The sequence below is a fragment of the Citrobacter gillenii genome (assembly GCF_013337685.1).
GTDB classification, from domain to species: Bacteria; Pseudomonadota; Gammaproteobacteria; order Enterobacterales; family Enterobacteriaceae; genus Citrobacter; species Citrobacter gillenii.
Window position 1 is genome coordinate 57,672 of sequence record NZ_SUQN01000001.1, and the last position, 57,671, is coordinate 115,342.

Annotated in this window: 41 protein-coding genes (2 of these 41 cut by a window edge); 31 read left to right on the top strand and 10 right to left on the bottom strand. The window is 53.7% G+C overall.

Features of this window, described 5'->3' with window-relative positions:
• From FCH32_RS00260 to FCH32_RS00280, 5 genes are all read right to left on the bottom strand, one after another.
• On the bottom strand, positions 1 to 1,447 hold the 5' portion of the coding sequence (locus FCH32_RS00260; protein ID WP_174360300.1) for an FGGY-family carbohydrate kinase. 191 nt of this gene lie to the left of the window's left edge; 1,447 of the gene's 1,638 nt are visible here — the first part of the coding sequence; the start codon lies at positions 1,445 to 1,447; its stop codon lies off the left edge, out of view.
• Positions 1,448 to 1,464: 17 nt separating this feature from the next.
• Positions 1,465 to 2,418: an ABC transporter permease gene (locus FCH32_RS00265; RefSeq protein ID WP_096756157.1), complete on the bottom strand. Its 954-nt coding sequence runs from the start codon at positions 2,416 to 2,418 to the stop codon at positions 1,465 to 1,467.
• Position 2,419: 1 nt separating this feature from the next.
• Entirely contained in the window at positions 2,420 to 3,409 is a 990-nt protein-coding gene (locus FCH32_RS00270; protein ID WP_135911599.1) for an ABC transporter permease, read from the bottom strand.
• Entirely contained in the window at positions 3,402 to 4,910 is a 1,509-nt protein-coding gene (locus FCH32_RS00275; RefSeq protein ID WP_096756159.1) for a sugar ABC transporter ATP-binding protein, read from the bottom strand. Before FCH32_RS00275 ends, FCH32_RS00270 begins: the two co-directional genes overlap by 8 nt.
• Positions 4,911 to 5,013: 103 nt before the next feature.
• Positions 5,014 to 5,997 (bottom strand): autoinducer 2 ABC transporter substrate-binding protein, encoded by a 984-nt coding sequence (locus tag FCH32_RS00280; protein WP_096756160.1) that lies wholly within the window; start codon positions 5,995 to 5,997, stop codon positions 5,014 to 5,016.
• 413 nt (positions 5,998 to 6,410) lie between these two features.
• Here FCH32_RS00280 and FCH32_RS00285 point away from each other — a divergent pair, with 413 nt between their 5' ends.
• Entirely contained in the window at positions 6,411 to 7,049 is a 639-nt protein-coding gene (locus FCH32_RS00285) for a DUF1007 family protein (RefSeq protein ID WP_137399747.1), read from the top strand.
• Positions 7,040 to 8,020: a nickel/cobalt transporter gene (locus FCH32_RS00290; protein WP_174360301.1), complete on the top strand. Its 981-nt coding sequence runs from the start codon at positions 7,040 to 7,042 to the stop codon at positions 8,018 to 8,020. The genes FCH32_RS00285 and FCH32_RS00290 overlap by 10 nt, the downstream gene beginning before the upstream one ends.
• Before the next feature lie 73 nt (positions 8,021 to 8,093).
• On the opposite strand, the gene suhB is transcribed toward FCH32_RS00290, so the two are convergent.
• A complete protein-coding gene (suhB, locus tag FCH32_RS00295; RefSeq protein WP_096756163.1) occupies positions 8,094 to 8,897 on the bottom strand; it encodes an inositol-1-monophosphatase in 804 nt (267 codons plus the stop codon).
• 118 nt (positions 8,898 to 9,015) lie between these two features.
• Between suhB and trmJ the strand changes: the two genes are divergently transcribed.
• The 11 genes from trmJ to sseB all read left to right on the top strand — a co-directional run bounded on the left by trmJ (position 9,016) and on the right by sseB (position 17,902).
• Entirely contained in the window at positions 9,016 to 9,747 is a 732-nt protein-coding gene (gene trmJ / locus FCH32_RS00300; protein WP_096756164.1) for a tRNA (cytosine(32)/uridine(32)-2'-O)-methyltransferase TrmJ, read from the top strand.
• 217 nt (positions 9,748 to 9,964) lie between these two features.
• Positions 9,965 to 10,456 carry a Fe-S cluster assembly transcriptional regulator IscR gene (gene iscR, locus FCH32_RS00305; protein ID WP_115257780.1) on the top strand — a complete coding sequence of 164 codons (492 nt, stop codon included), beginning with the start codon at positions 9,965 to 9,967 and terminating at the stop codon, positions 10,454 to 10,456.
• Between the two features lie 112 nt (positions 10,457 to 10,568).
• The gene (gene iscS, locus FCH32_RS00310) at positions 10,569 to 11,783 is read left to right on the top strand and encodes a cysteine desulfurase (RefSeq protein WP_096756165.1); all 1,215 of its coding nucleotides are present in this window, start codon (positions 10,569 to 10,571) and stop codon (positions 11,781 to 11,783) included.
• Positions 11,784 to 11,931: 148 nt separating this feature from the next.
• Positions 11,932 to 12,318, top strand: a complete 387-nt coding sequence (gene iscU / locus FCH32_RS00315; protein WP_002913991.1) for a Fe-S cluster assembly scaffold IscU — start codon at positions 11,932 to 11,934, stop codon at positions 12,316 to 12,318.
• A 20-nt stretch (positions 12,319 to 12,338) separates the two neighbouring features.
• Positions 12,339 to 12,662 (top strand): iron-sulfur cluster assembly protein IscA, encoded by a 324-nt coding sequence (iscA, locus tag FCH32_RS00320; RefSeq protein ID WP_003835203.1) that lies wholly within the window; start codon positions 12,339 to 12,341, stop codon positions 12,660 to 12,662.
• 79 nt (positions 12,663 to 12,741) lie between these two features.
• Positions 12,742 to 13,257, top strand: coding sequence for a co-chaperone HscB (gene hscB, locus FCH32_RS00325; protein ID WP_174360302.1), 516 nt, complete (start codon positions 12,742 to 12,744; stop codon positions 13,255 to 13,257).
• A 14-nt stretch (positions 13,258 to 13,271) separates the two neighbouring features.
• Positions 13,272 to 15,122, top strand: a complete 1,851-nt coding sequence (gene hscA / locus FCH32_RS00330) for a Fe-S protein assembly chaperone HscA (protein ID WP_096756167.1) — start codon at positions 13,272 to 13,274, stop codon at positions 15,120 to 15,122.
• A gap of 1 nt (position 15,123) precedes the next feature.
• A complete protein-coding gene (fdx, locus tag FCH32_RS00335; RefSeq protein WP_003037690.1) occupies positions 15,124 to 15,459 on the top strand; it encodes an ISC system 2Fe-2S type ferredoxin in 336 nt (111 codons plus the stop codon).
• 11 nt (positions 15,460 to 15,470) lie between these two features.
• Complete coding sequence (iscX, locus tag FCH32_RS00340) at positions 15,471 to 15,671, top strand: Fe-S cluster assembly protein IscX (RefSeq protein WP_003037694.1); 201 nt, start codon at positions 15,471 to 15,473, stop codon at positions 15,669 to 15,671.
• Positions 15,672 to 15,732: 61 nt separating this feature from the next.
• On the top strand, positions 15,733 to 17,016 hold the full coding sequence (gene pepB / locus FCH32_RS00345) for an aminopeptidase PepB (protein WP_117343508.1): 1,284 nt from the start codon (positions 15,733 to 15,735) through the stop codon (positions 17,014 to 17,016).
• A gap of 109 nt (positions 17,017 to 17,125) precedes the next feature.
• Positions 17,126 to 17,902: an enhanced serine sensitivity protein SseB gene (gene sseB, locus FCH32_RS00350; protein WP_137399750.1), complete on the top strand. Its 777-nt coding sequence runs from the start codon at positions 17,126 to 17,128 to the stop codon at positions 17,900 to 17,902.
• A gap of 97 nt (positions 17,903 to 17,999) precedes the next feature.
• Here sseB and sseA read toward each other — a convergent pair whose 3' ends face one another.
• Positions 18,000 to 18,845 carry a 3-mercaptopyruvate sulfurtransferase gene (gene sseA / locus FCH32_RS00355; protein ID WP_096756169.1) on the bottom strand — a complete coding sequence of 282 codons (846 nt, stop codon included), beginning with the start codon at positions 18,843 to 18,845 and terminating at the stop codon, positions 18,000 to 18,002.
• A 207-nt stretch (positions 18,846 to 19,052) separates the two neighbouring features.
• Here sseA and FCH32_RS00360 point away from each other — a divergent pair, with 207 nt between their 5' ends.
• The 15 genes from FCH32_RS00360 to FCH32_RS00430 all read left to right on the top strand — a co-directional run bounded on the left by FCH32_RS00360 (position 19,053) and on the right by FCH32_RS00430 (position 49,429).
• The gene (locus FCH32_RS00360; protein ID WP_174360303.1) at positions 19,053 to 23,984 is read left to right on the top strand and encodes an alpha-2-macroglobulin family protein; all 4,932 of its coding nucleotides are present in this window, start codon (positions 19,053 to 19,055) and stop codon (positions 23,982 to 23,984) included.
• Positions 23,985 to 26,291 carry a peptidoglycan glycosyltransferase PbpC gene (gene pbpC, locus FCH32_RS00365; protein WP_420838390.1) on the top strand — a complete coding sequence of 769 codons (2,307 nt, stop codon included), beginning with the start codon at positions 23,985 to 23,987 and terminating at the stop codon, positions 26,289 to 26,291.
• A 137-nt stretch (positions 26,292 to 26,428) separates the two neighbouring features.
• A complete protein-coding gene (ndk, locus tag FCH32_RS00370) occupies positions 26,429 to 26,860 on the top strand; it encodes a nucleoside-diphosphate kinase (RefSeq protein WP_044714626.1) in 432 nt (143 codons plus the stop codon).
• Positions 26,861 to 27,152: 292 nt separating this feature from the next.
• Complete coding sequence (gene rlmN, locus FCH32_RS00375; protein ID WP_115257784.1) at positions 27,153 to 28,319, top strand: dual-specificity RNA methyltransferase RlmN; 1,167 nt, start codon at positions 27,153 to 27,155, stop codon at positions 28,317 to 28,319.
• A 283-nt stretch (positions 28,320 to 28,602) separates the two neighbouring features.
• Positions 28,603 to 29,580 (top strand): cytoskeleton protein RodZ, encoded by a 978-nt coding sequence (gene rodZ / locus FCH32_RS00380; RefSeq protein WP_174360304.1) that lies wholly within the window; start codon positions 28,603 to 28,605, stop codon positions 29,578 to 29,580.
• Positions 29,581 to 29,606: 26 nt separating this feature from the next.
• Positions 29,607 to 30,725 carry a flavodoxin-dependent (E)-4-hydroxy-3-methylbut-2-enyl-diphosphate synthase gene (gene ispG / locus FCH32_RS00385; RefSeq protein WP_096756173.1) on the top strand — a complete coding sequence of 373 codons (1,119 nt, stop codon included), beginning with the start codon at positions 29,607 to 29,609 and terminating at the stop codon, positions 30,723 to 30,725.
• Positions 30,726 to 30,835: 110 nt separating this feature from the next.
• Entirely contained in the window at positions 30,836 to 32,110 is a 1,275-nt protein-coding gene (gene hisS / locus FCH32_RS00390) for a histidine--tRNA ligase (RefSeq protein WP_096756174.1), read from the top strand.
• A 13-nt stretch (positions 32,111 to 32,123) separates the two neighbouring features.
• The gene (locus FCH32_RS00395; protein WP_096756175.1) at positions 32,124 to 32,744 is read left to right on the top strand and encodes a YfgM family protein; all 621 of its coding nucleotides are present in this window, start codon (positions 32,124 to 32,126) and stop codon (positions 32,742 to 32,744) included.
• A gap of 10 nt (positions 32,745 to 32,754) precedes the next feature.
• Complete coding sequence (gene bamB / locus FCH32_RS00400; RefSeq protein ID WP_096756176.1) at positions 32,755 to 33,933, top strand: outer membrane protein assembly factor BamB; 1,179 nt, start codon at positions 32,755 to 32,757, stop codon at positions 33,931 to 33,933.
• A gap of 116 nt (positions 33,934 to 34,049) precedes the next feature.
• Positions 34,050 to 35,522, top strand: a complete 1,473-nt coding sequence (der, locus tag FCH32_RS00405; protein ID WP_115257787.1) for a ribosome biogenesis GTPase Der — start codon at positions 34,050 to 34,052, stop codon at positions 35,520 to 35,522.
• Between the two features lie 296 nt (positions 35,523 to 35,818).
• On the top strand, positions 35,819 to 37,363 hold the full coding sequence (locus tag FCH32_RS00410) for a peptide MFS transporter (RefSeq protein ID WP_174360305.1): 1,545 nt from the start codon (positions 35,819 to 35,821) through the stop codon (positions 37,361 to 37,363).
• 177 nt (positions 37,364 to 37,540) lie between these two features.
• A complete protein-coding gene (locus FCH32_RS00415; RefSeq protein WP_115257789.1) occupies positions 37,541 to 37,762 on the top strand; it encodes a zinc ribbon domain-containing protein in 222 nt (73 codons plus the stop codon).
• A gap of 192 nt (positions 37,763 to 37,954) precedes the next feature.
• The gene (sinH, locus tag FCH32_RS00420) at positions 37,955 to 40,147 is read left to right on the top strand and encodes an intimin-like inverse autotransporter SinH (protein ID WP_117343510.1); all 2,193 of its coding nucleotides are present in this window, start codon (positions 37,955 to 37,957) and stop codon (positions 40,145 to 40,147) included.
• Positions 40,148 to 40,203: 56 nt separating this feature from the next.
• Positions 40,204 to 41,169 carry a SinI family autotransporter-associated protein gene (locus tag FCH32_RS00425; RefSeq protein WP_174360306.1) on the top strand — a complete coding sequence of 322 codons (966 nt, stop codon included), beginning with the start codon at positions 40,204 to 40,206 and terminating at the stop codon, positions 41,167 to 41,169.
• A 109-nt stretch (positions 41,170 to 41,278) separates the two neighbouring features.
• Positions 41,279 to 49,429 carry an adhesion domain-containing protein gene (locus FCH32_RS00430; protein ID WP_174360307.1) on the top strand — a complete coding sequence of 2,717 codons (8,151 nt, stop codon included), beginning with the start codon at positions 41,279 to 41,281 and terminating at the stop codon, positions 49,427 to 49,429.
• A 7-nt stretch (positions 49,430 to 49,436) separates the two neighbouring features.
• Here the strand turns inward: FCH32_RS00430 and xseA are convergent, their stop codons facing one another.
• Entirely contained in the window at positions 49,437 to 50,810 is a 1,374-nt protein-coding gene (gene xseA, locus FCH32_RS00435) for an exodeoxyribonuclease VII large subunit (RefSeq protein ID WP_174360308.1), read from the bottom strand.
• Positions 50,811 to 50,971: 161 nt separating this feature from the next.
• On the opposite strand from xseA, the gene guaB reads away from it, so the two are divergent.
• Both guaB and guaA read left to right on the top strand, forming a co-directional pair.
• A complete protein-coding gene (gene guaB, locus FCH32_RS00440) occupies positions 50,972 to 52,438 on the top strand; it encodes an IMP dehydrogenase (RefSeq protein ID WP_115257794.1) in 1,467 nt (488 codons plus the stop codon).
• A 64-nt stretch (positions 52,439 to 52,502) separates the two neighbouring features.
• A complete protein-coding gene (gene guaA, locus FCH32_RS00445; RefSeq protein WP_096759358.1) occupies positions 52,503 to 54,080 on the top strand; it encodes a glutamine-hydrolyzing GMP synthase in 1,578 nt (525 codons plus the stop codon).
• Positions 54,081 to 54,162: 82 nt separating this feature from the next.
• On the opposite strand, the gene mscS is transcribed toward guaA, so the two are convergent.
• Together mscS and FCH32_RS00455 are read right to left on the bottom strand one after the other, a co-directional pair.
• Positions 54,163 to 55,041 carry a small-conductance mechanosensitive channel MscS gene (gene mscS, locus FCH32_RS00450; protein ID WP_096756182.1) on the bottom strand — a complete coding sequence of 293 codons (879 nt, stop codon included), beginning with the start codon at positions 55,039 to 55,041 and terminating at the stop codon, positions 54,163 to 54,165.
• Between the two features lie 367 nt (positions 55,042 to 55,408).
• Positions 55,409 to 55,612 (bottom strand): YfgG family protein, encoded by a 204-nt coding sequence (locus tag FCH32_RS00455; RefSeq protein ID WP_115257795.1) that lies wholly within the window; start codon positions 55,610 to 55,612, stop codon positions 55,409 to 55,411.
• A 349-nt stretch (positions 55,613 to 55,961) separates the two neighbouring features.
• Between FCH32_RS00455 and FCH32_RS00460 the strand changes: the two genes are divergently transcribed.
• Positions 55,962 to 57,671, top strand: the 5' portion of a protein-coding gene (locus FCH32_RS00460) for a sensor domain-containing phosphodiesterase (protein ID WP_174360309.1). 561 nt of this gene lie beyond the right edge of the window; the window shows 1,710 of its 2,271 coding nt (coding positions 1–1,710); the start codon lies at positions 55,962 to 55,964; the stop codon falls past the right edge of the window.

The window sequence follows — 57,671 nt, forward strand, 5'->3', positions numbered from 1 at the left end:
TGGCGCTGCCCAGCAGCATGGCTTCACTTTCTTCCGGTAGCAGCATCGCACAGCCGGTGGCGTTGGCATGTTCCTGCACGAAAATTGGGTTTTTCGTGCCGCCGCCGCTGGCCATAATGGTATCGATGGTATACCCGCTTTGGTTCATCGTTTCGATAATATGCCGCGTCCCCAGCGCAATGGCCTGAATGGTCGCCAGATACTGCAGCGCCATATCTTCCGGCGTCCGGGACAGCTTCAAGCCGGTAATTGCACCGGTGAGCGTAGGGTTGGCGCGCGGGGAACGGTTACCGTGGAAATAGGGCAGAATGTGCATATCGCGGGTCAGAAACGCGATATCTTCCGGTTCGCCGGCCATTTTACGCAGCAGCGCATTCAGCACTTCGTAAATGGTCTGCCCCTGTGATTTTGCCTGCGCCAGCAACGTGTCGTAGCACGGGTGTGACTGAATAACGTGGTCGATTAACGCGCCGGTGGCCGACTGTCCGCCTTCGTTGAGCCAGTATTGCGGCAGGACGGCGGAGTAGTAAGGACCCCAGACGCCGCTGATAAAGCGCGGCTCTTTAGAAATTGCCATATGACCGGTGGACGTGCCGCCAATCAGCGCGACGCGGCGGTCAAAATCAGCCACCTCGCCGGTCACACCGCTGGCACCGAGGGTGCCCAGCGTTCCGGCGTGGGCATCGATAATCGACACGCTGACCGCGGTCCCTGGGATCAGACCCATTTCGCCGGCGGCCCGTGCAGAAAGGCCATGACCGAGCGGTTCCCCCATCGTTTTCACGTCGCGGCCAATTTTAGCGGCATCGTGCTCCAGCAAGTCTTCCAGCCCAATCTGGCGGAAATAGCTGGCATCCCATTTGTCCTCATGACCCATATAGGTCCATTTACACACTGTCGAGCACAGCGAGCGCGTGTCGTCGCCTGTCGCGCGCCAGGTGAGGAAATCCGGCAGGTCAAAGTAGTAGCCTGCATTGGCCCAGGTGTTGGGCATATGCTGCTTCAGCCACAGCAGTTTTGGCGTTTGCATTTCCGGTGAGATAATCCCGCCGACGTAGTCCAGCACTCGATGATGCAGGGCGTTAATGCGCTCGGCTTGAGTAATGGCGCGGTGATCCATCCACACAATAATGTTTTGCTCGCTGCGCCCGGAAGGGCTGATGGTCAGCGGTTTACCTTCTTTATCGAGCACCACCAGCGAGCAGGTGGCGTCGAAGCCCAGACCTTTCACCTGAATCGGGTTGATATCTGACTGGTTAATCGCATCACGAACCGCGTTACACACTGCCTGCCAGATGTTATCTGAGGATTGCTCAACGAAATCGGCCTGCGGACGGTAAATCTCAATCGCCCGGCTGGCCTGACCGACCATTCTGCCGTTGAGATCAAACACGCCTGCACGGGCGCTACCGGTTCCGACATCCACACCAATAAAGTAACTTGCCATAATTTTTTCTCCTGGAATCAGGCTTTACGATTCTGTAATGCGATAAAGAGGATCAGCACCGCGCCCCACAGCGCCATCGTCAGATAGCTACTGACCCCCAGCAAGTTAAGGCCGCTTTCCAGCATTTGCAGCACAATGAGCGCCAGCACCAGGCCGATAATACGCCCGAAGCCGCCATCCGGGTTGATGCCACCCAGCACCGAGGCGAGGATGGTGACCAGCAGATAGGATTCGCCGTATCCGGCTTTTGCCGAGTTAAATTTCGCCATCATCAGGATGGCGGCTACCCAGCCGAGCAGGGCCGAAATGACGTACACGGAGATCTGTACCCGTACCGTATTCACGCCGCTGTAGCGGGTTGCCTGTTCGTTGGACCCGACGAGATACAGGCTGCGCCCAAGTGTGGTGTGTTCCAGCAATACCCACAGCAGGATGGCCACGAGGAAAAAGAGCAGTAGCGCCACGGGGATACCGGCAATCGTGCCGTTACCCAGGTATTGAATAGCGGTCGGGAAGCCGGAAATGACCGTGCCGTTAGAGAGCAGAATATTCAGCCCGGAGATAAGCGTCATGGTGCCGAGCGTGGCGAGGATCGGCGACACGCCGACCCAGGCGATCAGCGCGCCATTCAGCGTACCAATGGCTACCGCCACGGCAGCTCCCGCCAGCAGGGCGATGACCAGGAACAGAGGGTTATCTGGATGGGCGACAATGATTGCCGCCATTACCAGCGAGCAGGCGTTAGCTCCGGCAATAATGGACAGGTTAATGCCGCCGGTCAGCATGGTCATGCCCATTCCCAGCGCCAGCATGCCGAGGATCGGTAGCTGTGAGCTGATGGACTGGAAGTTAGCCACGCTGAAAAAACGGCTGCCAAGCAGGGCCGAGAAGACCAGCGCGACGACCACAATAATGATGCATTGCAGACGAATGATGGCATCACCGGGTAAAAATCTGGCGATTGTTTTCATCTCAAAGCTCCCTTGCCAGTTTACGTTTTTCGTTCCAGGCCGTGGCGCTAATGCTGACCAGGATAATGGCGCCGCTGAACACGGTGTGCCAGTAAGAGGAGACGCTCAGCAGCGTCAGGCCGTTTTGTAAGAAGGCCAGCAGGACAACGCCGAGCAACGTTCCGGTCAGGGTACCGCGTCCACCGCTCATGCTGGTTCCCCCGAGCACGACCGCCGCCAGTACCGTCAACTCAAAACCGAGCAGGGAGTTGGGCGCGACGGATTGGGTGATTTGCGCCTGCACCACGGCGGCAACGCCTGCCAGAATCCCCATGTAGCCGTACACGTAGAAATGCAGCTTCAGCAAATTCAGACCCAGGCGCGACGCCGCGTCGCGGTTGCCGCCCATGGCGTAAACCTGGCGGCCGAGGCGGGTATAGTTCATCAGTACGGCAGTCACAATAATCACCGCCGCCAGACACAGCAGGGGCAGGGTCAGTCCGTAGTCGTAGCCGTCCGCTGCGGTGAACGAGAACCAGTTGATGCCGTTCATGAACCAGTCCGGGAAGCCATACAGCCAGGTACCTTTAGTGGCGTACACCAGCAGGCCGTAGTAGACGTTCAGCGTGGCGATGGTAATGATGATCGCCGGTACGCGCAGCCAGTAGACCAGAAAGCCGTTAATAAGCCCGAGCAGCAGTCCGACGGCAATGGCAATAACCAGCGCCAGCGCAAAGTTGCCGCCGTGGCCGATCACCCAACTGGCCATCGCGTACTGGGCAATGGCGGTCATCGCCGGGAATGAAATATCGATCCCACCGGAAATCAGCACCACAAACAGGCCGCAGGCCAGAATGCCGAGAATGGCGTAGCTGGTGGCGACGTCCGTCAGGTTCCCAAGCGACAGGAACTCATCGGTACTGACGCTTAGTCCTACGGCGAGTGCCACCACCAGCAGGCCCAGCCAGAATTCATGTTGCCCGAGCAAACGGGAGAAATGCAGACTATTCATTGATGACCTCGACCACTTCAGCAATCTCCTCTTCACGACACTGATGAGGATTAAATTCCGCCACCAGTTTGCCGCGACGCATCACCAGCACGCGGTGGCTGTTGTAATAGGCTTCCGGGATCTCATCGCAGATCATCAGCACCGCCATTCCCTGCTCGGCCAGATCGCGGGCAATCTGGTAAATGCCCTCTTTGTTGGCAATGTCGACGCCAACGGTGGGGGAGTCGAGGATCAGGATGCGCGGATGGGTCGCCACCCATTTGGCAATGGCGATACGCTGGGCGTTGCCGCCGGAGAGCGTTTTGACCGGCAGGTGCGGATCGGACACTTTGATGTTCAGCTCGCGGATCAGATCAGCGACCAGCTTTTGTGCTTTAGCATGGTCGAGCAGGCCGCTGCGGGTATGCAGTTGATCGAAGACCGTGACGATAGTGTTGTCGTAGATCGACTGCTCCATGATCAGTCCCTGCGTCAGGCGATCTTCTGAGACGTAGCCGATCCCGTGCTGAATGGCATCGTGGTTATTACGCAACCGGACCGGCTGACCGTTAATGCGCATTTCACCGCTCTCTGGGTGGGTCATGCCAAACAGGCTCAGACACAGCTCGGTGCGCCCGGCGCCCAGCAGGCCGACAATCGAGACAATTTCACCACCGTGCAGCGACAAATTAATATTCTGGTATTTTCCGCGACGGCTCAGGTTGCGCAGTTCCAGCAACGGTTCGTGGGAGTCGAATGACTTCTCCGGCAGCGGGCTGTAATGGAAGCGTTGCCCGGTCATCAGGAAGGCCAGTTCGTGGCTGTCCAGTTCGCTGGCAGGATACGTGCCGACCAGTTTCCCGTCGCGCATCACGCTGATCCGGTCAGCCACCTCCATCACTTCATCAAGACGATGGCTGACAAATACCACGCAAATGCCGGCGGCTTTCAGTTCGTTAACCACCCGCAGCAGGCCGTTGACTTCCTGACGGGTTAACGAGGCGGTGGGTTCATCCATGATGACCAGCCGTGCGTCGGCGGCAATCGCCCGGCAAATCGCCACCAGTTGGCGGTCGGCGATGGAGAGTTTCTCGACCTTTTTGTCCGGATCGAGGGTTACACCAATGCGCTTCATGGCTGCCAGCGCTTGTTGTTTCATGGCGCCGCGACGTACCCATATATCACCGCCGGGCAGGTAGCGGTTAACCGCAATATTTTCCGCGACGCTAAAATTGGGGAATAGCGACAGATCCTGATAGATGACCTGGATGCCATAGTGAGAAGAAAGCTGTGGCGTCAGGTGATGGAACAGCTTGCCATCAAGTAAAATCTGCGCGCCTTTTTCAGGGTGATAGACCCCGGAGATCACTTTAATGATGGTGCTCTTGCCACAGCCGTTTTGGCCCGCCAGACAGTGAACTTCGCCTTTTTTCAGCGTCAGATTCACGTTATCCAGCGCCAGCACGCCCGGGAATTGTTTGCTGATATTCTCAAGAGTGATAAATGCGGTGGTGTCTGCCATGGACAATACCCCTGCGAGCGTCCTGACGGACGCTGAGTGTGAGTGTGGTGGATAGCGCCGACCAGGCGGTCGGCGTTAAGGTTCCCTGGTGTTGGCTAAAGCCTTAGAAACCGAGTGATTGCGCGTTGTCTTTGGTGACTTCGAGGATCTTGTTAAAACGGATCACTTTCTTCTCCATGTCGATATCGGCTTTCCCTAAACCATCGATACTCAGATCGGTATTGACCTCTTTGCCTTGCAGCAGTTGGTCAGCAACCGTCACCAGTGCGTAGCCCGCATCTTTCGGGTCCCACAGCAGTGCTTTTTTGATATCTCCACGCATCAGGTAAGGTGCGGCTTGGGCTGGCATGGCGATACCGACGACGGCAATTTTATCCTTGGCGCGTTTTTTCTGTACGGCCTGGCCTGCCCCAATTGGACCCAGTGAACCGAAGCCGATAATCCCTTTCATTTGCGGATAGGTTTTCATCAGATCCAGCGTCGTGGAATAGGACTTATCAATACTTTCCGCTACCGGAAGACGCGAGGTCACTTCGAACATCTCCGGGTATTTTTCTTTCTGATACTTAATCGCGTAGTCGGCCCATGCGTTATGCAACGGCACGGTCAGCGAACCGACATAGATGGCATAACCCCCTTTGCCGCCCATACTTTTCGCCAGCTCATCAACGTTGGCCTGCGCATATTTTTCACTGTCGATGGTTTCGATATCCCACTGGCCGATTTGCTCGTCTGGGGATTCGTGCGTCAGGACCACAATGCCTTTCTCGCGCGCTTTTTTCAGTACCGGCTCAAGGACCTTGGCATCGTTTGGCACTACGATTATCGCATTCACGTTTTTGGCGATCAGATCTTCAATCACTTTCACTTGCTGAGCCGGGTCTGGCGTAGACGGACCGGTCTGGTAAGCGTTCACATCCAGTTTTTTTGCTGCTTCGTTAACGCCGGTCTCCATACGGTTAAACCAGGGAATACCAGTGACTTTGGCAACCACAGCAATTTCATATTTTTCCGCCGCAAAGGACGTGCCGGACAACATGCATGCAGAAACCAGGGTTGCACTGAGTAATGCGAGTTTGAATTTCATAGTTGTACCTTTAGTAGGGGGCAGGGCATGTCACGGCGTGAGGTTAACAACGAAGGGAAGAGGGAATGAATCATAAATCCTGTGAATGTGATCTGTGCCCATTTTTGTAAAATACAGGATCTATTTGAGTTAATTTTTAGTTAAATGTGAGGGTTTTCGCGTGTGTGAAGTCAAATTTATTGTTATCAACCAATTAAAATGAAACTAAATATTAACATTTTGTTATCATTTGCATTAAAGGGATGCGGTAAATCCTCTTTTTTTCTGTTGCCAACGATGAACAAATTTTCGAAATTGAGAACTGAATCGATACCGGAAAAGGGGCCCAATATTTTATCGTTCAATGCTATCCTCAGCGTATTCTCGCCAACGACGTCCTTTTGATGGCGGGCTGGATTTATTGTGGAGAAATCATGCCGCGTGTTAAACGCATCATTGTCACGTTGTTTCTGGTCGTCCTGTCTTTTGGCGCGGGCGCGCATCCTCACAGTTTTATTCATCTGAAAACCGAACTGGTGAGTGAAAATAACCAGTTTGTGGCGTTGAAAATGCGCTGGACGATGGATGAAATCACCTCCGCTGACCTGCTGTACGATGCGGGCAATGCCAAACCGGGGGATGAGATCTGGAAAAAACTGGCTGCGGAAGTGATGGCCAATGTCCTCGGACAGCACTATTTCACCGAAGTGTGGCACAACGGGCAAAAGGTAAAATTTAAAAATCGCCCGACGGAATATGGCATGGAGCGCGAGGAACATCAGGCGGTGCTGACGTTTGTACTGCCGTTGGCCCAACCACAGCCGCTTGCCGGACAGACTTATAGTATTTCCACGTTTGATCCCACCTACTACGTGGATATGAGTTACGACCAGGACCGCGATGCCACGCTGGCGCCGGGCTTCAGCAAGCAATGCCGGATTAGCGTGCATACCCCGACGCCTAATGAACAAACGCTGAGCTTTGCGCAGTCGCTGGATAAAGAAGACGCGCCGCCGGAGGATATGGAGTTGGGTAAACAATTTGCGCAGACGGTAACGCTACAATGTCAGTAGTTTATCAACAACGCGTAGCCAGACGCCGCTGGCTAATGCTATGGCCACTGGCGCTCTTTTTACTGCTGGCGATCGGTGGCGCGCTGTGGATCTGGCAGGCCTGGCCGCAGGTGATGGTGCAAAGTATTCTCTGGCAACGGGACGTTAACCAGCAGATGAGCGGCTTGCTGAAAGCGGTGGCCGCCAATCCCACCCGTACGGGCGGATCGCTGCTGCTGTTTAGCTTTATTTATGGGGTATTGCACGCGCTGGGTCCGGGGCACGGAAAAATCGTCATCACCACCTGGCTGGCGACGCATCCCTCGAAGCTGAGGTCGAGCATCGGGCTGACGCTGGCCTCGTCCTTATTGCAGGGGCTGGTGGCGATCGGTCTGGTCGTTGTGGTGCTCACGGTACTGCAACTGCCCGCCCGGCAACTGCATATGAGCAGTTTCTGGCTGGAGAAAGCCAGCTATGTGCTGGTCGGCGTGTTGGGGGTTTTACTGTGTTGGCGGGCGTTAAAAAAAATACGCGCGCTGCTGCGTCGCCCGACATTTACCGCTTTCACGCCGCATCATGTGCATGATGAACGCTGTGGTTGCGGGCATCAACATGTGCCCAACCCGGAACAGCTGCAAAGCGGCGATGACTGGCGCGCCCGGCTGATGATCATTCTCTCGATGGGAATGCGCCCTTGTTCCGGCGCCATAATGGTGCTGCTGTTTAGTAAAGTGGTGGGCGTCTTTGGCTGGGGCATGGCGTCGGCGCTGGCGATGGCAGCGGGAACCTCTCTGACCATTACTTCTCTGGCATTACTGGTACACAGTTTTCGGACGATGGCGCTGAAACTCAGCGGCAATAAAGCGCCGGTATTGTGGCGACAGATGGCCTGGACCACGCTGGCACTGGCCGGTGGTGCGATTTTAGTGGTTGCTGCGGTGGTGATGTGGGTGAGTGCGGTGCCGGTGGGAAGGGGATTACGACCGTTTTAGGTTAGTAAGCGGTATGAGTATGAAATGTAGGCCGGATAAGACGCGTCAGCGTCGCATCCGGCACCACAACTGATTAACGCTTCAGCGCGTCGCTCAGTTCGTCACGCATGTTCGCCAGCATGGCTTTCACTACGCGCGGGTTACCTGCAACGATGTTGCCGGTTGACATGTAGTTATGACCGCCGGTGAAGTCGCATACCAGTGCGCCTGCTTCACGTGCAATCAGTTCACCTGCGGCAAAATCCCACGGCTTCAGGCCGATTTCGAAGTAACCATCAACGCGTGCGGCGGCAACATAGGCCAGATCCAGCGCAGCAGAACCGGTGCGGCGGAAGTCAGCGCATTCGGTGTACATTTTGCCAAGGATCTTCATATAAGAAGGCGCGTGCTGTTTGGCTTTGAACGGGAACCCGGTGGCGATGATGGTGCCATCCAGATCGCGAGCGGTGCTGCCACGCAGACGGTAGCCGTTCAGCTGTGCGCCCTGACCGCGCGTTGCGGTGAACAGTTCGTTACGCATTGGATCGTAAACAACGGCGACTTCAGTACGGCCTTTAATGCGTACTGCGATGGATACCGCGAAGTGCGGCAGACGTTTTACGAAGTTGGTGGTGCCATCCAGTGGATCGATAACCCATTGAACATCCAGATCTTCACCAATATGTTCACCGCTTTCTTCGGTGATGATGGTGTGCTGAGGGTAAGATTTGCGGATTGTTTCGATAATAATCGCTTCTGCGGCTTTATCGACGTTAGTCACGAAATCATTGCTGCCTTTCTGGCTGGTTTCTACAGAGTCTGGTGTTTCGTAGTGTTTGGCAATTACATTACCCGCCTTGCGCGCTGCGCGCACGGCGATGGTCAGCATCGGATGCATCGGTCTCTCTCACTGGATGTTAAAGAACGGGAAAACGGCGCAGAGTATAGCAGCGAGTTCGGTATATGTCTTCGTTTTATGATAATATGGCCGAATAATCTTTAGCCGAAGAAAGACAATGCTGCAAAATATTCGAATTGTGCTGGTGGAGACCTCTCACACCGGCAATATGGGCTCCGTTGCCCGCGCAATGAAAACCATGGGTTTAACCAATCTGTGGCTGGTGAATCCGCTGGTCAAACCTGACTCCCAGGCCATCGCCCTGGCGGCCGGTGCCAGCGACGTGATCGGTAATGCGCAAATCGTCGATACCCTCGATGAAGCTCTGGCTGGCTGTAGTCTGGTGGTCGGAACCAGCGCGCGCTCCCGTACCTTGCCGTGGCCGATGCTCGACCCGCGCGAATGCGGTTTAAAAAGCGTCGCCGAAGCGGCGAATACCCCGGTTGCGCTGGTGTTTGGTCGTGAACGCGTAGGGCTGACCAACGACGAACTGCAAAAATGCCATTATCACGTCGCGATTGCCGCGAACCCGGAATACAGTTCGCTGAACCTGGCGATGGCGGTTCAGGTCATTTCTTATGAAGTGCGAATGGCCTGGCTGGCAACGCAGGAAAGCGGTAAGACGACAGAATACGAAGAAACCGAGTATCCGCTGGTCGATGATTTAGAGCGTTTTTACGGTCATCTGGAACAGACGCTACTGTCGACGGGCTTTATCCGCGAGAACCATCCGGGGCAGGTGATGAACAAACTGCGTCGTCTGTTCACGCGTGCGCGTCCTGAGAGCCAGGAGCTGAATATTCTGCGCGGAATGCTTGCTTCTATAGAGCAGCAGAATAAAGGAAAGTAGGCGTCTTGATGCCGTATAGCTGCACGATTTGTAGGCCGGATAAGCGAAGTGCTATCCGGCAAATGAAAACGGCACTGAAGGTTAAATACCTGACTAATTTAGTCAAGTAAATAGTTGACTGATTTAGTCGGGAATGTCAGACTTGCCCCTGCTATGCAATACCCCCATTTTACAATAAAAAACCCCGGGCAGGGGCGAGTTTGAGGCTAAGTAAGACATGAGACTGACATCAAAAGGGCGTTATGCCGTGACCGCAATGTTGGACGTTGCGCTCAACTCCGAAACGGGCCCGGTACCGTTGGCTGATATTTCTGAACGTCAGGGCATTTCCCTGTCGTACCTGGAGCAGCTATTCTCCCGTTTGCGTAAAAACGGTCTGGTTTCAAGCGTACGTGGACCAGGCGGCGGGTATCTGCTGGGTAAAGATGCAAGCAGCATCGCAGTAGGTGAAGTCATTAGCGCTGTTGACGAGTCGGTAGATGCCACCCGTTGTCAGGGCAAAGGTGGTTGTCAGGGCGGCGATAAGTGCCTGACCCACGCGCTGTGGCGCGATCTGAGCGACCGTCTGACGGGTTTTCTCAACAACATTACGTTGGGTGAACTGGTGAATAACCAGGAAGTCCTGGATGTGTCTGGTCGCCAGCACACGCATGACGCTCCACGCAGCACCCGCACGCAAGACGCGATCGACGTTAAGTTACGCGCATAATAAAAGTATTTTAGAATCAGGCCGGGGTGTTGGACACCCCGTTAACTCGGCCGTACATCCAGCCGGTTGCCTGGTTCCTTGCATTGAAGCGATGTACGGAGTTTATAGAGCAATGAAATTACCGATCTATCTCGACTACTCCGCAACCACGCCGGTGGACCCGCGTGTTGCCGAGAAAATGATGCAGTGTCTGACCCTGGACGGAAACTTTGGTAATCCAGCGTCCCGTTCTCACCGTTTTGGCTGGCATGCTGAAGAGGCGGTAGATATCGCCCGTAATCAGATTGCTGACCTGGTGGGTGCCGATCCGCGTGAAATCGTCTTTACTTCCGGCGCGACCGAATCCGACAACCTGGCGATTAAGGGTGCGGCTAACTTTTATCAGAAAAAAGGCAAGCACATCATCACCAGCAAAACGGAACACAAAGCCGTGCTGGACACCTGTCGTCAGCTGGAGCGCGAAGGGTTTGAAGTCACCTACCTCGCCCCGCAGCGTAACGGCATTATTGACCTGAAAGAACTCGAAGCGGCGATGCGTGATGACACCATCCTCGTTTCTATTATGCACGTGAACAACGAAATTGGCGTGGTGCAGGATATCGCGGCTATCGGCGAAATGTGCCGTGCGCGTGGCATCATCTATCACGTTGATGCGACCCAGAGCGTGGGCAAACTGCCTATCGACCTGAGCCAGCTGAAAGTTGACCTGATGTCCTTCTCCGGTCACAAAATCTACGGTCCGAAAGGTATCGGCGCACTGTACGTTCGTCGTAAACCGCGTATCCGCATCGAAGCACAGATGCACGGCGGTGGTCACGAGCGCGGCATGCGTTCTGGTACGCTGCCTGTCCACCAGATCGTGGGTATGGGTGAAGCTTACCGTATCGCGAAAGAAGAGATGGAAACCGAGATGGCGCGCCTGCGCAGTCTGCGTAACCGTCTGTGGAACGGCGTGAAAGACATGGAAGAGGTCTACCTGAACGGTGATCTCGAGCATGGCGCACCGAACATCCTTAACGTCAGCTTTAACTACGTTGAAGGCGAGTCGCTGATCATGGCGCTGAAAGATCTGGCCGTTTCTTCCGGTTCTGCCTGTACGTCTGCAAGCCTGGAACCTTCCTACGTGCTGCGCGCGTTGGGTATGACTGACGAGCTGGCACACAGCTCAATCCGTTTCTCTTTAGGTCGTTTCACTACCGAAGAAGAGATTGACTACACCATCGATCTGGTTCGCAAGTCTATCGGCCGTCTGCGTGAACTTTCCCCGCTGTGGGACATGTTCAAACAGGGCGTAGACATCAACAGTATTGAATGGTCACATCATTAATCGGTATACCCGTCATACTTCAAGTTGCAGATGCGTTGGCCGCGCTCGCTCACCCCAGTCACGTACTTATGTACGCTCCTGGGGATTTGCTCCCTTGCCGCCTTCCTGCAACTCGAATTATTTAGGGTACACATAAGGAGAATTCATCATGGCTTACAGCGAAAAAGTAATCGATCATTATGAGAATCCACGTAACGTGGGTTCTTTTGACAACAGCGACGAGAACGTGGGCAGCGGTATGGTGGGTGCACCGGCCTGTGGCGACGTGATGAAGTTGCAGATCAAAGTCAACAATGAAGGTATCATTGAAGACGCGCGTTTTAAGACTTATGGCTGCGGTTCCGCCATTGCCTCCAGCTCCCTGGTTACCGAATGGGTGAAAGGGAAATCGTTGGACGAAGCACAGGCGATTAAAAACACCGATATCGCAGACGAGCTTGAACTGCCACCGGTGAAAATTCACTGTTCTATTCTGGCTGAAGACGCGATTAAAGCCGCGATTGCGGATTACAAAAGCAAACGTGAAGCAAAATAATTAAGAGTTGAGGTTTTATTATGTCGATTACCTTAAGCGACAGTGCAGCAGCGCGAGTAAATACCTTCCTGGCAAACCGTGGTAAAGGGTTTGGCCTGCGCCTGGGTGTGAGAACCTCCGGCTGCTCAGGTATGGCCTATGTACTGGAATTTGTTGACGAGCCGGCGGCTGAAGATACCGTGTTTGAAGACAAAGGCGTTAAAGTCGTGATCGACGGTAAAAGCCTGCAATTTCTGGACGGTACGCAGTTAGACTTCGTCAAAGAAGGTCTGAACGAAGGGTTTAAGTTCACTAACCCTAACGTGAAAGACGAGTGTGGATGCGGCGAAAGCTTCCACGTGTAACGTGCGTCACCCGAAAACCCCACCGTGGCCTTGCTGCTACGTGTGGGGTTTGTTCTAACAGGCTACCCCTGAGAATGTTATGGACTACTTCACCCTCTTTGGCTTACCGGCCTGCTATCAGCTCGATACTCAGGCGCTGAGCCTCCGTTTTCAGGATCTACAACGTCAGTATCATCCTGATAAATTTGCCAGCGGTTCCCAGGCGGAACAACTTGCTGCAGTTTCGCAGTCCGCCACGATCAACCAGGCCTGGCAAACGCTGCGTCATCCCTTGATGCGCGCTGAATACTTACTGTCTTTACACGGCTTTGATATCAGAAACGAGCAGCACACGGTGCGCGATACCGCGTTCTTGATGGAGCAACTCGAGCTGCGCGAAGAGCTGGACGAGATTGAACAGGCTAAAGACAGTGAACGTCTGGATGCGTTGATGAAACGCATCAACGAGATGTACCAGGTTCGCCATCAGTTGATGGTCGAACTGCTGGACAGCGAAGCGTGGGACGTGGCGGCTGAGACCGTGCGTAAACTGCGTTTTCTCGATAAACTGCGAAGCAGTGCAGAACAACTCGAAGAAAAACTGCTCGATTTTTAATTTCGGAAGCGAAAATGGCCTTATTACAAATTAGTGAGCCTGGTCTGAGTGCCGCACCGCACCAGCGTCGTCTGGCGGTAGGCATTGACTTAGGCACCACCAACTCTCTGGTCGCGACCGTACGCAGCGGCCAGGCCGAAACGCTGGCTGACCACGAAGGTCGCCACCTGCTGCCGTCAGTGGTTCACTATCAGCAGCAGGGCTACGCTGTCGGCTACGATGCCCGTGCCAACGCGGCGCTGGATACTGCAAACACCGTCAGTTCGGTAAAACGTATGATGGGGCGCTCGCTCGCGGATATCCAGGCGCGTTATCCGCATCTGCCGTATACGTTCCAGGCAAGCGAAAACGGCCTGCCGATGATCGAAACCGCAGCGGGTTTGCTCAATCCGGTACGCGTGTCCGCCGATATTCTCAAAGCACTGGCCGCACGGGCGACCGAAGCGCTGTCCGGTGAACTGGACGGTGTGGTGATCACTGTTCCCGCCTATTTTGATGACGCGCAGCGTCAGGGTACCAAAGACGCCGCGCGTCTGGCGGGCCTGCACGTGCTGCGTCTGCTGAACGAACCGACCGCTGCCGCGATTGCCTATGGACTGGATTCGGGTCAGGAAGGCGTGATTGCGGTCTATGACCTCGGCGGCGGCACGTTTGATATTTCTATTCTGCGCCTGAGCCGTGGTGTGTTTGAAGTGCTGGCGACGGGCGGCGATTCCGCGCTCGGTGGTGATGATTTCGACCATCTGCTGGCAGATTATATTCGTGAGCAGGCGGGCGTGGCCGATCGCAGCGATAACCGCGTACAGCGCGAGCTGCTCGATGCCGCGATTGCCGCAAAAATTGCACTCAGCGATGCTGAATCCGTCACGGTTAACGTGGCCGGGTGGCAGGGTGAAGTTACCCGCGAAACCTTTAACGAACTGATTTCCGCCCTGGTTAAGCGCACGCTGCTGGCCTGCCGTCGTGCACTGAAAGATGCCGGCGTTGAGGCGCAGGACGTTCTGGAAGTCGTGATGGTCGGTGGTTCAACACGCGTACCGCTGGTGCGTGAACGCGTGGGTGAGTTTTTTGGTCGCACGCCGCTGACCTCTATCGACCCGGACAAAGTGGTGGCTATCGGTGCGGCTATCCAGGCGGACATTCTTGTCGGCAACAAGCCTGACAGTGAAATGCTGCTGTTGGACGTCATCCCGCTGTCCCTGGGGCTGGAAACCATGGGCGGTCTGGTGGAGAAAGTGATCCCGCGTAACACCACCATTCCGGTGGCCCGCGCGCAGGACTTCACCACCTTCAAAGATGGCCAAACGGCGATGTCGATTCATGTGATGCAGGGCGAGCGTGAACTGGTGCAGGATTGCCGTTCTCTGGCGCGTTTTGCACTGCGCGGCATTCCGGCGCTGCCGGCGGGTGGGGCGCATATTCGCGTGACCTTCCAGGTTGATGCCGATGGACTGCTGAGCGTCACGGCCATGGAGAAATCCACCGGCGTGGAATCCTCTATCCAGGTCAAACCGTCCTACGGTCTGACGGACAACGAAATCGCTTCCATGATTCAGGATTCGATGAGCTTTGCCGAGCAGGATGTAAAAGCCCGCATGCTGGCAGAGCAGAAAGTCGAAGCTGCACGCGTACTGGAGAGTTTATCCGGTGCGTTGAACGCTGATGCCGCGCTGTTAAGCGCCGCAGAACGTCAGGCCATCGACGCCGCCGCCGCGCATTTGAGCGAGGTTGCACAGGGTGACGATGTTGACGCTATCGAACAAGCCATTAAAAACGTAGACAAACAAACCCAGGAATTCGCCGCTCGCCGCATGGACAAGTCCGTCCGTAGCGCGCTGAAAGGCCATTCCGTGGACGAGGTTTAATATGCCAAAGATTGTTATTTTGCCTCATCAGGATCTCTGTCCCGATGGCGCAGTTCTGGAAGCTGAGACCGGTGAGACTATTCTCGACGTTGCCCTGCGTAACGGCATCGAGATTGAACACGCCTGTGAAAAATCCTGTGCCTGCACCACCTGTCACTGCATCGTGCGTGAAGGCTTCGATTCCCTGCCGGAAAGCACGGAAGAAGAAGATGACATGCTGGACAAAGCCTGGGGACTGGAGCCGGAGAGCCGTTTAAGTTGCCAGGCTCGCGTCACCGAAGACGATTTAGTGGTCGAAATCCCACGTTACACAATCAATCATGCGCGTGAGCATTAACAGAGGGTAGTATGGGACTGAAGTGGACCGACAGCCGTGAAATCGGCGAGGCGCTGTACGACGCGTTCCCCGATCTCGATCCCAAGACCGTTCGTTTCACCGATCTGCATCAATGGATCTGTGACCTGGAAGAGTTCGATGATGATCCGCAAGCATCGAACGAAAAAATCCTTGAGGCCATTTTGCTGGTCTGGCTGGACGAAGCTGAATAAGTCAACGGGCTGCCCACGGGTGGCCCGTTTTCCTGTATGCGCGAAAATAAGGATAAATAAAATGACAGAAGCCATGAAAATTACGCTTTCCACGCAGCCTGCTGACGCGCGCTGGGGTGAAAAAGCGACTTACAGCATTAACAGTGACGGCATTACCCTACACCTTAATGGAAAAGACGATCTGGGCCTTATCCAGCGCGCCGCGCGGAAAATCGACGGTCTGGGTATCAAACATATTCAGCTGGAAGGCGAAGGCTGGGACACCGAGCGCAGCTGGGCATTCTGGCAGGGCTACAAAGGACCTAAAGGCAGCCGTAAAGTTGAGTGGGCCCCGCTCGACGACGCGCAGCAGAAGGAACTGGATAGCCGCCTGAAAATCATTGACTGGGTACGTGACACCATCAATGCCCCGGCGGAAGAACTCGGCCCGGAACAGCTGGCGCAGCGCGCGGTTGATCTGCTGTGCAGCGTGGCGTGCGATAACGTCTCTTACCGCATCACCAAAGGCGAAGATCTGCGCGAGCAGAATTACATGGGTCTGCACACGGTAGGTCGTGGATCTGAACGTCCACCGGTACTGTTGGCGCTGGACTATAACCCAACCGGTGATAAAACCGCTCCGGTTTACGCCTGCCTGGTCGGCAAAGGGATCACCTTTGACTCCGGCGGTTACAGCATCAAGCAAAGCGCGTTTATGGACTCAATGAAGTCCGATATGGGCGGCGCGGCCACGGTAACGGGCGCTCTGGCGTTTGCCATCACTCGCGGTCTGAACAAACGTGTGAAGCTGTATCTGTGCTGTGCGGATAACCTGATCAGCGGCAATGCCTTCAAGCTCGGCGATATCATTCGCTATCGCAACGGCAAAAATGTTGAAGTGATGAACACCGACGCCGAAGGCCGTTTGGTGCTGGCAGATGGCCTGATTGACGCCAGTGCGCAGAAACCGGAATTGATCATCGATGCCGCGACGTTGACCGGTGCGGCGAAAACAGCTCTGGGTAACGATTACCATGCGCTGTTTAGTTTTGATGACCAGCTGGCAGCCCGTCTGATGGCAAGCGCGGCGCAGGAGAATGAACCGTTCTGGCGCCTGCCGTTGGCGGAATTCCACCGTAACCAGTTGCCGTCCAACTTTGCCGAGCTGAACAACACCGGCAGCGCGGCCTATCCTGCGGGCGCAAGCACCGCGGCGGGCTTCCTGTCGCATTTTGTGGAAAACTATCAGCAAGGCTGGCTGCATATCGACTGCTCTGCAACCTATCGCAAGGCACCGGTTGAGCAGTGGTCCGCGGGCGCGACCGGTCTGGGTGTGCGCACCATCGCGAATCTGCTGACTGCCTGAAAGGTGTTTTTGTAGGCCGGGTAAGCGAAGCGCCACCCGGCATTTTGCCTGATGCGACGCGGTGTGTCTTATCAGGCCTACAACCCATATGTACAAAATTTGTGATCTTATGTCCGAAATAAAAAATGAATTAGAAACGTTGCTGGAAAAAGCAGCGACGGAGCCTGCGCATCGTCCGGCCTTTTTCCGCACGTTGCTGGAATCCACCGTCTGGGTTCCGGGTACGGCCGCAGAAGGCGAGGCGGTAGTTGAAGACAGCGCACTGGATCTGCAGCACTGGGAAAAAGAAGACGGCACCACCGTGATCCCGTTTTTCACCTCCCTGGAAGCCCTGCAGCAGGCTGTTGAAGACGAACAGGCGTTTGTTGTGATGCCAGTACGCACGCTGTTTGAAATGACGCTGGGTGCGACGCTGTTTCTCAACGCCAAACTGCCGACCGGCAAAGAATTTATGCCGCGTGAAATCAGCCTGCTGCTCGGTGAAGAAGGCAATCCGTTGAGTACCCAGGAAGTGCTGGAAGGCGGCGAGTCGCTGATCCTCTCCGAGGTCGCGGAACCTCCGGCGCAGATGATCGACTCGCTCACGACGCTGTTTAAAACTATTAAGCCGGTAAAACGGGCGTTTATCTGCTCGATTAAAGACAGCCCGGATGCCCAGCCTAATCTGCTGATTGGCATTGAAGCCGAGGGCGATATTGAAGAGATTATTCATGCCACGGGCAGCGTAGCGACCGATACGTTACCGGGTGATGAGCCGATTGATATCTGCCAGGTGGTGAAAGGTGAGAAAGGGGTCAGCCACTTTATTACCGAACACATCGCGCCGTTCTACGAGCGCCGCTGGGGCGGTTTCCTGCGCGATTTTAAACAGAACCGGATCATCTAAAAGACCTTGCCGAATGGCCACGCATACGTCTTATCCAGCCTACGATTTACACTATTTTGTAGGCCGGATGCGCGACGCGCCATCCGGCATTTCCAGCTTATAATATCGGTTCTACCGGTAAATCATTGCGTGCACCCCATTCGCTCCATGCCCCGTCATACAGGGCCACGTTAGGGACACCCAGCGTGGTAAGCGCCAGTACCACCACGGCGGCGGTTACGCCGGAGCCGCAACTGGCGATAATCGGTCTGTCAAAGCTCACGCCGTGGCTAAAGAAGATAGCGTCCAGTTCCTCGGTGGTTTTTAACTCGCCGTCGCGAACCAGTTCAGTCCACGGTACGTTTAGCGCACCGGGAACATGACCACGCCTCAGGCCAGGACGTGGCTCATCAACTTCCGCATTGAAACGCGCAGCCGGACGCGCATCAACAATCTGTGCGGTTTTTTCATGGCTGGCCAGCAGGACATCGGTCACTCGCACCACGGCTTCCGGCGTAAACGTCGCGTCAAACTCGCCTTCTGACAAATCAACGTTCCCTGCCTGCAGCGGGAATTCATCACGCTGCCAGCTTGCGAAACCGCCCGCCAGAATGGAGACATTTTCCACACCAAACGTGCGCAGCATCCACCAGGCGCGCGGGGCAGAAAACAAATTGCCGTCATCGTAAATGACCAGGTGTTTATCCTGATGTACGCCCAGTTCGCGCATGGCTACGGCGAACGCCTCCGGGCGTGGCATCATATGCGGTAACGCTGAGGTATGGTCGGAGAGCGCTTCGATATCAAAAAAGACCGCGCCAGGGATATGGCCAGCGCGATACTCCTCGCCAACATCACGATCTTCCTGCCCTGGAGGCGCCATCCGGGCATCAAGAATCTGTATTTCCGGATCGTCAATGTGTTCGACAAGCCAGTCGGCAGCGACAAAGAAGGCGGTGGTCATAGGCATCTCCATTTTTACCAGGTTTCGGCAAATTGTCGGCTGTTTACCGTCAAGGGACAAGTAAAAGAGGCTGATTTGTCAGGGTGGATCGACATTATTCACGAAAATTCAGATAACGTTGATTGGTTACAGACTTCCACATCCTGAAATCTCACGCATAATAGGGATTCTACGTAGCTAACGGGCCGCTCAGGCCAGGGATGAAAAATGAAACATTTACGCGTAGCGGCCTGTATGCTGATGCTTGCGCTGGCGGGGTGCGATAATAATGATAAGCCGTCGACGGACGCGAAAAATGATACGCCTGCCCCACAGACCTCGTCGGTAAAAGATCCGGCGCAATTACACAAGCTGACACAGCAAAGCCAGGGTAAACCGTTGACGCTACTGGACGCCTCCGAAGTCCAGTTAGACGGCGCGGCGACGCTGGTGCTGACGTTCTCCATCCCCCTCGATCCTGAGCAAGATTTTTCTCGCGTACTGCACGTTGTCGATAAAAAAAGCGGCAAAGTGGACGGGGCCTGGGAATTGGCGCCCAACCTGAAAGAGCTACGCTTACGTCATCTGGAGCCCAACCGCGAACTGGTGGTGACTATTGAGCGCGATTTACTGGCGCTGAATAAGGCGACGTTTGGCACTGAATATGAAAAAAACATCACCACTCGCGATGTCCAGCCGAGCGTCGGATTTGCCAGTCGTGGCTCGCTGTTGCCAGGCAAAGTGATCGAAGGCCTGCCGGTGATGGCGCTGAACGTCAACAGCGTGGATGTGAATTTCTTTCGCGTGAAGCCGGAGTCGCTTGGCGCGTTTATCAGCCAGTGGGAATACCGCAACTCATTGTCTAACTGGGAATCCGACAACCTGCTGAAAATGGCAGAGCTGGTTTATACCGGGCGCTTTGACCTTAATCCGGCACGCAATACCCGTGAGAAACTGCTGCTGCCGCTGGGCGAAATCAAGCCGTTGCAGCAGGCGGGGGTGTACGTTGCGGTGATGAACCAGGCCGGGCAATACAATTACAGCAATGCTGCCACGCTATTTACGCTCAGCGATATTGGCGTATCCGCACACCGTTACCACAATCAGCTGGATGTCTTTACCCAGAGCCTGGAAAACGGCGCTGCGCAGCAGGGTATAGATGTTACCTTGCTCAATGAGAAAGGGCAGACGCTGGCGCAGGCGACCAGCGATGCGCAGGGACACGTGAAGCTCGAGACGGATAAAGACGCCGCCATATTGCTGGCGCGTAAAGACGGGCAAACCACGCTGCTGGACCTGAAATTACCGGCGCTGGATCTGGCTGAATTTGATATCGCGGGGGCACCGGGATACAGCAAACAGTTCTTTATGTTCGGTCCGCGCGATCTCTATCGTCCCGGTGAAACGGTGATCCTCAACGGATTACTGCGCGACAGCGATGGCAAAACGTTGCCCGATCAGCCGGTGAAGCTGGAAGTCGTTAAGCCCGATGGGCAGGTATTACGCACGGTGGTCAGCCAGCCCGAAAACGGTCTGTACCGTCTGACCTGGCCGCTGGACAGCAGTGCGCCAACCGGTATGTGGCATATTCGCGCCAACACCGGCGATAACCGCTCACGGATGTGGGATTTCCACGTCGAAGATTTTATGCCCGAGCGGATGGCGCTCAACCTCACTGCCAATAAAATGCCGATTGCACCGGCTGACGATGTGAAGTTTTCGGTGGTGGGTTACTACCTGTACGGTGCGCCTGCGAATGGTAATGCCCTGCAAGGTCAGCTATTCCTGCGACCACAGCGTGAAGCGGTGTCTGCATTGCCGGGATTCCAGTTTGGCAATATTGCTGAAGAGAATCTCTCCCGCAGTCTGGATGAAGTTCAGCTGACGCTGGATGAAAACGGTCGTGGCGAAGTCACAACCAGCAGTCAGTGGCAGGAAGCTCACTCGCCGTTACAGGTCATTTTGCAGGCCAGCCTGCTGGAGTCGGGTGGCCGTCCGGTGACCCGTCGGGTAGAACAGGCTATCTGGCCTGCAGATACCCTGCCGGGTATTCGCCCGCAATTCGCAGCCAAAGCCGTTTATGATTACCGCACCGATACCACGGTGAATCAGCCGATCGTTGATGAAGGCAGCAACGCCGCGTTTGATATTGTTTATGCCGATGCAAAAGGCGAGAAAAAAGCGGTTTCCGGCTTGCAGGTGCGGTTGATCCGCGAACGTCGGGATTACTATTGGAACTGGTCTGAAGGGGAGGGCTGGCAGTCGCAGTTCGATCAAAAGGATCTGGTCGAAGGCGAGCAAACACTGGATCTTACCGCTGATGAAACCGGTAAGATCAGCTTCCCGGTGGAGTGGGGCGCTTACCGTCTGGAAGTGAAAGCACCCAACGATACGGTGAGCAGCGTGCGCTTCTGGGCCGGATACAGCTGGCAGGATAACAGCGACGGCAGCGGGGCGGTGCGCCCGGATCGTGTCACTCTGAAGCTGGATAAACCCAATTATCGTCCTGGTGACACCATGAAGTTGCACATTGCCGCGCCTGCTGCCGGTAAAGGCTATGCAATGGTGGAATCCAGCGAAGGCCCGCTGTGGTGGCAAGAGATCGATGTCCCTGCAAATGGTCTGGATCTCTCTATTCCGGTCGACAAAACCTGGAACCGCCATGACCTCTATCTTAGCGCGTTGGTGATCCGCCCTGGCGACAAGTCCCGCTCGGCTACACCAAAACGCGCGGTCGGGTTACTGCATTTGCCGCTAGGCGATGAAAATCGTCGCCTGGATTTGACGCTGGAAAATCCGGCTAAAATGCGCCCGAATCAACCGTTGACCGTTAACGTGAAAGCCAGTGTCAAAAATGGTGACGTGCCTAAACAGGTTAACGTCCTGGTCTCCGCTGTAGACAGCGGGGTGTTGAATATCACCGATTACGCTACCCCGGATCCGTGGCAGGCATTTTTTGGCCAGAAACGCTATGGCGCGGATATTTATGATATTTACGGCCAGGTAATCGAAGGGCAAGGGCGTTTGGCGGCACTGCGTTTCGGTGGCGATGGTGATGAGCTAAAACGCGGCGGCAAACCGCCGGTTAATCACGTCAATATCGTGGCGCAACAGGCGCTGCCGGTCACGCTCAACGAGAAAGGTGAGGGCACGGTAACGTTGCCGATTGGCGATTTTAACGGTGAACTGCGGGTGATGGCGCAGGCCTGGACCGCAGATGACTTTGGCAGTAGCGAGAGTAAAGTGATCGTCGCTGCGCCGGTGATCGCGGAACTGAATATGCCACGCTTTATGGCCGGTGGTGATACCTCGCGCCTGACGCTGGACGTCACCAATCTGACAGATAGGCCGCAGACGCTGAATATTCAGCTTACCGCCAGCGGCTTAGTGTCACTGATGGGCCAAAACCCTTCCCCGGTGGATCTGGCACCTGGCGTGCGTACCACGTTATTTATTCCGGTACGGGCACTGGAGGGATTCGGCGATGGTGAGATTCAGGCCGTTATTAGTGGTTTGACGCTGCCAGGTGAAACGCTCCCCGTTCAACATAAACAGTGGAAGATTGGCGTGCGTCCGGCGTTCCCGGCGCAAACTCTCAATAGCGGCGTGGCGCTGCAAGCCGGTGAAACCTGGCAGTTACCGGACGGGGAACTGACCAACTTCTCCCCGGCAACGGTGCAGGGGCAACTGCTGTTCAGCGGCAAGCCGCCGCTGAATCTGGCGCGCTATGTTCGCGAATTGAAAGCCTATCCTTACGGCTGCCTGGAGCAGACTGCCAGCGGATTATTCCCGTCGTTGTATACCAACGCCGCACAGTTGAAGGCGTTGGGTATAGCGGGTGATAGCGATGAAAAACGCCGCACGGCGGTTGAAATAGGTATTTCCCGGTTACTGCAAATGCAGCGTGACGATGGGGGATTTGCGCTGTGGGATAAGAACGGGCCGGAAGAGTACTGGCTGAGTGCCTATGTTATGGACTTCCTCGTCCGGGCAAATGAACAGGGCTACAGCGTCCCGAGTGAGGTGATCAACCGGGGCAATGCGCGTCTGCTGCGTTATTTACAGGATCCGGGCATGATGTCGATTCGCTACACCGACGACACCGCAGCCAGCCGGTTTGCCGTACAGTCCTATGCCGCGCTGGTACTGGCCCGTCAGCAGAAAGCGCCGCTGGGCGCTCTGCGTGAGATCTGGGAGCGTCGAGCTCAGGCCGCCTCTGGCCTGCCGCTGCTGCAATTGGGCATTGCGCTGAAAAACATGGGCGATGCGAATCGCAGTGAACAGGCGCTGACGTTGGCACTCAATACGCCGCGCCGAGATACGCAGCAGTGGATGGCGGATTACGGCAGTCAGCTACGCGACAACGCGCTGATGCTGGCCTTGCTGGAAGAGAATAAACTGAAACCCGACGTGCAAAATACTTTGCTGAATACGCTGTCGGAGCAAGCTTTCGGTCAGCGCTGGCTCTCCACGCAGGAGAATAATGCGCTGTTCCTTGCTGCCCGTACGCTGCAGGATCTGCCGGGCACGTGGCAGGCGCAGACATCTCTCTCTGAACAACCGCTGGCGGGTGATAAATCGCAAACCCGAAATCTGGATGCGGAACAGTTAGCGACGCTGGCGGTGACCAACACGGGTAATCTGCCGCTGTGGCTGCGTCTGGACGTCAGCGGCTATCCGCAAAGTTCACCGCAGCCTGCCAGCAATGTACTGCTCATTGAACGTCAGGTGCTGGGCACCGATGGGCAGAGTAAATCGCTCTCGTCTCTGCGCAGCGGCGAGCTGGTGCTGGTCTGGTTGACGGTTAGAGCCAGCCAGAATGTTCCGGATGCGCTGGTGGTCGATCTTCTGCCTGCTGGTCTGGAACTGGAAAACCAGAATCTGGCCAACGGTAGCGCCAGCCTGCAGGATAGCGGCAGCGAAGTGGCGAATTTGCTTAATCAAATGCAGCAAGCGGATATCCAGCACGTTGAATTCCGCGATGATCGCTTTGTCGCGGCGGTGGCTGTCAACGAAGGGCAACCGGTCACGCTGGTGTATCTGGCGCGCGCGGTCACACCGGGGACGTATCAGGTACCTGTACCCCAGGTGGAATCGATGTATGTTCCGCAGTGGCGTGCCACCGGCACGGCTGAGGGCCCGCTGATTGTCAGACCGTAAATGATGCATCGGTGGGTTAAACGCAGCGGCTGGCTGGTAGCCGCTGCGTTGCTGATAGGGGCAGCAGTGTGGACGGCGGATAAAATCTGGCCGTTGCCGCTGCATGAGGTTAATCCTGCGCGAGTAGTGGTGGCTCAGGACGGGACGCCGCTGTGGCGCTTTGCCGACGCGGACGGTATCTGGCGTTATCCGGTCACGCTTGAAGAGGTCTCGCCCCGTTATCTTGAGGCGCTCATTAACTACGAAGATCGCTGGTTCTGGAAACATCCCGGCGTCAATCCGTTTTCTGTGCTTCGCGCCGCCTGGCAGGATCTCACCTCCGGGCGCGTGGTCTCCGGAGGCAGTACGCTCACCATGCAGGTGGCGAGGCTGCTCGACCCACATCCGCGCACTTTTGGCGGTAAGTTTCGCCAGCTATGGCGTGCATTCCAATTGGAATGGCATCTCTCCAAACGCGATATCCTGACGCTGTATCTTAACCGCGCGCCGTTTGGTGGGACGCTGCAAGGCGTTGGTGCCGCAAGCTGGGCGTATCTGGGTAAATCACCGTCACAACTCAGCTACTCCGATGCCGCATTGCTGGCTGTACTGCCGCAGGCGCCGAGCCGTCTGCGTCCGGACCGTTGGCCGGATCGGGCGCAAGCCGCGCGCAATAAAGTGCTCGATCGCATGGCGACGCAGGGCGTCTGGTCGGCAAAACAGGCGCAGGAATCACGCGAAGAACCGGTCTGGCTGGCACCGAGGCAGATGCCGCAATTGGCGCCGTTATTCTCACGCATGATGCTGAACAAAAGCAGCAGCAACAAAATTGTCACCACGCTGGACGCCGGGCTGCAACGTCAACTGGAGGAGATGGCGCAAAACTGGAAGGGGCGGCTTCCGGCGCGCAGTTCGCTGGCGATGATTGTGGTCGACCATACCGATATGCGCGTACGTGGCTGGGTGGGCTCGGTAGATATGAATGACGACACCCGCTTTGGGCATGTGGATATGGTGAGCGCGATCCGCTCGCCGGGATCGGTGCTGAAACCCTTTGTCTATGGACTCGCGTTGGAGGATGGACTGGTTCACCCGGCCTCATTATTGCAGGACGTACCGCGGCGTACCGGGGATTATCGTCCGGGGAATTTTGACAGCGGTTTTCATGGCCCGGTAAGCATGAGCGAGGCGTTGGTGCGCTCGCTGAATCTGCCGGCAGTCCAGGTACTGGAAGCCTACGGCCCGAAACGTTTTGCCGCCAGGCTGCGTAACGTGGGGTTACCGTTGTATTTACCGGCAGGGGCTGCGCCAAATCTGTCACTGATCCTCGGGGGCGCGGGAGCCAGGCTTGAGGATATGGTCGCGGCGTACAGCGCCTTTGCCCGTCAGGGAAAAGCAGGAAAGCTCCGTCTGCAGCCGGAAGACCCGCTGCTGGAACGCCCGCTGATGTCCGCTGGTGCGGCGTGGATTATCCGGCGGATTATGGCGGACGACGCGCAGCCCCTGCCGGATAACGCCCTGAGTCGTGTGGTACCGCTGGCGTGGAAAACGGGCACCAGCTACGGCTATCGCGATGCGTGGGCGATTGGCGTTAACTCACGTTACGTGATTGGCATCTGGACCGGCAGACCCGACGGCACGCCGGTGGTGGGGCAATTTGGTTTTGCCAGCGCCGTGCCTTTGCTGAATCAGGTTAACAACTTGCTGCTGGCGCGTGGGACAAACCAGCCTGAAGACCCGCGACCAGGGTCCGTCAGCCGGGGCGTGGTGTGCTGGCCGGGTGGGCAATTTTTGCCCAACGGGGACGGTAACTGTCGTCGCCGTTTAGCCACCTGGCTATTGGACGGTAGCCAGCCGCCTACGCTGTTATTACCCGAGCAGGAAGGGGTTAACGGTATTCGTTTTCCCGTCTGGTTAGATGCGTCAGAAAAACGCGTGGCGCCAGACTGCCCGCAAGCGCGGGAACAGACGTTAATTGTCTGGCCGTTGCCGCTGGAGCCCTGGCTGCCGCCATCCGAGCGGCGAGCCGCTCGGCTACCGCCAGTTTCCGCAACCTGCCCGCCGTTGGGGCAGGACGCTTCCTTACCGCTGCAGTTGACAGGCGTTCGCGATGGCGTGATTGTGAAACGCTTACCCGGTTCACCAGCGGTCTCCGTGCCGCTACAAACCAGCGGTGGGATAGGCGAACGCTGGTGGTTTCTTAACGGTGAGCGGCTGGAAGAACGTGGGCGGAGTCTGACCCTGCGCTTAACGGTCGCAGGAGAGTACCAGCTGTTGGTTATGGATGACGGCGGGCAGGTTGCCACGGTGAGATTTGCTTTGCAGTAGACCAGCTTGATGTTATTTGTTGCTGAAATTCATCTTATTTTAAAGAAATGTTACCTTCATCAATAGTCAATTGCCGGGATGCTCTTTATAATCCGCGCCAGGTAAACCACAACAAAACAATTTTTTCAGAGGTAATCATGGCTATTGAACGTACTTTTTCCATCATCAAACCAAATGCGGTGGCAAAAAACGTTATTGGAAGCATCTTCGCACGCTTTGAATCAGCAGGGTTCAAAATTGTGGGGACTAAAATGCTGCACCTGACCGTTGAACAGGCGCGTGGCTTCTATGCCGAGCACGACGGCAAACCGTTCTTTGATGGCCTGGTTGAATTCATGACCTCTGGTCCGATCGTTGTTTCCGTTCTGGAAAGCGAAAACGCCGTTCAGCGTCACCGCGATCTGCTGGGTGCAACCAACCCGGCGAATGCGCTGGCAGGTACGCTGCGTGCAGATTACGCTGACAGCTTCACCGAGAACGGCACCCACGGTTCCGACTCCGTCGAATCTGCGGCGCGTGAAATCGCCTATTTCTTTGGCGAAGGCGAGGTTTGCCCGCGTACTCGCTGATCTCCTGCGTCTTTCACGTCGCCGATGCGTTGGCTGCGTTCGTTTACCCCGGTCACATAGTTTTCTATGCTCCCGGGGATGCTCGAACTTGCCGTCTTCTTGCGACGCGAAATCCTTTGGAGATGAATTAGCATTTACATATTATTTTCGCTAATGCTTCGTGCAAACGTGGCATCCCTGCGCCAGACTTTGTACAATGCAACGCCCCGGAAGAGCAGACCGCTTGCCGGGGCGTTTCTTTTTATCAACCCTCCACGGGCCATAACGTGTAACAACGAGGCCGGAAAAAATTATGTCTGAATTAGTTAACACCTCTGAAGTCGTCATTGCTGCGGTTCCAAATAAAAATGGAAAAATTAACCTGCTGGATCTGAACCGTCAGCAGATGCGCGAATTCTTCAAAGAGATGGGCGAAAAGCCGTTTCGTGCCGATCAGGTCATGAAATGGATGTACCACTATTGCAGCGACAACTTTGATGACATGACTGACATCAACAAAGTGCTGCGCAACAAACTGAAAGAAGTCGCTGAAATTCGCGCCCCGGAAGTGGTGGAAGAGCAGCGTTCGTCTGACGGCACCATCAAATGGGCCATTGCCGTTGGCGACCAGCGCGTAGAAACCGTGTATATCCCGGAAGACGATCGCGCCACCCTGTGTGTGTCTTCACAGGTCGGCTGTGCATTAGAGTGTAAATTCTGCTCTACGGCGCAACAGGGCTTTAACCGTAACCTGCGGGTGTCGGAAATCATCGGCCAGGTCTGGCGCGCGGCGAAAATCGTCGGTGCGGTGAAGGCAACGGGCGTGCGTCCTATCACCAACGTGGTCATGATGGGCATGGGCGAACCGTTGTTGAACCTGACCAACGTGGTTCCGGCGATGGAAATCATGCTTGATGACTTCGGTTTTGGGCTGTCAAAACGTCGTGTTACGCTGTCTACTTCCGGCGTGGTCCCTGCACTGGATAAGCTGGGCGACATGATTGACGTTGCGTTGGCGATTTCCCTGCATGCGCCGAACGATGAAATCCGTGACGAAATCGTGCCGATCAACAAAAAGTACAATATTGCTACGTTCCTTGAGTCGGTACGTGGCTACATTTCGAAGTCGAACGCCAACCAGGGCCGCGTCACCATCGAATATGTGATGTTAGATCACATTAACGACGGTACCGAGCACGCGCATCAGCTGGCGGAGCTGCTGAAAGATACGCCGTGTAAGATTAACCTGATCCCATGGAACCCGTTCCCGGGCGCGCCGTACGGACGGAGTTCTAACAGCCGTATCGATCGTTTCTCCAAAGTGTTGATGGGCTATGGTTTCACGACCATCGTGCGTAAAACACGCGGCGACGATATTGATGCAGCCTGCGGTCAGCTGGCGGGTGACGTCATTGACCGTACCAAGCGTACTCTGCGCAAGCGCATGCAGGGTGATGCTATCGACATCAAGACCGTTTGATGTTGGTGCACTACGGTATAATTAATGTACCGTAGTGCAATGTAAGTGACATACGGTCATTTGTTATACTCGTCAGGTCAATATTAACGGTGCGTTTTCGTCGACTTTAAGGCAGTATGTAGCGGCCCAACAAGAGTTTAGCCCTCAGGTTTACGCTGTTTTGTCATTGATAGTCTGACCGTTTTATACTGTCTGACCAAGGTTAACTGACCAGATGTTTCGCGGTGTGGGTGAGCATTGTGGCTCACCGGCGCCAGAGCCCATATTTACGCAGCTGTAGCGAATGAATACTGAAGCCACGCACGACAAAAATGAAGCACTCTCCACCGGCGTTCGCCTGCGCAATGCCCGTGAACAACTCGGATTCAGCCAACAGGCAGTCGCGGAACGACTGTGCCTGAAGGTCTCCACGGTACGCGATATTGAAGAAGATAAGGCGCCAGCCGATCTCGCTTCAACGTTTCTGCGCGGGTATATCCGTTCCTATGCGCGTTTGGTGCATATTCCTGAAGAAGAACTGTTGCCAGGGCTGGAAAAACAGGCTCCGATTCGCCCAGCCAAAGTGGCACCGATGCAGAGTTTCTCGCTCGGTAAGCGCCGCAAAAAGCGTGATGGCTGGTTAATGACCTTTACCTGGCTGGTACTGTTTGTCGTGGTTGGACTTACTGGCGCCTGGTGGTGGCAGAACCATAAAGCGCAGCAGGAAGAGATCACCACGATGGCCGATCAATCCTCCGCTGAGCTAAATGCGGGTAAAGACAGTGCCCAGAGCGTGCCGTTAGATACCAGCGCTGCGGCAAGTCAGGATATGACTCCACCCGCGCCGGATGATGGCGCGGCGGCAGACGCAGCGTCAGCACCTGCTGCAGATGCGCAACAGAATGCGGTAGTGGCACCGTCTCAGGCCAACGTAGACACAGCGACAACGGCGCCAACCTCACCGGCTACGGCGGCACCTTTGCCGACCGATCAAGCGGGTGTGACAACACCTGCCGCCGATCCTAACGCGCTGGTGATGAATTTTACCGCCGACTGCTGGCTGGAAGTCAGTGATGCGACCGGTAAAAAACTGTTTAGCGGTATGCAGCGTAAAGACGGCACGTTAAATCTTGTCGGCCAGGCACCGTACAAACTGAAAATTGGTGCACCGGCAGCAGTGCAGATTCAGTTCCAGGGTAAACCTGTCGACCTGAGTCGTTTTATCAGAACTAACCAGGTTGCGCGTCTGACCGTAAATGCCGAACAACCAGCGGCTCAGTAACAGACGGCAATGCGGGAGATTTTTTAATGCATAATCAGGCTCCAATTCAACGTAGAAAATCGACACGCATTTACGTTGGGAATGTGCCGATTGGTGATGGCGCGCCCATCGCCGTACAGTCTATGACCAATACGCGGACAACGGATGTGGCGGCGACGGTCAATCAAATCAAAGCGCTGGAACGCGTTGGGGCTGACATTGTCCGAGTCTCTGTACCGACAATGGATGCTGCAGAAGCGTTCAAGCTTATCAAACAGCAAGTCACAGTCCCGCTGGTTGCCGATATTCACTTTGACTACCGTATCGCGCTGAAAGTAGCGGAATACGGGGTCGACTGTCTGCGTATCAACCCCGGCAATATCGGTAATGAAGAGCGTATTCGCATGGTGGTGGACTGCGCTCGCGATAACAACATTCCTATCCGCATCGGCGTTAACGCCGGATCGCTGGAAAAAGATCTGCAGGAAAAATACGGCGAACCCACGCCGCAGGCGCTGCTGGAATCAGCTATGCGTCATGTGGATCATCTCGATCGTCTGAACTTCGACCAGTTCAAAGTGAGCGTTAAAGCCTCTGATGTGTTCCTTGCCGTTGAATCTTATCGTCTGTTAGCCAAACAGATCGATCAGCCGCTGCATCTGGGGATCACCGAAGCCGGTGGCGCACGCAGCGGATCGGTGAAGTCCGCGATTGGCCTGGGTTTGCTGTTGTCAGAAGGGATCGGCGATACGCTGCGCGTTTCTCTGGCGGCCGATCCGGTAGAAGAGATCAAAGTAGGCTTCGATATTCTGAAATCGCTGCGCATTCGCGCGCGCGGGATCAACTTTATCGCCTGCCCAACCTGTTCTCGTCAGGAGTTTGACGTCATCGGCACGGTTAACGCGCTGGAGCAACGTCTGGAAGACATCATCACGCCAATGGACGTTTCGATCATCGGCTGTGTGGTAAACGGTCCTGGTGAAGCGTTGGTTTCCACGCTCGGCGTGACGGGTGGCAACAAGAAAAGCGGCCTGTATGAAGACGGTGTACGTAAGGATCGTATCGATAACGACGATATGATTACCCAGCTAGAAGCCCGTATTCGTGCCAAAGCCAGCATCCTGGACGAAGCGCGTCGAATTGACGTGCAGCAGGTTGAAAAATAACAACGTGATGGGAAGCGGCGTGCTTCCCGTGTATGATTGAACCCGCATGGCGCCCGCATTGTTCGGGTTAGCGCTGAGGGTTCATTTTTATATCCATAAAGAGAATAAACGTGGCAAAAAACATTCAAGCCATTCGCGGCATGAACGATTATCTGCCTGGCGAAACCGCCATCTGGCAGCGCATTGAAGGCACTCTTAAAAACGTGCTCGGCAGCTACGGTTACAGTGAAATCCGCTTGCCGATTGTAGAGCAGACCCCGTTATTCAAACGCGCGATCGGTGAAGTGACCGACGTGGTTGAAAAAGAGATGTACACCTTTGAGGACCGTAATGGCGATAGCCTGACTTTGCGTCCTGAAGGAACGGCTGGCTGCGTACGCGCCGGCATCGAACATGGTCTCCTGTACAATCAGGAACAGCGTCTGTGGTATATCGGACCGATGTTCCGCCACGAGCGCCCGCAAAAAGGTCGCTATCGCCAATTCCATCAGCTGGGTGTCGAAGTGTTTGGCCTGCAAGGCCCGGACATTGATGCTGAGCTGATTATGCTGACCGCTCGCTGGTGGCGTGCACTGGGTATTTCTCAGCATGTTAGCCTTGAACTGAACTCCATCGGTTCTCTGGAAGCCCGTGCTAACTACCGAGATGCATTGGTGGCGTACCTGGAACAGCATAAAGACAAACTGGACGAAGATTGCAAGCGTCGCATGTATACCAACCCGCTGCGTGTACTCGATTCCAAAAATCCGGAAGTGCAGGCTCTGCTCAACGACGCTCCGGCTCTGGGCGACTACCTGGATGAGGATTCACGCGCGCATTTCGCCGGTCTGTGTACGCTGCTGGAGTCAGCAGGTATTGCTTACACCGTTAACCAACGACTGGTTCGTGGTCTCGACTACTACAACCGTACCGTATTTGAGTGGGTCACCAGCAGCCTGGGCTCGCAGGGTACCGTGTGTGCGGGTGGTCGTTATGACGGTCTGGTCGAGCAACTTGGCGGTCGTGCTACGCCAGCGGTTGGCTTCGCGATGGGTCTGGAACGACTTGTTTTGTTAGTTCAGGCAGTTAATCCGGAATTTATTGCTTCTCCTGTTGTCGATATATACCTGATCGCTTCAGGTACAGATACGCAGTCGGCGGCAATGGCGCTGGCTGAACGTCTGCGCGATGAAGTTCCGGGCGTAAAACTGATGACAAACCACGGTGGCGGCAACTTTAAGAAACAGTTTGCTCGCGCCGATAAGTGGGGCGCTCGCGTTGCACTGGTACTGGGTGAGTCCGAAGTGGCTGACGGTACTGTTGTAGTGAAGGATTTGCGCACTGGTGAGCAAACGGCAGTAGCGCAGGATAGCGTTGCCGCGCATTTGCGCACTTTGACTTGCTAAGGAGAAGGACAGCGTGGAAATTTACGAGAACGAAAACGACCAGGTTGATGCGGTAAAACGCTTCTTTGCCGAAAATGGCAAAGCGCTGGTGGTTGGGGTTATTTTAGGGGTTGGCGCACTGGTTGGCTGGCGTTACTGGACCAGCCATCAGACGGAGTCCACACGCTCTGCTTCTCTGGCGTATCAAAATACAGTGACTGCGGTCAGTGCGGGTAAGCAGGACAGCATTCCTGCCGCAGAGAAATTTGCCGCAGAGAACAAAAATACCTACGGCGCGTTAGCGTCGATGGAACTGGCGCAGCAGTTTGTTGATCAAAACGAACTTGAGAAAGCCGCTACCCAGTTGCAACAAGGACTGGCGGCGACCAGCGATGAGAATCTCAAAGCGGTGATTAATCTGCGTCTTGCGCGTGTGCAAGTTCAGCTTAAACAAGCGGATACCGCGCTGAAAACGCTCGACACCATTAAAGGTGAAGGGTGGGCGGCCATTGTCGCCGATCTGCGTGGCGAAGCGTTGCTGAGCAAAGGCGATAAACAAGGCGCGCGTAGCGCATGGGAAGCGGGTGTAAAAAGCGAAGCCTCTCCTGCTCTGAGCGAAATGATGCAGATGAAAATCAATAATTTGTCCATCTGAGAGGGACCCGATGCAATTGCGTAAATTACTTCTGCCAGGGCTGCTTTCCGTTACCCTATTAAGCGGCTGTTCACTGTTTGGTGGCGAAGAAGATGTCGTTAAGATGTCCCCATTACCGGTGGTTGAAAACCAGTTTACTCCGTCTACAGCCTGGAGCACGTCTGTAGGTAACGGTATTGGTGATTTCTATTCCAATCTTCATCCTGCGCTGGCAGATAACGTTGTCTATGCGGCGGATCGTACAGGCGTCGTTAAAGCTCTGAACGCGGATGATGGCAAAGAAGTCTGGTCCGTCAATCTGGCGGAAAAAGACGGCTGGTTCTCTAGAGTCTCTGCACAGCTTTCTGGTGGTGTGACGGTTTCCGGTGGTCACGTCTATATCGGCAGCGAAAAAGCCCAGGTTTATGCGCTTAATACCAGCGACGGTACTATTGCCTGGCAGACTCGTGTTGCCGGTGAAGCGCTGTCTCGCCCGGTGGTGAGTGATGGTGTGGTATTGATTCACACCAGCAACGGTCAACTGCAGGCGTTAAACGAAGCTGACGGTGCCGTCAAATGGACCGTCAACCTGGATATGCCATCGCTTTCGTTACGCGGCGAATCAGCCCCGGCTAGCGCTTTTGGTGCGGCGATTGTCGGCGGTGATAACGGTCGCGTGAGCGCTGTGCTGATGCAACAGGGCCAGATGATTTGGCAGCAACGTATTTCTCAGGCGACCGGTCCAACAGAAATCGATCGTCTGAGTGATGTTGACACCACGCCGGTTATCGTTAATGGCGTTGTGTACGCCCTGGCTTATAATGGTAACCTGACGGCGCTGGATCTGCGCAGCGGCCAGGTTATGTGGAAACGTGAACTCGGCTCGGTGAATGATTTCATCGTCGATGGCAACCGTATCTATCTGGTAGATCAGAATGACCGCGTGCTGGCGTTAACCACTGACGGCGGCGTAACGCTGTGGACGCAGAGCGATCTGCTTCACCGTCTGCTGACGTCTCCGGCGCTGTATAATGGCAATCTGGTTGTCGGCGATAGCGAAGGCTATCTGCACTGGATTAACATTGATGATGGCCGCTTTGTGGCCCAGCAGAAAGTCGACAGCTCCGGTTTCCTGACCGAGCCAGTATCGGCTGATGGTAAACTGCTGATCCAGGCGAAAGACGGTACGCTGTATTCAATTACGCGTTAATCGTCCTGCCGCTCGCTTTGAAAAACGGCTCCTGGTGCAGGGGCCGTTTTCCTGTTTTTAACAATGGCGTAAAAATACGTCCGTTGTCTGATGATTTTTTAAATGAGGCTTTAAACATGGTACCTGTGGTCGCGCTTGTCGGGCGCCCTAACGTTGGCAAATCCACGTTATTTAACCGTCTAACTCGCACCCGAGATGCGCTGGTTGCGGATTTCCCGGGTCTGACTCGTGACCGTAAGTACGGTCGTGCTGAGATTGAAGGACGCGAGTTTATCTGTGTTGATACCGGCGGTATTGATGGCACCGAAGACGGGGTAGAAACCCGCATGGCTGCACAGTCGCTGCTAGCCATCGAAGAAGCGGATGTTGTGCTGTTCATGGTTGATGCGCGTGCTGGCCTGATGCCGGCAGATGAAGCCATCGCCAAACATCTGCGTTCGCGCCAAAAACCGACTTTCCTGGTCGCCAACAAAACTGACGGACTCGATCCGGATCAGGCGGTGGTTGATTTTTATTCGCTGGGGTTAGGTGAAATTCACCCGATCGCAGCTTCTCACGGTCGTGGTGTTCTCAGCCTGCTGGAGCACGTTCTGCTGCCGTGGATGGATGACGTAGCGCCGCAGGAAGAAGTGGATGAAGACGCGGAATACTGGGCGAAGCTGGAAGCCGAAGAAAACGGTGAAGAGGAGCCTGAAGACGACTTCAATCCGCAGGATCTGCCAATCAAACTGGCGATTGTCGGGCGTCCGAACGTCGGTAAGTCCACACTCACTAACCGTATTCTCGGCGAAGACCGCGTGGTGGTTTACGATATGCCGGGAACCACGCGTGACAGTATTTATATCCCGATGGAACGTGACGGTCGCGAATATGTGCTGATCGACACTGCAGGCGTGCGTAAGCGCGGAAAAATTACCGAAGCGGTAGAAAAATTCTCCGTTATCAAGACGCTGCAGGCGATTGAAGACGCCAACGTGGTGATGCTGGTGATTGATGCCCGCGAAGGTATTTCCGATCAGGATCTGTCGCTACTGGGCTTTATTCTCAATAGTGGGCGCTCACTTGTCATCGTCGTCAACAAGTGGGACGGCCTGACCCAGGAAGTGAAAGAGCAGGTTAAAGAGACGCTGGACTTCCGTCTGGGCTTTATCGATTTTGCCCGCGTGCACTTTATCTCTGCGCTGCACGGCAGTGGTGTGGGTAATCTGTTTGAGTCAGTGCGTGAAGCGTATGACAGCTCAACCCGCCGCGTCAGTACCGCGATGCTGACCCGCATCATGACCATGGCGACAGAAGATCACCAGCCGCCGCTGGTGCGCGGTCGTCGTGTGAAGTTGAAATATGCGCATGCTGGTGGCTATAACCCACCAATTGTGGTGATTCACGGCAACCAGGTTAAAGACCTGCCTGATTCCTACAAACGTTATCTTATGAACTACTTCCGTAAGTCGCTGGAAGTGATGGGTACACCGATCCGTATTCAGTTCAAAGAAGGGGAAAACCCGTATGCGAATAAGCGTAATACGTTGACGCCAACACAAATGCGCAAGCGTAAGCGTTTGATTCAACATATTAAAAAAAGTAAGTAACCCTTGCTGATTATGAAAACCCGCGCTTGTCGCGGGTTTTTTTCGTCTGTTTATAGTCCTGTGTGTCTGTATAATGTCAATGACTATTCTTTTTTGACCAAGTTTAAATCTAAGAAAGTAGACAATTGTCGAATTTTCATCTTAAAGTGCAGGGGTTGGTACTAGACAAAACTGGCTCCAGACCCTCAAATGGCTAATTAACTTTTCGCTACCTGTAAAAAAATCGACCAGATACATAACTGGCCGGCGTACAGCGTGGTGTTTACTCGCACAACACATATCTTTTCAGGAGAATTATGCAACCGTCTACTCAACCACAAGAAAGCCGAACGTTCTTCGGCCATCCCTATCCGCTAGGCTCGTTATTTTTCACGGAGATGTGGGAGCGTTTTTCGTTTTACGGCATCCGTCCGTTACTGATCTTATTTATGGCGGCCACCGTTTATGACGGTGGCATGGGGCTGGCGCGTGAAAATGCCTCTGCGATTGTCGGTATCTTTGCCGGTACCATGTATCTCGCTGCACTGCCGGGGGGCTGGCTGGCGGATAACTGGCTCGGCCAGCAGAAAGCGGTGTGGTATGGCTCTATTCTGATTGCGCTCGGCCACCTGTCGATTGCGCTCTCTGCCATCATGGGTAACAACCTGTTCTTTATCGGCCTGATGTTCATCGTGCTGGGTTCTGGTCTGTTTAAGACCTGTATTTCGGTCATGGTCGGTACGCTGTATAAAAAAGGCGATGCGCGCCGTGATGGCGGTTTCTCGCTGTTCTATATGGGCATCAACATCGGTTCGTTCATAGCACCGTTGATCTCCGGCTGGCTGATTAAAACGCATGGCTGGCACTGGGGTTTTGGTATTGGCGGTATCGGGATGCTGGTAGCTTTGATTATCTTCCGTATCTTTGCCGTACCGGCGATGAAACGTTACGATAGCGAAGTGGGGCTGGACTCCACCTGGAACAACCCGGTAGCGAAGAAAAACGGTGTCGGTGCGTGGTTACTCGCGCTGGCTGCGGGTGTGGCCGTCGTTGTTACGCTGATTGCGCAGGGTGTGATTGTGATTAACCCGGTTGCGGTAGCCAGCATGCTGGTGTACGTGATTGCGGCATCCGTCGCCTGTTACTTCATCTACCTGTTTATCTTTGCGGGCCTGAACCGTAAAGAGCGCGCCAGACTGCTGGTCTGCTTTATATTGCTGGTTTCTGCGGCGTTTTTCTGGTCTGCGTTTGAGCAGAAACCGACTTCGTTTAACCTGTTTGCCAACGACTACACTAACCGTATGATCGGGGACTTTGAAATCCCGGCCGTGTGGTTCCAGTCGATTAACGCCCTGTTTATCATCCTGCTTGCGCCGGTATTCAGTTGGGCGTGGCCTAAACTTGCGAGCATGAACATTCGCCCAAGCAGTATCACCAAGTTTGTTATCGGCATTCTCTGTGCGGCGGCAGGCTTTGGCATAATGATGCTGGCGGCGCAGGATGTGCTGACAAATGGCGGCGCGGGCGTTTCTCCATTCTGGCTGGTGGGCAGTATCCTGATGCTGACGCTCGGCGAACTGTGCCTGAGCCCAATTGGTCTGGCGACCATGACGCTGCTGGCGCCAGAAAGAATGCGTGGTCAGATGATGGGGCTGTGGTTCTGTGCAAGCGCGCTGGGTAACCTGGCCGCAGGCCTGATTGGTGGTCACGTGAAGGCTGACCAGTTGGATATGCTGCCAGACCTGTTTGCGCGTTGCTCCATTGCGCTGCTTATCTGCGCCGCGGTCCTGATCGTCCTCATTGTTCCGATCCGCCGTATGCTGGAAAATACCCAGACTAAACCGGCAGCTAACGCGAAGTAATCTCTCCATTTCGCCGGGGTGGCGTTATGCCCCGGCAATCCAGCCCATACCACACCATCCCCTGTTTATCACTACCGCATCTTTGCACCATTTGAGGTGTCCGCATCGGCGTCGGTCTCATTCATTCGGTGAATCGTGTTAAAATCCAGACAGTGAAAATTATCTCAAGGAGTTATCATGTCGGTTACTTGCCCGGATTGTCATACACCTGTAGAGCCACAAAACGGAGCGGCGCACTGCGAAAACTGTCATAAAGATATTCAGCTTGAAGCGCGTTGTCCGGAGTGTCATCAGCAACTCCAGATATTAAAAGCCTGCGGTGCTGTGGACTACTTTTGTCCGCATGGGCATGGACTTATTTCGAAGAAACGCGTCGAATTTTTCATTAATAATAATTAAAAGTAAATTTAGAGTTTCTAATTTGCCTACTTATTTTTATGTCTGATATTATCGATAGTAGGCAATATTTAGAATGTTTATATATTCATTTGCGTAATGAATTGATATTTACATTGTAAGCCGGAGTGAATTTCTCGATATAAAACAATATTATATTTTAGTTATTGCGATAAACTCAAGGATGGTTGTCGTATGGCGCAATGGATGCGCATTCTCATACTCGTGTTACTTTATGGTGGCGTTGTTTCAGCCTCAGGCACCAGTGTATCTCCAGTAGCTGAAAAAGTGAGTGAAACCTCATTACCTGATTTAGCCAGTGACTCAGCGCAAAAAAAAGAACAAGAGAATCTCGGAAAATCATATACAGAAAAAAGCGCTGACTATTTTATTAATTCTGCCACGCAAGGGTTTGATAATCTAACACCAGAAGCGCTTGAATCTCAGGCCCGTAGCTATTTTCAGGGGCAAATGACTTCGTCTGCACAATCTGGAATTGAATCATTAATGTCGCCCTATGGCAAAGTGCGTACCAACCTGGCAATTGGTGAAGGGGGGGATCTGGAAGGTAGTTCGCTGGATTATTTTGTTCCCTGGTACGATACCCAAAGCACATTGTTTTTTAGTCAGTTTTCAGCCCAGCGAAAAGAAGATCGTACCATTGGTAACGTGGGGTTCGGCGTGCGTCAGAATGTAGGGGCGTGGTTGCTGGGGAGCAACGTGTTTTATGACTACGATTTTACGCGTGGTCACCGCCGTCTGGGTTTAGGTGGCGAGGCGTGGACCGATTTTCTGCGTTTTTCCGGAAACTATTACCATCCTCTGTCGGACTGGAAAGATTCCGAAGATTTTGAGTTTTACGAAGAACGTCCGGCTCAAGGCTGGGACGTGCGGACAGAGGCGTGGCTACCATTCTATCCGCAGCTTGGCGGCAAACTGATTTATGAGCAGTATTATGGTGATGAGGTCGCGCTGTTCGGGACAGATAACCTGCAAAAAAATCCGCACGCTGTGACCGTTGGAATGAGTTACACACCGGTTCCTTTACTTACGCTGGCGGCAGATTATAAGGCTGGTACGGGAGACAATACTGACTTAAGCGTAACGGCATCAATGACCTACCAGTTTGGTACCCCGCTGGCAGCACAGCTTGATCCCGAAAATGTGAAAACCCAGCACTCGTTGGCTGGAAGCCGCACCGATTTTGTCGATCGTAATAACTTTATCGTTCTGGAATACCGCGAAAAGGATCCGCTGGATGTCACTCTGTGGCTGAAAGCCGATGAAACCAACGAAAACCCAGAATGTGTCATTCAGGACAAACCGGAAGCCGGTATTGGCCTGGAGAAATGTAAATGGACGATCAACGCGCTCATTAACCATCGCTATAAAATTATTACAGCCTCATGGCAGGCGAAAAACAACGCCAACCGCACGCTGGTGATGCCGGTGGTAAAAGCGAACATGCTCACAGAAGGTAACAATAACCGCTGGAATTTGGTGCTACCAGCGTGGATCAATGCCAGCACAGAAGAAGAACGCACGACGTTGAATACCTGGAAAGTCCGCATCACCCTGGAAGATGATAAGGGGAACAAACAGAACTCGGGCATTGCGGAAATTACCGTGCAGCAGGACCGCCGGATTGAGCTGGTTGTCGATAATATCGCTGATGCCGATCGTACCGATCACAGCCATGCTGCCAGTGCACAGGCTGATGGTGCTGATGGCGTGGTGCTGGACGTGCTGTTAACCGATTCGAATGGTGATACCACCGACCGTAATGGCAACGAGCTGGTTGATGACGTAATGACCCCTGAGCTGTACGACAGCAATGATAAAAAAGTCGCGCTGTCGACGACGGCGTGTACTGTAGAAAACCCCTGTGTATTTATCGCTAATCGAGACAAAACGGCGGGTACGGTTACGTTGTCGAGTACGTTGCCTGGAACCTACCGCTGGAAAGCAAATACGGATGTTTATGGCGACAGTAACTATGTTGACGTTACCTTTCTGGGAAGTGACTCCGGTGGTGTCAGCGGTATCATCTATCAAGTAAAAGCCGCACAGCCGGTCAATTTGATGGGCAAAGAACAACAACACCCCACGCTCAATAATACCTACCGCTTCGCGCTTTGGCGTGATGCCAACAGCGATAGCGTATTCCAGATGTCAGAGCAGCTGACGGAAGAAGAAATGGCGCAGTATGACTACCAGTGGGAGTTCACTGGGCAGAGCACGCATGGGCATACCGGCGCCGAGTCAAATACCACCAATGAAGATCTAGTTCTTCCTGCAACCAACAAAGAGGCCGCGCAGAAATTTGGCGCGAATGTCCAGGATGGCGTTCAGGGATACGGCATACGGGTTTCGTATAGCCAGAAATAGCACAGCGTAGTGGCTGAGCGGCCAATCGCTGAAACATAAAGAAAAGGAGAGTCTTAATGCAGCAAATCGTAAAACGTCGACTAACTAAGGTCGCTCTGGCACTGGTAGTCGCAGGATATTGTTCCGTTCCGGCTATGGCGGCAAATGGCAATCTTAAGAGTGGACAATGGCAGATTGTTTCCGACAGCACGGGGACGATTCAGGGGACTGTACCGTGGATCACTCGCGCGGCAGATAAAACTACAGATACCGACAAAGATCATGTGACGGTCACTGTCGAACGCGCTAGTCGTACGGTCATCAGCGAAGGTGACAAGCAGTTCCACGTGGGCGATAAGGTGACGCTCAACTGGGCGATTGGCGATACGGAAGGTGACCTTGACGCCAACAATACCGCCACCAAAGCGACAATGGTTTGGGTGCGTTCTAAGAACCAGGATGGTTCGGATGCGGCAGAGATTAGCGGAACAACCGGGCAGGATAGCTACACCATTCAGGCTGATGATGCCGACTATTATCTCGGTATCAAAATGATACCAACCACCACCACCGGGGATCCCAACGCTGCCACCGTACTGCTGCTCGGTGACCTTTCTACCAACGCGGGCGGCGGTGCGGACGATGATGATATTCCGGAAGGTCCAGTGGTTGATGAAAACGTGAAAGTGGTGGTTTACGAGTCAGGTTCGACGACTAACCTGTTGGGTACGGCGACTACACTTAAAACCAATACCACCTATAAAGTTCTGCTGTGGAAAGATAAAAACAGTAACGGCACCTACGATACCGGTGAAGACGTTACCAGCGATTACAACTACCGCTGGAAATTTACCGGCAACAGTAAGCAACTGGGCGCGGCGGGCGGTCTTGTCAGCAGTACCTATAACAACACCGATCTGGTGGTTCCAGTTACCAATGCCGAAGCGAAGAGTGCCTTCGACAACGGCGAAAGCGGTGGTGTTACCCTTGGCAACGATGGCGTGCAGGGTTACGGACTGTCTATCGATTATCAACGCAAATAATACTTACCCGACCATCCCTGCAAAGGGATGGTCTTTTCCGCGTCTTTTGCTTAGCTAACGGTTAAGCAAAAGATGTTGAATACAGAGCAAATACAGGTGGATATAGCTTATGGATGGCAGTCTGCGCAGGGAAGGGATTTCCCACTTTTTATTGATCATGCTGTTAATGTTCAGCAGTTTTTCTGCGCCAGTGTCCGGTGCGTTGAAAAGCGGTACCTGGCAGGAAGTGAACACCTCAACCGATGCAATCAACGGTACTGTGCCGCTGGCCGACGGTGTCACGATCCCTGTCTATCAGGGCAGTATTCAGCTCAAGTCAGATGAAACCAACACCATTAATTTTAGTGCTATGCCGCGTGACTTCAACACCGACGATACGGCTAGCGCGCTGCAGCTCGTTAATCCTCTGGATACCGAAGGCGATATTTTTGCGGTACCGCCCGTTCGTTGGGAAGAGAAAACGCCGAACGTTGCCCTAACCTGGGCCGATGCTGCGACTCCGGATGAGCCACTCAATCCGCAGCCTGTCGCCAATCAAACATTCTGTGCGCAGAATATGGCTGGGAAAAACTATGTAATCTGGCCGAAAATTGAGAACGATGATTCATCCTCGCCGGCTGCTTTATATCTGCAAACGATCACGGGTACCCCCTTCAGCAATGCCACCACCCTGCTAGAGCAGAAAATTCCGGTAACGATTACCGCCGCGGCTGGCGATCCAGTGAAGGTAACGGCGGATAATTACAACGAAACGCTGAAAGCTGCAAAGGTGAATGTGGGCGGGAGCATCACGCTGACGGTCACCACGCATGACTGTCAGGGTAATGCTGTAGGTAATACGGCATTTGTAATCACCCGTGGCGATGCACTGAACCGCCAGAATACCGTGAATAATACTGCACCCGTGCATGTTGGCGACACCGAACTGACCACCACGACAACGGAATATCACGGCACCACTGATGCTAATGGTAACGCCAGCGTTGTAATCACGCAGGCGAATGGCCCTGGTGTCAAAACTCCGCTGACGGTTTCTCCGGCCAATGCCTCCACGTTGAAAGCTAGCGTTGATGTGATTTTCACCACACTAACCAGCCCGGATAGCACCAATGCCAATATGTGGGGGCATATGGCGGAAACCTCCAGCGCGGATGTGGAAGGTGAAACCTATACCTTCACTCGACCGAAGCTCGCGGCAGAAGCAGAAGGTACAAGCGGGACCGTGAGTGAAAATAACGAGACTTGGGCGCTATTTAACTGGAGTGGTGCCGATGAACACTGTGACATTTTACCCGATGCGCGTCAGTTAATGGGGTTGAAAATTGCTCGCGGCGATCTGGCGAACCAGTTGGGTTGGCCGGTGGCGGGTACCAATGAGTATTGGTCATCGTCGGCAGGGACGCTGGCGACGAATCACTTAGGTGTCAATATGTTCAGCCGTCGTGTTGTTGAAGAACCCGATACGACAACATCGGTGGTGAGCTGTGTCGATAAAGCCTCGCCGGACGTGACGCCTGCGTTGACGTTGACGCTGGATAATATGGATAGCAGTCTGAATGCTGCAAAGGTGCCGGTGGGGGACTCTATCAGTATGAGGATCACCATTACCGATAAAGAGACCGGTTCAGCACTGCCTTATCGCTATTTTGATCTGTTTGTCGGTGATGAGCAGAACCGTAAGGGGCAAACCAATACCGAGGCTCAGGCTGAAGGGGCTAAATACGGTTGGGATGACAATCCGGTGCTGGTGGGCATTGAAGGTTCCGGTACGCCGAATCATTACCATGGTATTACCGACGCCAACGGCCAGTTGTCGTTGGAGTTAACGCAGAACAACGGTGCAGGCGTTCTGACACCGCTGCGTGTGGTACTGGCGGATGGCACCGAATCCACGGCTAACGTCATCTTTACTGTAGTAACGAGTCCGGATGTTACGCAGGCACGCATGTGGGGTCATATGCAGGGCGTTGTTGAGGCGGGTAATATCTACAAACGACCACTGCTAGCGGGTGAGGCAACGGCAAATACCAGTTCAACCGTTGAGAATCATGAGGACTGGGCGACTTTTAATTCCGTCACTGCGGCGACCGCACAGTGTGGTGTGGGGCAAGTGCCGGGGCAGGTGATTCTGGATGCGCTCTATTCAGCCCACTCTAGCAACGCCATGCTGACCAATTATGGTTGGCCAACTGCCAGCCATAGCTATATTTCCGCTGATACCGACGGTACTCAGACTGCGCACGTCAATCTCGCGAACGGCACCGATGCGATGTTTAGCGGTACAGAGCCCAACTATCTCAGCTGCTCTGGCAACGAACTGGTTACACAGCTAGACGTGTCGATGAATGGTGATGCCAATCTACGTCAGGCGGTGGCGAAGGTGGGTGAGCAGATAACCATGACGGTGCACTCGGTCAATGCGCTGAACGGGCTGGTTGTCCCTAATGCGGCGTTTACCGTCACGATGGCACACGGTAAAAACCGTAGCGGACTGACTGCAGGTTATATCGATGCAACTGATGGTACGTTGGTGATGGGCGGCGAGTCTTTTGGCTCATCTCAGGCCTCTATGACGTATCAGGGAATGACTGATGACAGCGGTAACGCGACGCTTATCATCGAGCAACCGCAGGGAGTTGGGTTACTGACTCAACTGAGCATTGTCCCCGTCAATTCGCTTATCACAACGCCGATAGCGCGTAGTGTGAAGTTTACGGTACCGACCAGTCCGGACACGGCAAATGCGGAAATGTGGGGCCACATGGCGGATACGGTGACCGCAGATGGCCTGACATTTGAGCGGCCTAAGCTGGCAACAGAGGTCACTGCAACGCGAACTCAGGAGGAAGATAACGAAACGTGGGCGCGCATCACGCATACCGATGCGGCGGGCAGTACCGGGGCTGGTGGATGTGCGGCAAACCGCTTGCCTCGCGCCGATCAACTCAGTGCGCTGTATAACGCCAACAGCAGTGGATCTATGCACAATGTCCAAGGCTGGCCGGTGGCTCAATCATACTGGTCGGCGACGTTTGCCAGTGAGACCACGTGGAAAATGATGTCGCTAGCCAGTGGCGCAGAAAGTACCGGCGGTAACGCCTCTGTTTATACCAGCTGTCTTGCTAGTGATAACCCCGTTGCCTCCACTATTACCATTGAGGCGGTAACCCCTGCGCAGTGGAGCGATGTTGTGCAGGCGGCTAAGGTGAAAAAGGGCGATACGCTGGCGCTTAAGGTGACGGTAAAAGATGCCAGCGGTAATCCGTTGCCCGGTGTACCGTTTGTGTTGAGTCGCGGCGATGGATATACGCGCCAGGGTAGCAAACATATTGCCGGTAGCGGTGATGGTATTGTGTCACCCGTGGTGATTGATGGTGAATCACTGAATGATACAGTGACAAAAATTGGCGGCATTACTGGCGATGATGGTAGCAAAACGGTTAGCGTTACCCGTCCGGATACCCATGGCACCAAAGTCGCGATAACCGCCACGTTGTATGACAACGCCAGTGTGAGCGACAGTCTGGACACCATCTTCACCGTGGTATCCAGCCCGGATAGCGATAAAGCCGCTATGTGGGGGCATATGCCGGAAACCGTCACGGCGGCGAACGGTGCAGTATTTAAGCGTCCACTGTTGTTGGCTGAAATTGCCAGCGGCGTTACCGCAGGTAGCGTAACTGAAAATAATGAAGCCTGGGGAACCGTAGATTTCCACTCGATTTCTACTGCTTGTGGTGCGGCTTATGTTCCGACACTGGCAGACCTGCAGTCGCTGTATTCGGGGTGGCCGAGCGGAGCGATGAATACACAGCAGGGCTGGCCGCTGGATGGAAAAAACTACCAAAACAGCACCGCCGATCTCAGCCGCGCAACGGATAATCGCTATGTTAAATCGCTCAACCTGCGCGATAACGGCATCACGTCGCAATTGTGGAGCGAAAAGCTCTATTTCTCCTGTTTGCAGAGTGCGCATTCTACGGCAACGCATCTGACGTTGACCTCAACGCTCTATAAAGAGAGTGACGGCTTCGCCAAAGCGAAAGTAGGTGAAACCATCCCGATTGTTATTACCACCCTCGACGACAGCGGTAATCCGGTGGGCAATACGCCGGTTATCTTTACACGCGGTGACAGCGTGGGGCGCAGTAATCAGGACGTTAACGCGACTGAAGCCGCAGCTATTCAGATTAACCAGGGCACTGGCATTGATAGCGGCGTTGAGTACTACACGGCCACCGGTGACGATGGGACGGTGACGCTGAGTATTAACCAAGACGATGGCGCGGGATTCAGTACGCCATTACAGGCATCGATTGAGAATATCACCAACACCAGTCAGTCTTTATCAGCGATTTTTACCGTAGTGACCAGCCCGGATACGGCAAAAGCCAACTATTGGGGGCATATGGCCGAAACGGTGACTGACAGTGCAGGGTTGGTGTATAAACGCCCACTGTTGTCGAGCGAGTTTAGCGCTACACCGGGTAAAACGGTGACTATCGTCAATGGCAGTTATGATAAAGGCGAAACGTGGGGAATGCTCACCGCCAGTGAGGCTTGGAAAGGTACTAACGGTTGCGGACGTAGCAATTTGCCAATCACGGCGAATTTGCAGACGCTGTACACCCGCTATCCTGACGGAGCAATGCGTACTATCAACGGTTGGCCGATGAGCAATAACGGCGCCGTCAGCGATAGTCAGTACTGGTGGTCTGGTGATTCTGTGTTGTCTGAGGACGCTAGCCAGTTACAGTATGCGGCAGTCAATCTATTGAGTGCTGCGGATATTAAATCCACAACCAGTACATCAACCTATTACATGCAAACCTGTCTTGCCTCACCGCGCCAGCTTGCCAGCAAGCTAACGCTGACGCTTGCCAATGAAGATGAAACGACAGGCATCGCGAAAGCGAAAAAAGGCGAGAAGATTGCCGCGACTGTTATGGTTACCGATACAACCGGACTACCGGTGAGCAATGCGTTGGTGAAGATTACCCGTAGTGATGCCAAAACCCGTGCGAACGTGATTTATACCACTAACAACGCAGACGATATCACACTAAGTGATATTTCTTCAGGCCAGGTCAGCACTCTGCTGGATACTAAAGAAAAATACCTTTATGTACAGACAGATGCCCAAGGACTCATGACGTTTAACATTACGCAGGATAGCACTACTGGTCTGCAAACAACCATTAGTGCGACGCTGGCGGATGACAGTAAGGTAACGGACAGTAAAAATGCCATTTTCACGGTAATTACTAGCCCGGATACCAGCATCGCGAAATATTGGGGTCATATGCCCGAGACGTTTACCAACAGTAAAAACGTTGAATTTAAACGTCCGCTGCTGCGAGCAGAGCTCTCGTCGACAAGCAACACGACAGCATACTCGCTGACCGGGGACGGAGAAGTCTGGTACTCAACAACGAACATGGCGTATTTAGTACAGTGCGATCAGATGAGCACCGCCTCAGCGAGCGATCTGGCGACGCTGCAAAGCGACCACCCGAACGGTGGTTTAATGACACAGTTTGGTTTGCCGGTAAGCAGCACTTCGCTGCCGTGGATGGCTGGCAATTTGATCGTTAATGCTGCCCATACCGGCGTAATCTCGCAAAGCGTTAACTTGTTCTCGGGTGAAAATACACAAGCGAGTTCTCAGGCGACCTTGCAACTGTGCCGTGTGGAGCCAAGAACGCTGAATATTACGCTAACCTCCAGCTTGCCATGGGATGCGAACAAAGCGGGATACCTGGCGAAAAAAGGTGAGAAAATCCCTCTGACAATTGGCATCACCGATAATGCTGGGCAGCCTCAGGTGGGTGTGAGTATTAAATTTTACCGTGGGCTTTCAAATTTTCGAAATGCACCGGGTTCCTCCACAAACGATACGCTTGCGGAATCCTACACACTTTTAGAACCGGTTTCGCCAGCGTCGGATGTTGTGACGCAAAAATACAGTTTGTCACCGACATACTGGTATGGCACGACTGACAGTAACGGTAAAGTTCAGCTCAATGTGAGCCAGGATAGTACGACGGGGTTGAAAACCGAATTCTACGCAGTGATTGTGGACAACAATGTCTCGACCGAGGGCGTTGGCGGTATCTTTACCGTCTTGACCAGCCCGGACGTCGATACGGCTTTCCGCTGGGGCCATATGCCGGAGACGGTTGAAGGGCCGGACGGCGTCACCTATACGCGTCCAAAATTACAGTCAGAAGTCCCATCAGGCGTAGGTTTCTATAATAAAAACAATGAATATTGGGCGCATCCAACGGCTGTTCAAGCTCAAACGGCAGGGGCAACGGGCTGTGATCCTACCTACCAACCGCTGCTGAGCGATTTGCAGGCGCTGTATAATAAATACCCGAACACTGAACTGGAAACTACCTATGGCTGGCCACTGTCGTCGGGCAGAAACTGGTGGGCAGTAGACTTATCCAGTACAGGCCAATATCAAAGCCTTAATTTAAGCACGGGTACGAGTAATGCCACGACGTCGTCGACCACGATGCAGATGCAAGCCTGCCGAACGACGCCTCATGCGCCGCAACCGGCAACGATTGAACTGACATCCAGTGTTTTCGATGAAGCGGGTCAGTACGTTAAGGTGAAAAAAGGCGAAACCATCCCGCTGACCGTCACTGTGAAAGATGTGAATGGCAGCCCAGCCGCGAATGCCGCCTTTACCATTTCGCGTAGCGACGGCATATCGCGCAGTGGCCTGGTGAAGACCACCGATAACAAAGGGGCGACGGACGATCTTGCGCTAGAGGAACTGACGCCAACACCTGCGACCACGGTGCTGGGCACTAAGGCCAGCACCTATAGCGGCGTGACGGGGGCAGACGGCACCGCCACATTTAGTTTGAGCCAGGATGATGCGATGGGGCTTAAGACCACGATTACGGCGAAATTAGGGACTTATCCAACGCCAACGGCCGCCCTCGATACGATATTTACTGTCGTGACCAGCCCGGATACCGATAAAGCCGCGTACTGGGGCCATATGCCAGAAACCGCGACCAACAGTGCAGGTGTTGCCTTCCGACGCCCGCTGCTCGCCGCTGAAATGGCATCGTACAGCAGCACGTATACTTATAACAACGAAGTCTGGCCTCTGGTCACCGCCGGAAATACGGATATCGCAGGTGCGACAGGCTGCGATAAGGCGTATCAACCGCTGAAGAGTGACATGGAAACGTTATTTATCGATAACCTTAGCGTTTCAGGTGGTGTCGGTACCGTTTACGGCTGGCCTAGTGGCTCCAATGAACCCTGGTGGGCCGGAGATAAACAGGCAAATACCGGAAACTACCAATATATTATGCTGAGCACTGGCGGTGGTGGATCTACCAGTTCATCAAGTACCAAAGGTGCGCAGGTTTGTCTGGTTGAACCTCGAATTACTGCGGCAGCTATTACGCTGACCTCGACAGCGATGGATACGGCGAAGGCGTCGGCGGTAGCGGAGAAAGGCAAGACTATCCCGCTGACCGTCACGGTAAAAGATACCAGCGGTAATCCAGTCGCTAATGCCAGCTTTACTCTCTCACGAGGCGATTCGACAAACCGGGCGGGCGTGGTAATAACCGATGGTGACGTTGAGGCGGAGATGGGGGCGGATGATTTAATTCTTCAGGAAGTCATGCCATCGAGTTCGACCATTGATATGAGTACCACTGCCAGTGTCTTTAGCGGGACGACCGGCTCTGATGGCACGGCAACCTTTACGCTGGCGCAAAATAAGAGTTTGGGTTTGAAAACGGCGCTAACGGCAGCGTTGCCCAATAACGCTCAGGCGAGCGCTACGCTCGATAATATTTTTACGGTGTTAACGAGCCCGGATACGAATAAAGCGCAATTCTGGGGGCATATGAAGGAGACCATGACCTTGAATGGCAAGACTATCCAGCGCCCACTGTTGCTGGCGGAACTTCCTTCTGGCGTTACACCGCCGCTTCATATCATGATGAATAATGAGGATTGGACGATGGCGCACACGATTGATTCCAGCACCTGGGATCTGGCTGCCCAGTGCGGTAGTTTACAGAAAGCACCGACTGCGGATGATCTGGAAGCGTTGTATTCCGTTTTCAATAAGACCGGATGGCCAACAACGTCCAGCTACAGCTATTTGTCTCAAACAAAAGGGACCAAAAATTACTGTGCCTTTAACCTGTCAGCTGGCGGTGAAAACTGCACTATCGATGCGGGTAAAACGGCAGGGTTCGCGACCTGCGCGCAGTAGCTCTCCGCTACTGCGCTTTACGCGAAGGCGTTTTTTTCTGCGGGGTCACGGTGGTGACCTCGCTCTCCACCCAGCCGTCTTCCAGCCGCGTGGTGATGAGATCGCCGGCTTTCACCTGCTTGACCTTTTTCAACACGCCGCCGCCGGTGGCGGTAGAAACGCTATATCCGCGTGCCAATGTTGCCAGCGGGCTGACGGCTTCCAGATGGGTAACGGTATTCCCGAAACGTTCTCGTTGCTCGCTAAGCCGTGTACGAATATTTTCCGCCAGCCGATATTCCAGTTGCTGAATGCGCGTTTGTGCACGATGAATACGTGGCTGCGGGTTTTGCTGGTTCAGACGATGCAGTATGCGCTGCTGGTGCTGGTTGGCCTGTTTGATTTGGTTTTCCAGCGCAAAGCTCATCCGCTGACGCAGTCGTTCCAGCGTAGTTTGCTGACGCGCCAGACGTAGCTGAGGGTGTTGCTGTTGCAGACGGTGGAAGGTCTGCGTGAAGCGACGACTGCGGTTGGCGAGGTAGTAGTCCATTGCCATGCCCAGACGTTGCTGAACGGACTGAATCTGGCGTAATAATTCCTGCTGATTGCGGCTAACAATCTCTGCTGCCGCAGACGGCGTAGGGGCCCGCAGGTCGCCGACAAAATCGGCGATGGTGACATCGGTTTCATGGCCGACGGCGCTGACCACCGGAATGCGGCTGGCAAAAATGGCGCGTGCCACGCGTTCGTCGTTAAAGCTCCACAGATCTTCCAGCGAACCGCCGCCACGACCAACGATTAACACATCGCACTCGTTGCGGGCGTTCGCCAGTTCGATGGCGCGAACGATTTGCCCCGGTGCATCGTCACCCTGTACCGCTGTCGGGTAGATAATCACCGGCAGGGAAGGGTCGCGACGTTTGAGTACGTGGAGAATATCGTGCAGCGCCGCCCCGGTTTTTGAGGTGATCACCCCGACACAATGAGCCGGCGTTGGGAGCGATTGTTTACACTGCTGATCGAACAATCCCTCGGCCTGCAGTTTGGCTTTGAGCTGTTGATACTTCTGCTGCAATAAACCTTCACCCGCTGGCTGCATGCTTTCGACGATGATTTGATAATCACCGCGCGGTTCGTACAGCGTAATATTGGCACGTACCAGCACTTGTTGTCCGTGCTGCGGACGGAACGTGACGCGGCGGTTGCTGTTGCGAAACATCGCGCAGCGTACCTGGGCGGTATCGTCTTTTAAGGTGAAGTACCAATGACCGGAAGAGGGCTGGGTAAAGTTAGAAATCTCGCCGCTGATCCACACTTGCCCCATCTCTTGCTCGAGCAGCAGGCGCACCGTCTGGTTAAGGCGACTTACGGTAAAAATTGAAGAGGTTTGAGAGGATAACATGTGAGCGGGATCAAATTCTAAATCAGCAGGTTATTCAATCGATAGTAACCCGCCTACCGGGGATCGCAAGGTTTTTTTGCAAAAAAGTGTGGATGCAATCGGTTACGCTCTGTATAATGCCACGGCAATATTTATTAACCAATCTGGTCGAGATATTGCCCATGCTACGTATTGCCAAAGAAGCCCTGACGTTTGACGACGTCCTCCTCGTTCCCGCTCATTCTACCGTTCTGCCGAATACTGCTGACCTCAGCACGCAGTTGACGAAAACGATTCGTCTGAACATTCCTATGCTCTCCGCAGCCATGGATACTGTGACTGAAGCGCGCCTTGCCATTGCTCTGGCACAGGAAGGTGGCATCGGTTTTATCCACAAAAACATGTCTATTGAACGTCAGGCGGAAGAAGTTCGCCGCGTGAAGAAACACGAATCTGGCGTGGTTACTGACCCACAGACCGTGCTGCCGACTACCACCCTTCGTGAAGTAAAAGAACTGACCGAGCGTAACGGTTTTGCGGGCTACCCGGTAGTGACAGAAGATAACGAGCTGGTGGGTATCATCACCGGTCGTGACGTGCGTTTTGTGACCGACCTCAGCCAGCCGGTTAGCGTATACATGACGCCGAAAGAGCGTCTGGTGACCGTACGTGAAGGCGAAGCGCGTGAAGTTGTGCTGGCAAAAATGCACGAAAAACGCGTTGAGAAAGCGCTGGTCGTTGATGACGGCTTCCATCTGCGCGGCATGATCACCGTAAAAGACTTCCAGAAAGCTGAGCGTAAACCTAACGCTTGTAAAGACGAGCATGGTCGTCTGCGCGTTGGCGCTGCAGTCGGTGCGGGTGCGGGTAATGAAGAGCGCGTTGACGCGCTGGTTGCTGCCGGTGTTGACGTGCTGCTGATTGACTCCTCTCACGGCCATTCTGAAGGCGTATTGCAGCGTATCCGTGATACCCGTGCGAAATACCCGGATCTGCAAATCATCGGTGGTAACGTTGCAACGGGCGCTGGTGCTCGTGCGCTGGCTGAAGCCGGTTGCAGTGCGGTGAAAGTGGGTATCGGCCCTGGTTCCATCTGTACGACCCGTATCGTTACCGGTGTGGGTGTTCCACAGATCACTGCCGTTTCTGACGCGGTTGAAGCGCTGGAAGGTACGGGTATTCCGGTTATCGCTGACGGCGGTATTCGTTTCTCTGGCGACATCGCGAAAGCGATCGCGGCAGGTGCGGCAGCGGTAATGGTGGGCTCTATGCTGGCCGGTACCGAAGAATCTCCGGGTGAAATTGAACTGTACCAGGGGCGTTCTTATAAATCCTACCGTGGTATGGGTTCTCTGGGCGCGATGTCCAAAGGCTCTTCTGACCGTTACTTCCAGAGCGATAACGCCGCTGACAAATTGGTACCGGAAGGTATCGAAGGCCGCGTGGCCTATAAGGGTCGCCTGAAAGAGATCATTCACCAGCAGATGGGCGGCCTGCGCTCCTGTATGGGTCTGACCGGCTGTGGTACTATCGACGCGCTGCGAACGAAAGCAGAGTTTGTACGCATCAGCGGTGCGGGTATTCAGGAAAGTCACGTTCACGACGTGACCATTACCAAAGAGTCCCCTAACTACCGTATGGGCTCCTGATCAGTTTCCGCGCCCGGCTTCTATGCCGGGCGAATTTGTTTCACTTGCCTCGGAATTAGCGTCAATGACAGACAATATTCATAAACATCGCATTCTCATCCTCGATTTCGGATCGCAGTACACGCAACTGGTGGCACGTCGCGTACGTGAGCTGGGCGTCTACTGTGAGCTGTGGGCATGGGATGTTACGGAAGCACAAATTCGCGAATTCAACCCAAGCGGTATTATTCTTTCCGGTGGCCCGGAAAGCACCACCGAAGCGAACAGCCCGCGTGCACCAGAGTACGTCTTCAATGCAGGCGTACCAGTATTCGGCGTCTGCTATGGTATGCAGACCATGGCGATGCAGCTGGGTGGCCATGTTGAAGGGTCTCACGAGCGTGAATTCGGCTACGCACAGGTTGAAGTTCAGACCGACAGCGCACTGATCCGTGGCATCGAAGATTCACTGACCGCAGATGGCAAACCGTTGCTGGATGTGTGGATGAGCCATGGCGACAAAGTTACCGCTATCCCGGAAGGCTTTGTCACCGTTGCCAGCACCGAAAGCTGCCCGTTTGCCATTATGGCGCACGAAGAAAAACGTTTCTACGGCGTGCAGTTCCACCCGGAAGTAACCCACACCCGTCAGGGCCTGCGTATGCTGGAGCGCTTTGTGCGTGACATCTGCCAGTGTGAAGCGCTGTGGACACCGGCAAAAATCATCGATGACGCCGTTGCCCGTATTCGCGAGCAGGTTGGTGACGATAAAGTGATCCTCGGCCTGTCCGGCGGCGTTGACTCTTCCGTAACTGCCATGTTGCTGCACCGTGCTATCGGTAAAAATCTGACCTGCGTCTTTGTTGATAACGGGCTACTGCGCCTGAACGAAGCAGAGCAGGTTATGGATATGTTCGGCGACCACTTCGGTCTGAACATCATTCACGTTAAAGGCGAACAGCGTTTCCTCGACGCGCTGAAAGGCGAGAACGACCCAGAAGCGAAACGTAAAATTATCGGTCGCGTGTTCGTTGAAGTGTTTGACGAAGAAGCGTTGAAACTGCAGGACGTGAAGTGGCTGGCGCAAGGCACCATCTACCCAGACGTGATTGAATCTGCCGCGTCTGCAACCGGTAAAGCACACGTCATCAAATCTCACCACAACGTCGGCGGCCTGCCGAAAGAGATGAAGATGGGTCTGGTTGAACCGCTGCGTGAGCTGTTCAAAGATGAAGTGCGTAAAATTGGTCTGGAGCTGGGCCTACCGTATGACATGCTGTACCGTCACCCGTTCCCGGGTCCAGGCTTAGGCGTGCGCGTGCTGGGCGAAGTGAAGAAAGAGTACTGCGACCTGCTGCGTCGTGCGGACGCTATCTTCATCGAAGAGCTGCACAAAGCTGACCTGTACAATAAAGTGAGCCAGGCGTTCACCGTGTTCCTGCCGGTTCGTTCCGTTGGTGTAATGGGTGATGGCCGTAAGTATGACTGGGTCGTTTCCCTGCGTGCTGTTGAAACTATCGACTTTATGACCGCTCACTGGGCGCACCTGCCGTATGACTTCCTGGGCCGCGTGTCCAACCGTATCATCAACGAAGTGAACGGTATTTCCCGCGTGGTGTATGACATCAGCGGTAAACCACCAGCGACGATTGAGTGGGAATAATAACCTTCCACTTTGCCTGATTTTACTCTGGCTATTCGCACAAACACCCTCTGTCTTTACAGAGGGTGTTTTATTTTTGCAGTCAATCGACCAGTTGTAGCTGCGGCTGTGATTGTGATGGGACGTTCTGAACACGGATATCCATCTGCGGATAAGGCAAGTCGATATGGTTGGCATCCATCGCTTCTTTGATGTTTTCCAGTAGATCGTAATACGTGTTCCAGTATTCGCCGTTACGCACCCAAACGCGAACGTAGAAGTTAAGCGATGAGGCGGCAAGTTCGCCCAGACGCACGGTTACGCCGCGACTCTGATCAACGCGTTTGTCCTGCTCAATGATATGAGTAATGACGCGTTTCACTTCTGCAATCCGACTCTGATAGCCAACGCCAATCACCAGGTCGATACGACGAAACGGGTGGCGAGAGTAGTTAATAATATTGTCAGAGATGATTTTACCGTTAGGGATCACCACCTCTTTGCTATCAGCGGTGAGTAGGGTCGTTGAGAAAAGATGCACTTTTTCGACTGTCCCGGTGACTGCACCAATTTGTACGATCTCGCCGGCGCGAAATGGACGCAGGGAGACCAGCAGCACGCCAGCCGCAAAGTTGGACAGCGATCCCTGTAGCGCCAGACCGACGGCCAGCCCGGCGGCACCAATGATGGCAATAATGGATGACGTTTCAATGCCGATGCGGCCCAGAGCCGCAACGACAAAAAATGCCAGGATGATGTAGCGGACTAACGCAGTGAAGAACTGGATAATGGTGATATCAACTTTACGCTTTAACAGCAGTTTCTCCAGTCCGCGAGAAAGCAACCGTGAGACGAACTTACCGATAAACAGTAAAATCACGGCGGCAACAATGTTCCATCCAAATTGAATAACTGCATCGCTGTGCCCAGTGATCCACTCTAGACCGCTTCGTATTTTCGGAAATAATGTAAAACCCTGCATCGTATTACCCTGTCGAATGTATAAAAATAAAAAGGCTCATATAAATATTCAATTACATTTGATATATAAATGTGCACGCCAGTTATATTAATTAACACTATTGGTTAGTGGCTATTTGAGCTGTATTTGCGTTTATTATGTCCAATAAACAGAAACATAGAAAATCAGCGTGAATAGTGTGGTGATGAGGAGCGAAAAGATAGTGTAATTGTGCGGAAATCAAAATTGATTGGCTGGGGTGACGTGTGGCGTTATAAAAATAGTGACAGGAGGGAACACAAATCCCTTACCGGATGGTTAACTGTCAGACGATTAGCCATCCGGTAAGGAATCTTGAGGCGTAGAGCTTTAAGCGGTCTTTAAGCGATTAATGTTTATCGATTTGAACAGGGGAAGTCTGTTGCGACAGGCTGCTCTGTTGGGATTCTTTCTTGTTCTGATGGTGGTGCCACGCACCGATAGCAGAGTAGACGAAGCGTCCAAAGAAGAAGAGGAAGCTGATAAGCAGTACGATCCGGATCATGCGACTGTTAAATCGGTGTCGTTTTCGTAGGCTGGTAACCTGGCTCACAAAGGGTTCCTTAAAGTGTACCCAACAATGGGCGATGCTTACATTAAGGCACACTGTGAGGGAATGGTCAATTCATCATTATGTAAAAATGCATCAGTTGTTTTATCTTCTTATGTTATGAAAGATAATTTTATTATTTGCATTAATAATGAATTAACGATAACAAAAGAGGAAAAAGGTAATAAATGATTAATGGGTCCTGTTTTCCTTGATATATGTCAAACGCCCTATTCAGGTGATAACTAAAATTGATGAGTCATTATGATGTGTTGTACATCATTGTTTTAAAGTCAGGTGGGATACCTGTCTGAATACCCCTTCAGGATGTGAGGGACTCTACTGAGCATCTATGAAAATCAATAAAAAGTATATTGTTATTAGAGACCAATGGTGGGCATTACCTCTCATCTTACCCTCCCTGTTGTTGCCTTTACTGAGTTGTGTGAACACCTACGCGCATATTAGTACGGGGAATGTCGTTCTTTTTTATCTACCTTTAGCGCTGATGATTAGCCTGATGCTCTTTTTTGGCTGGGGCGCATTACCGGGAATTATCATTGCGATCAGCTGGTATAAACTCCCACAGGTTGGCGTGTTTGAAACAGTGTCAATCATTGCACACTTTGTCGTAACGATTGTTCTCAGTTGGGGTGGATATCGGGTGTTTGCCCCCCGACGGAACAACGTGGCTCACGGTGACTCGCATCTGATGTTTCAGCGTATATTTTGGCAGGTTTTCTGTCCGGCAACGCTGTTCCTGGTACTCTTTCAGTTTGCCGCGTTTGTTGGCGTGTATGCGAGCAAATCAGGGATGATGGGCGTCATGCCTTTCAATACCGGCACATTGATCAATTATCAGGCCTTACTGACGGGAAACCTTGTGGGTATTCCGCTATGTTATTTTATCATTCGGGCAATACGGAACCCTTTTCACCTGCGCGGCTATTTTTCTCAGTTAAAACAGCAGTTTGATAATAAAGTCTCGAAAACGGAGTTTGCAGCGTGGTTGATAGTATTGACGACGTTGATGACGCTGTTGTGTATGCCGTTAAATGAAAATAGCTCGATTTTCAGTACGAATTATACCTTATCCCTGTTATTGCCCGTCATGCTGTGGGGGGCAATGCGTTACGGCTATCGACTTATTTCACTGATGTGGGCGGTCATACTCATTACGGGAATACATCATTATCAGAGCTACATGCCCTGGTACTCAGGTTACGATACGCAGCTGGCGATCACCTCGTCGAGCTATCTTGTTTTCTCCTTTATCGTAAATTACATCGCCGTGCTGGCAACGCGTCAGAGAGCCGTTACCCGACGTACATATCGTCTGGCGTATTTTGATCCTATGGTGCATCTTCCAAATCTGCGCGCGTTGAACCGGGAGCTGAAGAAGTCGCCCTGGTCCGTGCTCTGTTTCTTGCGGATCCCTGGCATGGAACCGCTGGTCAAAAATTATGGGATCATGCTACGTATCCAGTACAAGCAAAGAATCGCTCACTGGATAGCGCCCTTTCTGGAACAGGATGAGTACGTCTTCCAGTTATCGGGTAATGACCTTGTCCTGCGGTTTAACACCGAGTCCCACCAGCAGCGCATTGAGGCATTGGATCAGCACATCAAGCAATTCCGCTTTGTCTGGGATGGTATGCCTTTACAGCCACAGGTGGGGATCAGTTATTGCTATGTTCGCTCTCCGGTTAATCATATCTACCTGTTATTGGGCGAACTTAGCACCATTGCCGAACTTTCCCTTGCCACCAATACGCCTGAAAATTTGCAACGTCGTGGTGCCATGCACCTGCAGCGGGACCTGAAAGATAAAGTGGCGATGATGAATCGGCTACAGCAGGCGCTGGAGCACAACCGCTTTTTCCTGATGGCACAGCCCATTTATGGTGTGCGTGGCGATGTGTACCATGAAATCCTGCTGCGTCTGAAAGGGGATGACGATGAAATCGTTACGCCGGATTGTTTCTTACCCGTCGCGCATGAGTTCGGTTTGTCCTCCAGCATCGATCTGTGGGTGATTGAAAACACGTTGAAATTTATGGCT

Bases quoted from the DNA above. Each gene is read 5' to 3' on its own strand.
- FCH32_RS00280 (WP_096756160.1), bottom strand. From the start codon at position 5,997: ATGAAATTCAAACTCGCATTACTCAGTGCAACCCTGGTTTCTGCATGC.
- FCH32_RS00360 (WP_174360303.1), top strand. From the start codon at position 19,053: ATGAAACATTTACGCGTAGCGGCCTGTATGCTGATGCTTGCGCTGGCG.
- hscA (WP_096756167.1), top strand. From the start codon at position 13,272: ATGGCCTTATTACAAATTAGTGAGCCTGGTCTGAGTGCCGCACCGCAC.
- pbpC (WP_420838390.1), top strand. From the start codon at position 23,985: ATGATGCATCGGTGGGTTAAACGCAGCGGCTGGCTGGTAGCCGCTGCG.
- iscS (WP_096756165.1), top strand. From the start codon at position 10,569: ATGAAATTACCGATCTATCTCGACTACTCCGCAACCACGCCGGTGGAC.
- iscR (WP_115257780.1), top strand. From the start codon at position 9,965: ATGAGACTGACATCAAAAGGGCGTTATGCCGTGACCGCAATGTTGGAC.
- sseB (WP_137399750.1), top strand. From the start codon at position 17,126: ATGTCCGAAATAAAAAATGAATTAGAAACGTTGCTGGAAAAAGCAGCG.
- sseA (WP_096756169.1), bottom strand. From the start codon at position 18,845: ATGACCACCGCCTTCTTTGTCGCTGCCGACTGGCTTGTCGAACACATT.
- ispG (WP_096756173.1), top strand. From the start codon at position 29,607: ATGCATAATCAGGCTCCAATTCAACGTAGAAAATCGACACGCATTTAC.
- bamB (WP_096756176.1), top strand. From the start codon at position 32,755: ATGCAATTGCGTAAATTACTTCTGCCAGGGCTGCTTTCCGTTACCCTA.
- guaB (WP_115257794.1), top strand. From the start codon at position 50,972: ATGCTACGTATTGCCAAAGAAGCCCTGACGTTTGACGACGTCCTCCTC.
- trmJ (WP_096756164.1), top strand. From the start codon at position 9,016: ATGCTGCAAAATATTCGAATTGTGCTGGTGGAGACCTCTCACACCGGC.
- suhB (WP_096756163.1), bottom strand. From the start codon at position 8,897: ATGCATCCGATGCTGACCATCGCCGTGCGCGCAGCGCGCAAGGCGGGT.
- FCH32_RS00270 (WP_135911599.1), bottom strand. From the start codon at position 3,409: ATGAATAGTCTGCATTTCTCCCGTTTGCTCGGGCAACATGAATTCTGG.
- hscB (WP_174360302.1), top strand. From the start codon at position 12,742: ATGGACTACTTCACCCTCTTTGGCTTACCGGCCTGCTATCAGCTCGAT.
- ndk (WP_044714626.1), top strand. From the start codon at position 26,429: ATGGCTATTGAACGTACTTTTTCCATCATCAAACCAAATGCGGTGGCA.
- fdx (WP_003037690.1), top strand. From the start codon at position 15,124: ATGCCAAAGATTGTTATTTTGCCTCATCAGGATCTCTGTCCCGATGGC.
- sinH (WP_117343510.1), top strand. From the start codon at position 37,955: ATGGCGCAATGGATGCGCATTCTCATACTCGTGTTACTTTATGGTGGC.
- pepB (WP_117343508.1), top strand. From the start codon at position 15,733: ATGACAGAAGCCATGAAAATTACGCTTTCCACGCAGCCTGCTGACGCG.
- FCH32_RS00430 (WP_174360307.1), top strand. From the start codon at position 41,279: ATGGATGGCAGTCTGCGCAGGGAAGGGATTTCCCACTTTTTATTGATC.
- FCH32_RS00425 (WP_174360306.1), top strand. From the start codon at position 40,204: ATGCAGCAAATCGTAAAACGTCGACTAACTAAGGTCGCTCTGGCACTG.
- rodZ (WP_174360304.1), top strand. From the start codon at position 28,603: ATGAATACTGAAGCCACGCACGACAAAAATGAAGCACTCTCCACCGGC.
- iscU (WP_002913991.1), top strand. From the start codon at position 11,932: ATGGCTTACAGCGAAAAAGTAATCGATCATTATGAGAATCCACGTAAC.
- FCH32_RS00275 (WP_096756159.1), bottom strand. From the start codon at position 4,910: ATGGCAGACACCACCGCATTTATCACTCTTGAGAATATCAGCAAACAA.
- guaA (WP_096759358.1), top strand. From the start codon at position 52,503: ATGACAGACAATATTCATAAACATCGCATTCTCATCCTCGATTTCGGA.
- FCH32_RS00290 (WP_174360301.1), top strand. From the start codon at position 7,040: ATGTCAGTAGTTTATCAACAACGCGTAGCCAGACGCCGCTGGCTAATG.
- FCH32_RS00410 (WP_174360305.1), top strand. From the start codon at position 35,819: ATGCAACCGTCTACTCAACCACAAGAAAGCCGAACGTTCTTCGGCCAT.
- xseA (WP_174360308.1), bottom strand. From the start codon at position 50,810: ATGTTATCCTCTCAAACCTCTTCAATTTTTACCGTAAGTCGCCTTAAC.
- FCH32_RS00285 (WP_137399747.1), top strand. From the start codon at position 6,411: ATGCCGCGTGTTAAACGCATCATTGTCACGTTGTTTCTGGTCGTCCTG.
- FCH32_RS00265 (WP_096756157.1), bottom strand. From the start codon at position 2,418: ATGAAAACAATCGCCAGATTTTTACCCGGTGATGCCATCATTCGTCTG.
- FCH32_RS00415 (WP_115257789.1), top strand. From the start codon at position 37,541: ATGTCGGTTACTTGCCCGGATTGTCATACACCTGTAGAGCCACAAAAC.
- iscX (WP_003037694.1), top strand. From the start codon at position 15,471: ATGGGACTGAAGTGGACCGACAGCCGTGAAATCGGCGAGGCGCTGTAC.
- der (WP_115257787.1), top strand. From the start codon at position 34,050: ATGGTACCTGTGGTCGCGCTTGTCGGGCGCCCTAACGTTGGCAAATCC.
- iscA (WP_003835203.1), top strand. From the start codon at position 12,339: ATGTCGATTACCTTAAGCGACAGTGCAGCAGCGCGAGTAAATACCTTC.
- rlmN (WP_115257784.1), top strand. From the start codon at position 27,153: ATGTCTGAATTAGTTAACACCTCTGAAGTCGTCATTGCTGCGGTTCCA.
- mscS (WP_096756182.1), bottom strand. From the start codon at position 55,041: ATGCAGGGTTTTACATTATTTCCGAAAATACGAAGCGGTCTAGAGTGG.